The organism is Nostoc sp. CCY 9925 (assembly GCF_963920935.1).
Lineage (GTDB): Bacteria > Cyanobacteriota > Cyanobacteriia > Cyanobacteriales > Nostocaceae > Nostoc.
Genome location: NZ_CAWUDO010000046.1, coordinates 1 through 57,671, shown reverse-complemented (window position 1 = coordinate 57,671; position 57,671 = coordinate 1). Strand labels below are relative to the sequence as shown.

At 41.4% G+C, this 57,671-nt stretch carries 49 protein-coding genes and 3 pseudogenes; 26 read left to right on the top strand and 26 right to left on the bottom strand.

The features are described 5' to 3' along the window. The first annotated feature begins 149 nt into the window (after nt 1–149). Nucleotides 150–2,768 carry an ATP-dependent chaperone ClpB gene (clpB, locus tag ACM0OY_RS22160; RefSeq protein WP_414570996.1) on the top strand — a complete coding sequence of 873 codons (2,619 nt, stop codon included), beginning with the start codon at nt 150–152 and terminating at the stop codon, nt 2,766–2,768. A 137-nt stretch (nt 2,769–2,905) separates the two neighbouring features. Here the strand turns inward: clpB and ACM0OY_RS22155 are convergent, their stop codons facing one another. Beyond that, nucleotides 2,906–3,463, bottom strand: coding sequence for an SRPBCC family protein (locus ACM0OY_RS22155; protein ID WP_414570995.1), 558 nt, complete (start codon nt 3,461–3,463; stop codon nt 2,906–2,908). 469 nt (nt 3,464–3,932) lie between these two features. Between ACM0OY_RS22155 and ACM0OY_RS22150 the strand changes: the two genes are divergently transcribed. The 3 genes from ACM0OY_RS22150 to ACM0OY_RS22140 all read left to right on the top strand — a co-directional run bounded on the left by ACM0OY_RS22150 (nt 3,933) and on the right by ACM0OY_RS22140 (nt 6,600). Continuing rightward, nucleotides 3,933–4,127, top strand: coding sequence for a hypothetical protein (locus tag ACM0OY_RS22150; protein WP_414570994.1), 195 nt, complete (start codon nt 3,933–3,935; stop codon nt 4,125–4,127). A 241-nt stretch (nt 4,128–4,368) separates the two neighbouring features. Continuing rightward, the gene (locus ACM0OY_RS22145) at nt 4,369–5,214 is read left to right on the top strand and encodes a segregation/condensation protein A (protein ID WP_414570993.1); all 846 of its coding nucleotides are present in this window, start codon (nt 4,369–4,371) and stop codon (nt 5,212–5,214) included. Between the two features lie 216 nt (nt 5,215–5,430). Next, the gene (locus tag ACM0OY_RS22140; RefSeq protein ID WP_414570992.1) at nt 5,431–6,600 is read left to right on the top strand and encodes a sugar phosphate nucleotidyltransferase; all 1,170 of its coding nucleotides are present in this window, start codon (nt 5,431–5,433) and stop codon (nt 6,598–6,600) included. A 145-nt stretch (nt 6,601–6,745) separates the two neighbouring features. Here ACM0OY_RS22140 and speA read toward each other — a convergent pair whose 3' ends face one another. Next, the gene (gene speA, locus ACM0OY_RS22135) at nt 6,746–8,764 is read right to left on the bottom strand and encodes a biosynthetic arginine decarboxylase (protein ID WP_414570991.1); all 2,019 of its coding nucleotides are present in this window, start codon (nt 8,762–8,764) and stop codon (nt 6,746–6,748) included. A gap of 231 nt (nt 8,765–8,995) precedes the next feature. Here speA and ndk point away from each other — a divergent pair, with 231 nt between their 5' ends. Further along, on the top strand, nt 8,996–9,445 hold the full coding sequence (ndk, locus tag ACM0OY_RS22130; protein ID WP_414570990.1) for a nucleoside-diphosphate kinase: 450 nt from the start codon (nt 8,996–8,998) through the stop codon (nt 9,443–9,445). A 158-nt stretch (nt 9,446–9,603) separates the two neighbouring features. On the opposite strand, the gene ACM0OY_RS22125 is transcribed toward ndk, so the two are convergent. Further along, on the bottom strand, nt 9,604–10,326 hold the full coding sequence (locus tag ACM0OY_RS22125) for a TerC family protein (RefSeq protein WP_414570989.1): 723 nt from the start codon (nt 10,324–10,326) through the stop codon (nt 9,604–9,606). 378 nt (nt 10,327–10,704) lie between these two features. On the opposite strand from ACM0OY_RS22125, the gene ACM0OY_RS22120 reads away from it, so the two are divergent. Next, a complete protein-coding gene (locus ACM0OY_RS22120) occupies nt 10,705–10,941 on the top strand; it encodes a DUF433 domain-containing protein (RefSeq protein ID WP_414570988.1) in 237 nt (78 codons plus the stop codon). Next, entirely contained in the window at nt 10,938–11,144 is a 207-nt protein-coding gene (locus ACM0OY_RS22115) for a DUF5615 family PIN-like protein (protein WP_414570987.1), read from the top strand. The genes ACM0OY_RS22120 and ACM0OY_RS22115 overlap by 4 nt, the downstream gene beginning before the upstream one ends. Before the next feature lie 287 nt (nt 11,145–11,431). Here the strand turns inward: ACM0OY_RS22115 and ACM0OY_RS22110 are convergent, their stop codons facing one another. From ACM0OY_RS22110 to ACM0OY_RS22100, 3 genes are all read right to left on the bottom strand, one after another. Then, complete coding sequence (locus tag ACM0OY_RS22110) at nt 11,432–11,872, bottom strand: hypothetical protein (RefSeq protein ID WP_414570986.1); 441 nt, start codon at nt 11,870–11,872, stop codon at nt 11,432–11,434. A 69-nt stretch (nt 11,873–11,941) separates the two neighbouring features. Further along, complete coding sequence (locus ACM0OY_RS22105; RefSeq protein WP_414570985.1) at nt 11,942–12,634, bottom strand: hypothetical protein; 693 nt, start codon at nt 12,632–12,634, stop codon at nt 11,942–11,944. Nucleotides 12,635–12,955: 321 nt separating this feature from the next. Then, complete coding sequence (locus ACM0OY_RS22100) at nt 12,956–13,306, bottom strand: hypothetical protein (protein WP_414570984.1); 351 nt, start codon at nt 13,304–13,306, stop codon at nt 12,956–12,958. A 62-nt stretch (nt 13,307–13,368) separates the two neighbouring features. Between ACM0OY_RS22100 and acs the strand changes: the two genes are divergently transcribed. The 3 genes and pseudogenes from acs to ACM0OY_RS22085 form a co-directional block, all read left to right on the top strand. After that, a complete protein-coding gene (acs, locus tag ACM0OY_RS22095; protein WP_414570983.1) occupies nt 13,369–15,342 on the top strand; it encodes an acetate--CoA ligase in 1,974 nt (657 codons plus the stop codon). 87 nt (nt 15,343–15,429) lie between these two features. Continuing rightward, nucleotides 15,430–16,098, top strand: coding sequence for a tetratricopeptide repeat protein (locus ACM0OY_RS22090; protein ID WP_414570982.1), 669 nt, complete (start codon nt 15,430–15,432; stop codon nt 16,096–16,098). Nucleotides 16,099–16,334: 236 nt separating this feature from the next. After that, nucleotides 16,335–16,439 (top strand): annotated as a pseudogene (locus tag ACM0OY_RS22085) (Uma2 family endonuclease); the annotation flags it as partial. 25 nt (nt 16,440–16,464) lie between these two features. On the opposite strand, the gene ACM0OY_RS22080 reads toward ACM0OY_RS22085, so the two are convergent. The 6 genes from ACM0OY_RS22080 to ACM0OY_RS22055 all read right to left on the bottom strand — a co-directional run bounded on the left by ACM0OY_RS22080 (nt 16,465) and on the right by ACM0OY_RS22055 (nt 24,016). Beyond that, nucleotides 16,465–17,046, bottom strand: a complete 582-nt coding sequence (locus ACM0OY_RS22080) for a Uma2 family endonuclease (RefSeq protein ID WP_414570981.1) — start codon at nt 17,044–17,046, stop codon at nt 16,465–16,467. 48 nt (nt 17,047–17,094) lie between these two features. After that, nucleotides 17,095–18,690, bottom strand: a complete 1,596-nt coding sequence (locus ACM0OY_RS22075; protein ID WP_414570980.1) for a DHA2 family efflux MFS transporter permease subunit — start codon at nt 18,688–18,690, stop codon at nt 17,095–17,097. Nucleotides 18,691–18,767: 77 nt separating this feature from the next. Then, nucleotides 18,768–20,027: an MFS transporter gene (locus ACM0OY_RS22070; RefSeq protein WP_414570979.1), complete on the bottom strand. Its 1,260-nt coding sequence runs from the start codon at nt 20,025–20,027 to the stop codon at nt 18,768–18,770. Between the two features lie 116 nt (nt 20,028–20,143). Beyond that, complete coding sequence (locus ACM0OY_RS22065) at nt 20,144–21,595, bottom strand: HlyD family secretion protein (protein ID WP_414570978.1); 1,452 nt, start codon at nt 21,593–21,595, stop codon at nt 20,144–20,146. 161 nt (nt 21,596–21,756) lie between these two features. Next, nucleotides 21,757–22,224 (bottom strand): MarR family winged helix-turn-helix transcriptional regulator, encoded by a 468-nt coding sequence (locus tag ACM0OY_RS22060; RefSeq protein ID WP_414570977.1) that lies wholly within the window; start codon nt 22,222–22,224, stop codon nt 21,757–21,759. A 130-nt stretch (nt 22,225–22,354) separates the two neighbouring features. Further along, nucleotides 22,355–24,016 carry an ArnT family glycosyltransferase gene (locus tag ACM0OY_RS22055; protein ID WP_414570976.1) on the bottom strand — a complete coding sequence of 554 codons (1,662 nt, stop codon included), beginning with the start codon at nt 24,014–24,016 and terminating at the stop codon, nt 22,355–22,357. Between the two features lie 416 nt (nt 24,017–24,432). Here ACM0OY_RS22055 and ACM0OY_RS22050 point away from each other — a divergent pair, with 416 nt between their 5' ends. From ACM0OY_RS22050 to ACM0OY_RS22040, 3 genes are all read left to right on the top strand, one after another. Continuing rightward, the gene (locus tag ACM0OY_RS22050; RefSeq protein ID WP_414570975.1) at nt 24,433–25,077 is read left to right on the top strand and encodes a class I SAM-dependent methyltransferase; all 645 of its coding nucleotides are present in this window, start codon (nt 24,433–24,435) and stop codon (nt 25,075–25,077) included. A gap of 232 nt (nt 25,078–25,309) precedes the next feature. Further along, on the top strand, nt 25,310–25,819 hold the full coding sequence (locus ACM0OY_RS22045) for a hypothetical protein (protein ID WP_414570974.1): 510 nt from the start codon (nt 25,310–25,312) through the stop codon (nt 25,817–25,819). A 42-nt stretch (nt 25,820–25,861) separates the two neighbouring features. Further along, nucleotides 25,862–26,749, top strand: a complete 888-nt coding sequence (locus ACM0OY_RS22040) for a hypothetical protein (protein ID WP_414570973.1) — start codon at nt 25,862–25,864, stop codon at nt 26,747–26,749. Between the two features lie 110 nt (nt 26,750–26,859). Here ACM0OY_RS22040 and ACM0OY_RS22035 read toward each other — a convergent pair whose 3' ends face one another. Next, nucleotides 26,860–27,582 carry a hypothetical protein gene (locus tag ACM0OY_RS22035; RefSeq protein WP_414570972.1) on the bottom strand — a complete coding sequence of 241 codons (723 nt, stop codon included), beginning with the start codon at nt 27,580–27,582 and terminating at the stop codon, nt 26,860–26,862. Between the two features lie 434 nt (nt 27,583–28,016). Further along, nucleotides 28,017–30,065 (bottom strand): PAS domain S-box protein, encoded by a 2,049-nt coding sequence (locus ACM0OY_RS22030; protein ID WP_414570971.1) that lies wholly within the window; start codon nt 30,063–30,065, stop codon nt 28,017–28,019. 1,107 nt (nt 30,066–31,172) lie between these two features. Here ACM0OY_RS22030 and ACM0OY_RS22025 point away from each other — a divergent pair. Beyond that, nucleotides 31,173–31,904, top strand: coding sequence for an iron-containing redox enzyme family protein (locus tag ACM0OY_RS22025; RefSeq protein WP_414570970.1), 732 nt, complete (start codon nt 31,173–31,175; stop codon nt 31,902–31,904). A 334-nt stretch (nt 31,905–32,238) separates the two neighbouring features. Continuing rightward, nucleotides 32,239–33,285, top strand: a complete 1,047-nt coding sequence (gene lpxD / locus ACM0OY_RS22020) for a UDP-3-O-(3-hydroxymyristoyl)glucosamine N-acyltransferase (RefSeq protein ID WP_414570969.1) — start codon at nt 32,239–32,241, stop codon at nt 33,283–33,285. A 65-nt stretch (nt 33,286–33,350) separates the two neighbouring features. Here lpxD and ACM0OY_RS22015 read toward each other — a convergent pair whose 3' ends face one another. Beyond that, nucleotides 33,351–34,259 carry a CoB--CoM heterodisulfide reductase iron-sulfur subunit B family protein gene (locus ACM0OY_RS22015; RefSeq protein ID WP_414570968.1) on the bottom strand — a complete coding sequence of 303 codons (909 nt, stop codon included), beginning with the start codon at nt 34,257–34,259 and terminating at the stop codon, nt 33,351–33,353. Nucleotides 34,260–34,530: 271 nt separating this feature from the next. Between ACM0OY_RS22015 and acpP the strand changes: the two genes are divergently transcribed. The 6 genes and pseudogenes from acpP to ACM0OY_RS21985 all read left to right on the top strand — a co-directional run bounded on the left by acpP (nt 34,531) and on the right by ACM0OY_RS21985 (nt 40,936). Beyond that, nucleotides 34,531–34,785, top strand: coding sequence for an acyl carrier protein (gene acpP, locus ACM0OY_RS22010; RefSeq protein WP_414570967.1), 255 nt, complete (start codon nt 34,531–34,533; stop codon nt 34,783–34,785). A gap of 170 nt (nt 34,786–34,955) precedes the next feature. Further along, a complete protein-coding gene (gene fabF / locus ACM0OY_RS22005) occupies nt 34,956–36,206 on the top strand; it encodes a beta-ketoacyl-ACP synthase II (RefSeq protein WP_414570966.1) in 1,251 nt (416 codons plus the stop codon). A gap of 411 nt (nt 36,207–36,617) precedes the next feature. Then, nucleotides 36,618–38,630, top strand: a complete 2,013-nt coding sequence (gene tkt / locus ACM0OY_RS22000) for a transketolase (protein WP_414570965.1) — start codon at nt 36,618–36,620, stop codon at nt 38,628–38,630. A 174-nt stretch (nt 38,631–38,804) separates the two neighbouring features. Next, entirely contained in the window at nt 38,805–39,662 is an 858-nt protein-coding gene (locus tag ACM0OY_RS21995) for a CHAT domain-containing protein (RefSeq protein ID WP_414570964.1), read from the top strand. A 100-nt stretch (nt 39,663–39,762) separates the two neighbouring features. Then, nucleotides 39,763–40,203 (top strand): annotated as a pseudogene (locus ACM0OY_RS21990) (Uma2 family endonuclease); the annotation flags it as partial. 334 nt (nt 40,204–40,537) lie between these two features. Continuing rightward, nucleotides 40,538–40,936 carry a hypothetical protein gene (locus tag ACM0OY_RS21985; RefSeq protein ID WP_414570963.1) on the top strand — a complete coding sequence of 133 codons (399 nt, stop codon included), beginning with the start codon at nt 40,538–40,540 and terminating at the stop codon, nt 40,934–40,936. Nucleotides 40,937–41,189: 253 nt separating this feature from the next. Here the strand turns inward: ACM0OY_RS21985 and ACM0OY_RS21980 are convergent, their stop codons facing one another. The 3 genes from ACM0OY_RS21980 to ACM0OY_RS21970 form a co-directional block, all read right to left on the bottom strand. After that, nucleotides 41,190–41,378, bottom strand: a complete 189-nt coding sequence (locus ACM0OY_RS21980; protein ID WP_414570962.1) for a hypothetical protein — start codon at nt 41,376–41,378, stop codon at nt 41,190–41,192. 408 nt (nt 41,379–41,786) lie between these two features. Further along, complete coding sequence (locus ACM0OY_RS21975; protein WP_414570961.1) at nt 41,787–43,331, bottom strand: hypothetical protein; 1,545 nt, start codon at nt 43,329–43,331, stop codon at nt 41,787–41,789. 272 nt (nt 43,332–43,603) lie between these two features. Then, on the bottom strand, nt 43,604–44,206 hold the full coding sequence (locus tag ACM0OY_RS21970; protein ID WP_414570960.1) for a DUF3318 domain-containing protein: 603 nt from the start codon (nt 44,204–44,206) through the stop codon (nt 43,604–43,606). 370 nt (nt 44,207–44,576) lie between these two features. Here ACM0OY_RS21970 and ACM0OY_RS21965 point away from each other — a divergent pair, with 370 nt between their 5' ends. Further along, nucleotides 44,577–44,837 (top strand): hypothetical protein, encoded by a 261-nt coding sequence (locus tag ACM0OY_RS21965; protein ID WP_414570959.1) that lies wholly within the window; start codon nt 44,577–44,579, stop codon nt 44,835–44,837. A gap of 66 nt (nt 44,838–44,903) precedes the next feature. On the opposite strand, the gene ACM0OY_RS21960 is transcribed toward ACM0OY_RS21965, so the two are convergent. The 5 genes from ACM0OY_RS21960 to ACM0OY_RS21940 form a co-directional block, all read right to left on the bottom strand. Continuing rightward, a complete protein-coding gene (locus tag ACM0OY_RS21960; protein WP_414570958.1) occupies nt 44,904–46,535 on the bottom strand; it encodes an iron uptake porin in 1,632 nt (543 codons plus the stop codon). 154 nt (nt 46,536–46,689) lie between these two features. Beyond that, nucleotides 46,690–47,292 (bottom strand): Crp/Fnr family transcriptional regulator, encoded by a 603-nt coding sequence (locus ACM0OY_RS21955; protein WP_414571002.1) that lies wholly within the window; start codon nt 47,290–47,292, stop codon nt 46,690–46,692. A gap of 351 nt (nt 47,293–47,643) precedes the next feature. Continuing rightward, nucleotides 47,644–48,309, bottom strand: a complete 666-nt coding sequence (gene phoU / locus ACM0OY_RS21950) for a phosphate signaling complex protein PhoU (RefSeq protein WP_414570957.1) — start codon at nt 48,307–48,309, stop codon at nt 47,644–47,646. A 28-nt stretch (nt 48,310–48,337) separates the two neighbouring features. Further along, nucleotides 48,338–49,663, bottom strand: a complete 1,326-nt coding sequence (locus ACM0OY_RS21945) for a sensor histidine kinase (protein ID WP_414570956.1) — start codon at nt 49,661–49,663, stop codon at nt 48,338–48,340. A 53-nt stretch (nt 49,664–49,716) separates the two neighbouring features. Further along, complete coding sequence (locus ACM0OY_RS21940; RefSeq protein ID WP_099068451.1) at nt 49,717–50,469, bottom strand: winged helix-turn-helix domain-containing protein; 753 nt, start codon at nt 50,467–50,469, stop codon at nt 49,717–49,719. Between the two features lie 468 nt (nt 50,470–50,937). Here ACM0OY_RS21940 and ACM0OY_RS21935 point away from each other — a divergent pair, with 468 nt between their 5' ends. Then, nucleotides 50,938–51,921 (top strand): hypothetical protein, encoded by a 984-nt coding sequence (locus ACM0OY_RS21935; protein ID WP_414570955.1) that lies wholly within the window; start codon nt 50,938–50,940, stop codon nt 51,919–51,921. A 59-nt stretch (nt 51,922–51,980) separates the two neighbouring features. Beyond that, nucleotides 51,981–53,060, top strand: a complete 1,080-nt coding sequence (locus ACM0OY_RS21930) for a hypothetical protein (RefSeq protein ID WP_414570954.1) — start codon at nt 51,981–51,983, stop codon at nt 53,058–53,060. Between the two features lie 457 nt (nt 53,061–53,517). Here the strand turns inward: ACM0OY_RS21930 and ACM0OY_RS21925 are convergent, their stop codons facing one another. After that, nucleotides 53,518–54,156 carry a response regulator gene (locus ACM0OY_RS21925; RefSeq protein ID WP_414570953.1) on the bottom strand — a complete coding sequence of 213 codons (639 nt, stop codon included), beginning with the start codon at nt 54,154–54,156 and terminating at the stop codon, nt 53,518–53,520. 300 nt (nt 54,157–54,456) lie between these two features. Beyond that, the gene (locus ACM0OY_RS21920) at nt 54,457–55,830 is read right to left on the bottom strand and encodes a sensor histidine kinase (RefSeq protein ID WP_414570952.1); all 1,374 of its coding nucleotides are present in this window, start codon (nt 55,828–55,830) and stop codon (nt 54,457–54,459) included. A gap of 796 nt (nt 55,831–56,626) precedes the next feature. Between ACM0OY_RS21920 and ACM0OY_RS21915 the strand changes: the two genes are divergently transcribed. Together ACM0OY_RS21915 and ACM0OY_RS21910 are read left to right on the top strand one after the other, a co-directional pair. Continuing rightward, entirely contained in the window at nt 56,627–57,049 is a 423-nt protein-coding gene (locus ACM0OY_RS21915) for a hypothetical protein (protein WP_414570951.1), read from the top strand. 5 nt (nt 57,050–57,054) lie between these two features. Then, nucleotides 57,055–57,258 (top strand): sulfotransferase, encoded by a 204-nt coding sequence (locus ACM0OY_RS21910; RefSeq protein ID WP_414570950.1) that lies wholly within the window; start codon nt 57,055–57,057, stop codon nt 57,256–57,258. Between the two features lie 220 nt (nt 57,259–57,478). Here ACM0OY_RS21910 and ACM0OY_RS21905 read toward each other — a convergent pair. Then, nucleotides 57,479–57,671: pseudogene (locus ACM0OY_RS21905) on the bottom strand (hypothetical protein); the annotation flags it as partial.

Here is a 57,671-nt window from a genome sequence, read left to right as displayed (position 1 = left end):
GGCCAAAAATCACCAAGGGCGGTAATACTACTACTCTACAAAGACGTGAAGACCGATCCAGCTAGGGGCCTACCTCTTTTTACAATGTCTTTATCAGAGAATATTACTCTGTGTGCCTTGTTCCCCTAAAGTGGTTTATCGAATAGCTTATGCAACCTACTGATCCTAACCAATTTACGGAAAAAGCCTGGGAAGCGATCGCCCATACACCGGATATTGTTAAACAATACCAACAACAGCAGATTGAAAGCGAACATTTGATGAAAGCACTGCTAGAACAAGATGGTCTAGCCAGCAGTGTCTTGACGAAAGCCAGTGTAAACTTGCAAAAACTACGCGATCGCACCGAGCAATTTATCCAACGTCAGCCGAAAGTCTCTGGTAACAGCACTTCCGTCTACTTAGGGCGTAGTTTAGATACACTTCTAGACCGTGCAGACGGATATCGCCAGGAATTTAAAGACGAATATATTTCAATTGAACATTTGTTGCTGGCTTATGCTAAGGATGACCGCTTTGGCAAAGCTTTATTTCAAGAATTCGCTTTAAATGAAAGCAAACTAAAAAATATTATTAAACAAATTCGTGGGAGCCAAAAAGTGACCGACCAAAATCCAGAAGGCAAATATGACGCACTGGAAAAATATGGGCGTGACCTTACAGAAGCAGCCCGGAAAGGTCAACTCGATCCAGTGATTGGGCGGGATGATGAAATTCGTCGGACTGTGCAAATTCTCTCTCGTCGCACAAAGAATAACCCTGTGTTAATTGGTGAACCGGGTGTTGGTAAAACTGCGATCGCTGAAGGATTAGCACAGCGTATTGTTGCTGGTGATGTCCCCCAATCCCTCAAAGACCGCAAGTTAATTGCTTTGGATATGGGTGCTTTAATTGCCGGGGCCAAATTCCGGGGTGAATTTGAAGAACGTTTAAAAGCAGTATTAAAAGAAGTTACCGAATCTGGCGGCAATATTGTTTTATTTATTGATGAAATTCACACTGTTGTCGGTGCTGGTGCCACCCAAGGGGCCATGGACGCTGGTAACTTGTTAAAACCAATGTTGGCGCGGGGTGAATTGCGCTGTATTGGGGCGACAACTTTGGATGAATATCGCAAATATATCGAAAAAGATGCGGCGCTGGAAAGACGTTTCCAACAGGTTTATGTCGATCAGCCGAGTGTCGAAGATAGTATTTCCATTTTGCGCGGCTTGAGAGAACGTTATGAAAACCACCACGGGGTGAAGATTTCCGATAGTGCTTTAGTTGCAGCGGCGATATTATCGAGTCGTTATATTAGCGATCGCTTCTTACCAGATAAAGCCATTGACTTAGTAGATGAAGCCGCCGCTAGGTTAAAAATGGAGATTACCTCCAAACCAGAAGAACTGGACGAAATTGACCGCAAGATTCTGCAATTGGAAATGGAGAAGTTATCACTTCAAAAAGAAAGTGATGCAGCTTCTCGCGAACGTCTCGAAAGACTAGAAAAAGAAATTGCTGACCTCAAAGAAGAACAAAGTACTCTGAATGCTCAATGGCAATCTGAAAAAGATATCATTAACAAAATTCAGTCCGTTAAAAAAGAAATTGAACGGGTGAATTTGGAAATTCAGCAAGCAGAACGCGATTACGACCTCAACCGGGCTGCGGAATTGAAATACGGTAAATTAACAGATTTGCATCGCAAATTAGAAGCAGCAGAAAGCGAATTAGCAAATGCCCAAAGAACTGGTAAATCGCTGTTACGCGAGGAAGTAACCGAAGCTGATATTGCCGAAATTATTTCTAAATGGACAGGAATTCCCATTAGCAAGTTGGTGGAATCAGAGAAAGAAAAACTGCTGCATTTAGAAGATGAATTGCACCATCGCGTGGTTGGACAACAAGAAGCAGTCACAGCCGTAGCCGACGCAATTCAACGATCGCGTGCTGGATTAGCCGATCCGAATCGTCCCATCGCTAGCTTTGTTTTCCTCGGACCGACGGGTGTCGGTAAAACCGAATTAGCAAAAGCTTTGGCGGCTTATATGTTCGACACTGAAGATGCACTAGTGCGAATCGATATGTCGGAATATATGGAGAAACACGCCGTCTCAAGGCTTATCGGTGCGCCTCCAGGATATGTAGGCTACGAAGAAGGCGGACAACTAACTGAAGCGATTCGTCGTCGTCCTTACGCAGTAATTCTGTTCGACGAGATCGAGAAAGCACACCCCGATGTATTCAATATCTTCCTGCAAATTCTCGATGATGGTCGTGTTACTGATGCCCAAGGTCATACTGTGGACTTCAAGAACGCTATTATCATCATGACCAGCAACATCGGTTCTCAGTATATTCTCGATGTTGCCGGCGATAACGCACACTACGACGAAATGCGCCGTCGGGTGATGGAGGCGATGCGAAATAGCTTCCGTCCAGAATTTCTCAATCGGATTGACGAAATCATCATCTTCCACGGTTTAAATAAGCAGGAATTACGCCAAATTGTGCAATTGCAGGTGGAAAGATTGCGGCAAAGGCTGGGCGATCGCAAGATTTATCTCAAACTCTCCGATGCCGCTCTTGACTTTTTAGCAGAAGTGGGATACGACCCAGTATTTGGGGCACGTCCACTGAAACGGGCGATTCAGCGGGAGTTAGAGACGCAAATTGCCAAGGCCATTCTGCGTGGGGAATTTAACGACGGAGACACCATCTTTGTCGATGTCCAAAATGAGCGTCTTTCCTTTAGTCGCTTATCGGTTGAGGTGTTTACAAGCTGATACGATTTTGGATTTTCAAAGAGTGTTCATAGCAAAAACGCAAAGTTCAGCTAGAGCTTCTTTGCGTTTTTTTGCGAAATATTTTTAGTGTTTACAAAGTAATAACGAAAAAATGTGCAATTTGGCTGTACATTTGCTTACTGACCTTTACAAATCACTTGTCGCATTTTCCGCATATTTGCTGGCAATTCAAAGTTCATTGCTTGTTGAATGAAAATTGATGGAATTGGGATATTAGGCGTAGCTTGCACAGTATAAGCGAGCAAAGTGCCATTGCCACAATCTTTGAGTTCTAGATGAGCATTAAAATCCTCAAAAGTTCCTTTTTCCATGCGAAATTGGATTTGTTGCCCAAGTACTTCTACAACATTGAGGTAAATTTCTACTTGAGCAGTGAAAAACAGAAAGGCTTTTTGTGCTGCTTGGTACAGGCGCTTGGCTTCACCTCGATGTATTACTTCGCTTTTGGTAATGTCAGGAAAATACTGGACCCAGCGGGGGTAATCGGTTAATTGCTGCCAGACTTGCGATCGCACCATCGGCAAATACATCCAAGCTGTAACGGCACCACCCCACGCCTTGTGCGATCGGGTTTCTACTAAAATTTCACCCTGTACTAGTAAGCTTTGCTTGTCTTGACTCCAAGCCATATCTGAACCTGCAATAATTGAGTTTAAAATATGAGACGCAGACATAATGATTTCAGTGACTCCTCAACTCATCCACCTAAAAATATTGACACTACAAGCCCTCAAAACTTGATTCAACTCTAACCCACTCAATTTTAGTTCCAGTTTAGTACTTGTTCTTTCCGGAAACACTCATTTTTTGATAATTATTTCAGTCACTTTACTGGGAAAACTGTATTTCTGAACACAATTAACACAATCAACACTTAAGTAAAAATTTATCAAAGCAATACTCATAAATAAAAAATCAAGTTTTTAACAGCTAAAATGGCACAAGCACCAACTAATATCAAGCACCAAGAATAATTCTAGAAGTTTTGCCAGTAGTAACTTTCGTCCACCTTTGCCGACTTTTAGTATTTAACGTCTGCTAATTTTTACGTGTTATTTCTGTTGAAACTGCAACTTCACCGTATCTTAATACCTGAATGTCAATACTAAAATCTAATATCTGTTGAGTTGAGAGGAAAACTAAGTGAGTCAATCATCTTTAAATCGTAGATTAATCCAGATTTTGGGTATCCTTCTTGGTATTAGCCTAGCGGTTTGGATACTCAGAGGCTTTGGGATTCTGACCTTTATTCCGGGTGGAATTATTTGGCTACTGTTACTGGGGGCGATCGCGATCGGGATTATTAGTTATGCTCAAAGAACTTGGTGGCGTTTTTAATCATTTTGCATAGGGCATGGGGCATTGGGCATTGGGCATTGGGGATGAGAAGAGAACAAGGGGACAAGATCAATTGGGGACAAGCAGAGAAGCCTGAGCGGCGGAAGCTGGCGCTCAGAACTTCGGAGGAAAGATTTATTGCAACTTTTCTCCCTATTTCCTTGTCTCCCCATCTTCCTCATCTCCCATACTCCCAATGCCCCATGCCCCATGCCCCATTTAATTAACTTAGTACCTGCTGATGGAAGCTTCCGAGCTATTAGAAACAATTACACTCCTGATTCATCAAGCCCAGCAGGGGGAAATTGACCCTTGGGATGTGCAAGTGATTGAGGTGATTGACCATTATTTAGAACTGATGGGATCGCAGGCAATAGGAAAAGGCTATGAAACAGACTTGTCTCAATCTGGACAAGCCTTTTTATCAGCATCAATGCTGGTATTGTTCAAAGCAAATACCTTAATGCAGTTGTCAACAGTAGAAGATATACAAGATGGTGTACTAGATGATGCTCTATTGCTAGATGAAGATGGTGCATTACATCATAGTCCTCGTTTACCATTAGAGCGGCAATTGCGTCGTCGTCCAGCAGCAATGCCACCGCCAAAACGCCGGGTAACTCTGCAAGAGTTAATCGAGCAATTACAAATTATGGCGAACCAGCTCAAACTCGTAGAGAAAACCAGCAAACCTATACGTCCCAGGCGTCAGCCTAGCATCCAAAGTATGCGGCAGGCTCTGGAGTTGGCTCACCAGGAAAATCTGACAGAAGTGGCTGGAGAACTAGAGCAGGTGTTGAAATTATCGGCAAAAGAGCTATGTTTAGAAGAAAATTGGTTGAATTTAGAACAACTTGTGCAGTTGTGGACTCAGACCAGGCAACCATCTCAAAATGGGTCTGGACACCAGTCTGAACACAGTCATCTAGTTAGCGTTTTTTGGGCGTTATTACTACTCTCGGCTCAATCCAAAGTAGAGCTATCTCAAGAGGAATTTTACGATGAGATTAAAGTTCGCTTACTCACAGATTCAGCTAACAATTCCACAGTCTGTGAGCAACCAATGAACCAAGCAAGCCAAAACTAGCTCTACAGATAATTGACAGATTTTTGCTTCAGCTTCAAAATCCGAGTAAATTGAAAAGATAAGCGATCGCTTGTCATCTAAGTGTACCTATGGTTGCAATAACCACTAAATTACTGTTATCCCTGTTTGGAGGGATAACTTACAGCAGAAATAAAACTGATGATTAAGTATCACTCAATGAAAGTAAACTGGCTTGTGGTTGAGGAATAAACTTTTATGAAAGCGATGATTCTCGCAGCTGGCAAGGGTACTCGCGTGCGTCCAATTACGTACACTATGCCCAAACCAATGATGCCCATTCTGCAAAAGCCAGTGATGGAGTTTTTGCTGGAACTGTTACGCCAACACGGATTCGACCAGATTCTGGTCAACGTTAGTCATTTAGCTGAGGAAATAGAAAACTATTTCCGTGACGGTCAGCGGTTTGGCGTACAAATTGCCTATTCTTTTGAAGGGAAAATAGATGACGACGGTAAACTGGTAGGTGAAGCCATTGGTTCAGCTGGAGGAATGCGGCGCATTCAAGATTTTTCACCATTTTTTGATGATACTTTCGTCGTTTTGTGCGGTGATGCTTTGATTGACCTGGATTTAACTGCCGCAGTTAAATGGCATAGAGCTAAAGGATCGATCGCTACTATTATTACGAAGACTGTCCCCGAAGAAGAAGTTTCTAGCTACGGTGTGGTTGTTACCGACGAAGAGGGTCGCGTCAAAGCTTTCCAAGAAAAACCTTCAACTGAAGAAGCCCTCAGCACCAATATCAACACTGGCATTTATATATTTGAGCCAGAAGTATTTAACTATATTCCCTCTGGCGTCGAATACGACATTGGTAGCCAATTATTCCCCAAGCTAGTGGAAATCAAAGCTCCTTTTTACGCCATCCCTATGGACTTTGAATGGGTAGATATTGGTAAAGTACCAGACTATTGGCGGGCAATTCGCGGCGTACTGTTGGGTGAAATCAAAAATGTGCAAATTCCTGGCCATGAAGTCGCCCCTGGTATCTACACTGGCTTAAATGTTGCCGTCAACTGGGACAAAGTAGATATCACAGGCCCAGTTTACATTGGTGGAATGACAAGAATAGAAGACGGAGCTAAAATTGTCGGTCCAGCAATGATTGGCCCTAATTGTTGGATATGTAGTGGCGCAACAGTAGAAAATAGTGTGATTTTTGAATGGTCGCGCCTCGGCCCGGGAGTCCGCTTAGTGGATAAGCTGGTGTTTGGACGTTATTGCGTCGATAAAACTGGGGCTGCAATAGATGTTCAAGCCGCAGCTTTAGACTGGCTAATTACTGATGCTCGTCAGACAGTACCATCCCATACTCCTGTTGAGCGACAAGCAATAGAGGAATTGCTAGGGACAAGCGCGAATTAGGGATTGGGGCATTGGGCATTGGAAGAGGACACGGGGAAGGAAGAGAATAGAGGGACAAGCGAAAAGACTTGTTGTAAGTTATCTCCTTGTGCTCTTGTCTCACCTGCTCCCCTGCCCCCTGCCTCCTCTGCTTCATGCCCCATTCCTAACTATTTAAATAAGTGTATCTTCTGAGACTCTGTTCGTAGGTTTGTAGGAGTCGCTGAGATTCTGCTAGAGTAATGCGCTTTTCCTCTAAAGCTTTCTCGCAACGCTGGCGGATGTTTTCCACCATATCTTCGGAGTCATATTGAACATAGCTCACCACTTCACTCATGGTGTCGCCTTTGACTACGTGTTCGATTTGGTAGCCTTTGGGCGTTAATTGAATGTGAACGGCGTTGGTATCGCCAAATAAGTTGTGTAAGTTACCCATGATTTCCTGATAAGCTCCATTGAGGAACATACCCAAGTAATATGGTTCTCCTGCTTTGTAGGGATGGAGTTCTAAAACCGATTTGACATCGCGCAAGTCAATAAAGCGATCTATCTTACCATCACTGTCGCAGGTGAGGTCTGCTAAAATTCCCCGCCGCGTTGGTTCTTCATCCAAGCGGTGGATTGGCATGATGGGAAATAACTGGTCGATCGCCCAACAATCTGGTGCTGATTGAAACACAGACATATTGACATAGTAGATGGAAGCCATGATTTTTTCAAGGTCTTCCAGTTCATCGGGTACGTATTCTTGCTGCCTAGTAATGTCCAAAATCTTTTGACAACAAGCCCAGTAGAGCCGTTCTGCTTTAGCTCGTTCTCTGAGGCGTAAAATTCCCAAGTTGAAGCGACTGATGGCTTCTTCTTTGAATTGTGCCGCGTCGTGGTACAGCTCTTGATAATTTTCTTTGTTGATGGATTGGTAGCTTTCCCAAAGATAGTTAATGATTGGGGATTCTCCCTCTTGTGGTGGTTCTGGTGAATCAAGGGGGACATCACTGGTACTGAGAACGTCAAAAATCAGCACCGACTGATGGGAAGCGATCGCTCGTCCACTTTCACTAATCAATGTTGGTACGGGAATTTGCCGTTCGGCGCAGGTATCTTTTAACTCTGCCACAATATCGTTGGCATAGTTCTGCATATTGTAATTTTTCGACGCGTAGAAGTTGGTTTGCGAACCGTCGTAATCTACGCCCAAGCCGCCACCGACATCCAGGTATTTCATGTCTGCTCCCAGCATCGCCAATTCTACATAGATGCGACTGGCTTCTTGGATGGCATCTTTAATCACATTAATGGCAGAGATTTGCGAGCCGATATGGAAGTGCATCAACTGTAAAGAATCCAGCAGATTAGCATCCCGTAATTTGTCAACTGCCTCGATCACCTCAGGCATAGTCAAACCAAATTTAGCGCGATCGCCACTGGAGGTTCCCCAACGTCCCATACCTTGGGTACTGAGCTTCGCCCGGACGCCCAAAATCGGCTTAATACCTAACTGGCGATTGGCAGCAATCACCAAATCCACCTCTTCAATCTGTTCTAAGACGATGATTGGTGTTTGCCCTAGTCTTTGGGCTAACATTGCCGTTTCAATGTATTCCTGGTCTTTGTAGCCATTACAAACTAACAATGCTCCTGGCGTATCCAGGATAGCCAAAGCAATCATTAATTCTGGCTTGGAACCGGCTTCTAAACCAAATTGATGGGGCTTGCCAAATTTGACTAAATCCTCAATCAAATGCCGTTCTTGGTTGCACTTGACAGGAAACACGCCACGGTAGACGCCAGGGTAGTTGTAACGGGCGATCGCTTTGGCAAAACAAGCATTCAACCGCTCAATCCGGTCTTCTAAAATATCGGAAAAGCGAATAAGCAAGGGTAGTCCCAAATTTCGCTGCTTCAAGGCATTGACTAATTCAAACAAATCTAGAGAACCGCCGCGATCGCCTTTAGGGGCAACGGTAACGTGACCAGCAGCATTAATGGAAAAATAAGGTTGTCCCCAACCTTCGATGCGATATAATGTTTCGCTATCCTCAATTTTCCAGGAGCGAGGTAAATCTCCTGTGGTAGTACTCGGTGGTAACAGTTTTTTTTGTTGATTTTTTTTCACTTCAGATTTGTGTCCATTGGACGGTAGTATTACCACCTCGTCAGATGTAGCAGTTGACTCAACACCCATTTCTTCCTAACCTCTGTGTTTCACCCACGAATTAACAATTTAGCGCATTCGTTTCAGAACCGATATGCACCCAAGGTTAATTTCTGAGATAAACTCTGATTGGTCAAGAGTCATGTGTTATTTGTCATTGGTCGTTACTCATCACTCATGAGTGCAAAACCCTTAGACAAACGACAATGCACAATGGACAATTGACTAGATAAAAACTTTATTAAGTTTTGGGAGATAGCTTTGGAACGCACATTCTTAGCAATTAAGCCTGACGGTGTACAGCGCAAATTAGTGGGTGAAATTATCCGTCGCTTTGAAACTAAAGGTTTTACCCTAGTTGGTTTGAAGTTCCTGAAAGTCAGTCGGGAACTAGCTGAACAACACTATGATGTCCACCGGGAACGTCCGTTTTTTGGTGGCTTAGTCGAATTTATCACTTCTGCGCCCGTGGTAGCGATGGTTTGGGAAGGGGATGGCGTTGTTGCAGCTGCGAGAAAAATCATTGGTGCAACGAACCCGTTAACAGCCGAACCAGGAACAATTCGCGGCGATTTTGGCATTAATATTGGTCGTAACCTCATCCACGGTTCCGATGCTCAAGAAACCGCACAACGCGAAATAGCCCTGTGGTTTAAGGATGAAGAATTAGTCAATTGGCAACCGCATTTAACAGCCTGGTTGCACGAGTAGAGACGCAAAGAGGACGCGGGGACGCGGGGAAATTAAGAAGATGCGGAGAGTGAAAGATGGGGTGACACTCTTAAAAAATTCTCCGCGTCCCCGCGTCCCCCGAAGTTCTGATCGGCGGAAGCCGCCGCTCAGACTTCTCCTTGTGTCCCGGCGTCTTCTTACTTGGGTACTTCAGTCTTTTCCGGTTCTACTTGGGGTAATTCGGCGCCAATACGCTTAGAAAATCCCCAGCCTAAAATCAGGAAGATGGCTGTAATCATTACCCATTCTGGTGGGACTAAATTATCGTTCACTACTTTTAAAAACAGTCGCAGCCCTACGAAAGCTACAGTTATATAGCCTGCGTCTTCTAGATTTTCATATTCGTCTAACCAACGGATAAACAATCCCGCCATGAATCGCAGCGTAATAATACCGATTGTGGCACCCGTCAGCACTAGCCACTTTTCTTGAGAAACAGCGATCGCAGTTGTGACACTATCCAATGAAAATGCCAAATCTGTAAATGCAATCACGGGGATGGCTTGCAATAGTGAATTAAAACGCGGCCCGTGATGATGATCGTCCTTGCCTTCTTCTGAGGTAAAGTGTTGGAATACCAGCCATAGCAAGTAGGCAGCGCCCAATAATTCAAATTGCCAGAATTGTTGCACCCAAGTAGCGGTAAGAATTAGGGTGATTCGCAGCACGTAGGCAACGACTAAACCAAAGTTTAAAGCTTTACGCTCAAGTTCTTTATCTTCTAGCCCTTGGGCGATGGCAGCGAGAGCGATCGCATTATCAGCAGATAGCACCGCCTCTAAAAATATCAGGATCAGCAGGACTATCGGGGCCTCAACGCTGAAATGAAAGTGGAGGTAATCAAAAATTCGGTCTAGCATTCCAAGTTTCTCAAGCAGGAAAAAGTTAAAATTTGACAGGAACAGAGATTTTTTTATTCAAGAGCGCAGTAAATTGCCACTTTGATCCAGCTTAACGTGGTTGTGGTGGATTCTGAAGAGGGTTCAATTGGTGCGATGACCCTACTACTGCGGTATTTGGCGTATAAGTCAATACACCAAAAGTTTTAATATTTTTCTCAATGTCATGTCAATGGACCACCGTCATTTGGCATCTAAAATTAGAAGATAACAACCAAAATATGGTAAAGATTTATAAATATTACCTTAACGACTGAGCTTGAACAGTTTATTCAAATTCAGGTTGTAAGCTGTAAATACACCTCAGCACGAGAAAGTAATAATTCATGAATATTTTTTATGGATAACACACTACTAAAACGCATTACTCATAATCCAGATATCTGCCACGGTAAACCATGTATTAGAGGACTTCGTTATCCAGTTGAGTTGATTTTAGAACTGCTTAGTTCTGGTATGACTGCTGAGGAAATATTGGCAGATTATGACGACTTAGAATCTGAAGATATTTTGGCTGTCTTGTTGTTTGCCGCTCGACTCAGCCAAGTCAAAAGCATTCATCGAATTGCCTCATGAAATTTCTTGTCGATGCTCAATTGCCAGTTCGTCTGGCTCGTTTTCTTCAAGCTTCAGGTTACGATACAATCCACACCAGAGATTTACCGAGGGAGAATGCTACACCAGATATTGAGATTAATGCTGTATCAATTAAAGAAAGTAGAATTTTAATTACTAAAGATGTGGATTTTCTCAACTCTTTTTTAACAGTAGGTCTATAATTAATTCCCAAAGCAGCTGTTTGGATTCCACAAAATTGGTGATGAGGGGGATATGAACCCGGTTATTACAAAGACGCGATAAATCGCCGTCTCTACAAGCGGTTTATCGTAAATAAAAGGGTTTAAGACCCCTACCTCTACAGGTAGCCTCAGTTTCAGTCGGGGTTTAAATCCCCCGGAGTTGCTCCTCTTGGGGAGACCCCAAGACCGCACTCCTCTTCGTCTGAAATTGTCTTTAATGCGTGAATTTTGAATTGTTAACGCGTCTGTTGCTGTGATTCCAAATTTCACAAAATATCTGCCAACTTTACCAACAGACTATTTGCTAAATCTACTAAGCTGATGTCATCTGTATCAATAATGTTTTCACCACCAGCTAATAGATTTTTCACAGCAATTAACCTGTTATCTACCTCAGGACTTCTCCAATATTCTTCTAAAGTTACTGCAAAATCAAACAGCGATCGCTCTCCTAAATACTGTCTTACTCTTACAGCTACATTATCATCACTTACCAAAAATTCTTTGATAGCATCTAATCGAGAATTACCTAAGATTTCGTCATTTCCCCAGGTTTCTAACCAGTCTCCATTTACATCTTCAACATAAAAGTTGATAAAATCAACCCCGTAAGTTAACCAGTTCTGCTGCATTTGTCTAGCTGTTGCTAAAGCTTCGGCAAAGTTATTTACATTGTTGCAGGTGTGAGTTTCTCTTTTGTGAGCCATAAAAGCTGTAATGAGCAGGTAAGTATGTAGGCTAGAATACAAATCTTGTACATCAAAATCCGGAGACGTTCAGGAAAATTTTAAATATTTTCCACCAGAAAGATAATCACTGTTATACAGCGCCACATTCACTAACTGGTTCACATAATTAGCATCTTTGGGATTGTAACTTAGGAACAATCCTCTCTCTATTTCCCACGATCGCAGTGTATTTTGCCAAGCTTGGTACTTTTGTTGATTAAGTTCTTCACTGACACTGGTAACTTGAATGCAAAGTGGTTGATTATTACGACTACTAACAATTAAATCCGTTGCCATTGATAGGTCGGCTATATAACGCTGCCAAAAACTACCTTCTCGCTGAACAATATCTTGGGCTATATTTCTAATAATATCATCATCACCCTGATTAAACTCACCTGCCATTAATTTTTGCTTCCAAATATAAAACTTGGAATCATTTGCATTAATCCATTTGGGAAAAAGGTAACCATACCAATATCTTTCAATGGGTGTCATTTGCTCAAATTTTGCTTTTTGTTCTTCTGGTGAAGGTGAGGATTTTATTATCAGCCAAATTGTCGAATCCGTAATTACTTCTAAGAGAAAAGCAAGGACAAAAGGTTTAGCCGTCAGGGAACCCGGTTTGATATTCTTTACCCAACGGTTGATTTCATTCAATCTTCTCGCTAAATTTGGATCTATCGAGGAAGCTTGCTCGATGAGGGACTTTAGTTTATGCTTAATCTCTTTTGCTTGCAAACGATGTCCTACTTGTCAGATACTAACGCTTTTTTCACAGTGACTCAGTTACCAATAGTCAGTTTTGTCCCTTGGGTATAAGAGGACAGTTGTCAAGTGTAGAGTTGTATCGATATTCCCTAGCTGAAAAAGTGAGGAATGAACTTCTCAAAGTCCTCCTTAAGAAGGAAGATAAAAAGTTTTTGACACATCAGTTACCACTTTTTAAACATCCTCTGGGTTCCCCTTGATACGCTTTAGCTGACTGTTCACTGTTTATTGTTTCAACAAATTTATATTTAATTTTAACTGTAAAGTGTCTCTGTTAATTTGCTCATCTCATCAAATGTTATCAGGGTTAATGCCCTGTGTACGCAAAAGTTCACGCAGTCTAGCAATTTCTTGTTCTGCTTGTTGGGCTAGTTCTTCAGATGATGGTATCAATTGATTTTCAGTAGTAAAGAATCTTAATTTACCTTCATAAACTCCCAAGTAAAGTTCTAACTGTTGACTCCATAAACGTCCATCAGTGGTGGTTTGAATTTCTTGATACTTTCCATCTACTAGATGAAATCCCTGAAACATAGTTCTAGGAAAGGGGAGTAGGGAGTGGGGAAGTGGGGAGATGAAGGGGACGCGGGGAATGAGTAATAACTCAGCAATTTCCACCCAGCTTAACGAAAATCTAAACACAGTACAGCATAACTGGGCTAAGAATAGTTTTTAGTAACAATAAGTGATCGCGCTCATCAACTATGTCTCAACCAACCATAGAATCAATCCTACAAGAGAATCGCCTTTTCCATCCTAGTTCGGAATTCTCACAAAACGCTCATATCAAAAGTCTAGAAGACTATCAGCGCCTCTACGACAAAGCTAAAGCCGATCCGCAGCAATTTTGGGCAGATTTGGCGACAACAGAATTATCATGGTTCCAAAAATGGGATACTGTGCTAGATTGGCAACCGCCTTTTGCTAAGTGGTTCGTCGGCGGTAAGATGAATATTTCTTACAACTGTCTTGACAGACACCTCACTACTTGGCGCAAAAATAAAGCTGCATTGATATGGGAAGGAGAACCAGGAGACTCGCGTACTCTCACCTATGCCCAACTACACCGGGAAGTTTGCCAGTTTGCCAACGTCTTAAAGCAACTAGGCGTACAAAAAGGCGATCGCGTTGGTATTTATATGCCAATGATTCCGGAAGCTGCCATCGCCATGTTAGCCTGTGCGAGAATTGGCGCACCCCACAGTGTAGTATTTGGTGGTTTTAGTGCCGAAGCTTTACGCGATCGCTTAATTGATGCCAAAGCCAAGTTGGTAATTACTGCTGATGGTGGCTGGCGCAAAGATGCGATCGTTCCCTTGAAGGAACAGGTAGATAAAGCCTTAGCTGATGGTGCTGTTCCCAGCGTTGAAAATGTCCTGGTTGTCAAGCGCACTGGACAAGAAACTTATATGCAGTTGGGGGGACGCGACCATTGGTGGCACGATCTACAAAAAGATGCATCAGCAGATTGTCCCGCCGAACCGATGGACAGCGAAGATATGCTGTTTGTCCTCTACACTTCCGGCAGTACGGGCAAACCGAAGGGGGTGGTGCATACAACTGCTGGTTATAATTTGTATACCCACATGACCACCAAGTGGATCTTTGACCTGCAAGATACAGATGTATATTGGTGTACCGCAGATGTAGGTTGGATTACTGGACACAGTTATATTGTCTACGGCCCCCTTTCTAATGGCGCAACAACTGTAATGTATGAAGGTGCGCCGCGTGCTTCTAATCCCGGCTGTTTCTGGGATGTGATTGAAAAATACGGCGTTAATATTTTTTATACAGCACCTACGGCAATTCGGGCATTCATAAAGATGGGCGAACAACATCCCAACGCGCGAAACTTGTCTTCGTTGCGATTGCTGGGAACCGTCGGCGAACCCATTAACCCCGAAGCTTGGATGTGGTATCACAAAGTTATTGGTGGAAGCCGCTGTCCAATTGTGGATACCTGGTGGCAAACCGAAACTGGCGGTATCATGATTACACCGCTACCAGGGGCAATTCCTACGAAACCCGGTTCCGCAACTCTTCCCTTCCCTGGAATTATTGCAGATGTCGTGGATTTAGAAGGAAACACCGTACCCAACAACGAAGGCGGTTATCTCGCAGTCCGCCATCCTTGGCCGGGAATGATGCGGACAGTGTATGGCGATCCGGAACGCTTCCGCCGCACTTATTGGGAACACATCCCCCCCAAAGATGGTAACTATACTTATTTTGCTGGTGATGGCGCAAGACAAGATGAAGATGGTTACTTCTGGGTAATGGGTCGCGTGGATGACGTACTGAATGTATCAGGACACCGACTCGGTACAATGGAAGTCGAATCAGCCTTAGTATCTCATCCAGCAGTTGCAGAAGCAGCGGTAGTGGGTAAACCGGATGAACTCAAGGGTGAAGAAGTAGTTGCTTTTGTGACTTTAGAAGGCACTTATCAGGGAAGTGAGGAATTAAGTAAAGAACTCAAGCAACACGTTGTCAAAGAAATCGGTGCCATCGCCCGTCCCGGAGAAATTCGCTTTACCGACGCTTTACCGAAAACGCGGTCGGGTAAGATTATGCGGCGATTATTGCGGAATCTGGCTGCGGGGCAAGAAGTATCTGGTGATACTTCAACCTTAGAAGATAGAAGCGTGTTAGATAAATTGCGCGAAGGCGCGTAGCAATTTTAGATAAATCATGGGGCGTTACACGGTAACGCACCCGCAATTTATCATAAGTATTAGAACACTATTGAGGCATTCAGGGCGATGAAACTGAACAACAAACTGAAATCAGCATTTGTTCAACCTTTTGGCTGCATGACACTGAGTATCATCACTGCCGTTGGTCTCTCACCATCAATGTTAGCGGTTTCTTTAGATTCGCCTCAAAAGTATCCCCACAGACAAACGCATAAACTAGCGCAATTTTCAGACCAAGGGCCATCAGAGCGATCGCAGATTCTCCAACAAGCCAATGCTTTGTACAATCAAGGAGACATGAAAGGTGCAGAAGAAAACTTACGCAAATTCATTAAACAATTTCCTAAAGATGCCTTTGGACACTTCCAACTAGGAAACGTACTTTTTCGACAAAAGAAATCAGAGGAAGCAATTAGCGCTTACCGTGAAGCCATTCGCCTCCAGTCAAAATATGCTTTAGCTTACAATGCGATCGGTATGGTCTACGCTAGCGAAAATCGCTGGCAAGAAGCGATTACTGAATATCAAAAAGCTTTAGAAATCAATCCTAATTATGCTGAAGCAATGACTAATTTTGCTCTAGCAATGTGGCAAACAAGTAAACAAGATGAGGCAATATCTTATCTAGAAAAAGCTTTAAATATCTTCAAAGAACAGAATAGAAATGAAAAAGTTAATCAAGTTCAAAAAATCTTGGAAGAAATCAAAAAAGCAGACGATCCTAGCATTTCTTGAAAATCAAATTTTTCAGTAGAGAAAAGTTAACAAGATTTACTTTCGGGATGCTTTGCTAAAAATGCGATCGCTGAAGATGATTATGCGGTGGTTGCTGCGGCATCTGCCATCTGTCAAATAGATTTCTCGTGTTTAATGATTGTTGGGTGGGGATTTTACCCGCCCTTTCAAAAATACTAAAACAGCAATCTACAATAATCTACAATAAGACTCAAATAAACTCTAGGTTAAAGCCTATGACTTCCTTATCGGCATTAACTTTACCTGACCACACGCAGTTACCAGATTCAGATGGTACATTCGTGAAAAATCTTCAGGAACATCCGCAAAGTATTTTAATTTAGGAATTGACCCAGAAATATTGGATTAGAAAGTATTATCTTCTACTAATGATACATCTTCGTATATTGCTGCGATCGCACAACGAAAATCAACGCTAGCTAAATGTACTTCTTCTCCTTTCTCATAAGGGTAAAGTACCCAATGTCCTTCTTCATTACGACGGAAACATTCCACACTCATTGTATCTGGTGAAATTAGCACATATTCTTTTAGTGATTGTAAGTGTCTGTAACTAGCAAATTTCTTTCCTCTGTCATAGCCTTCCGTTGACTCAGAAAGCACTTCCACCACTAAGCAAGGATAGCATTTAAAATATTCAAATTCTTTATCTCGTGTATCACAAGTAACCATTACATCAGGATAGAAATAGCGATTTATCGTATCAATTTGTGCTTTCATATCTAATATGTAGACACGGCAACCACCACCCCGGAGATGGTTTCGCAGCAAAACAAACAAGTTTCCTACTACAGTGACATGACCATCACTCGCCCCGGCCATTGCATAGACTTGCCCATCAATATACTCGTGTTTAATTTCACTTACTTTCTCGCCTTCTAGATATTCTTCTGGGGAGATATAGTACTGGCTTTGGCTAATTACCATTTTAGTACCTGAGTAGTTTTATCAAATATTTTAACCCATACCACAAATTTAATGAGCGACAGCACTACCACTTGCCTTCACTTTTTTAAAGAATAAAATGGCAATTCCACTCAGTAACAAAGCAATGCCAATAAAGTAAAAACAATCGTTAAAAGCCATTACAAATGCTTCACGGCGGACAATATTTGATATAGATGCGATCGCCTGATTTTGTGCTGTACTTAAATCCGCTCCTCGGCTGATAAAATATTGTGTCATTTGGTCAATTCGCTGTTGAGTTGCTGGGTCATATAAAGATATTCCATCGCCCAATCTATTGGAGTGAAATTGTTCTCTGTTTGTTAATAAAGTTGCCAAAGAAGCAATTCCAATAGAACCGCCCATATTCCGCATCATATTAAATAAACCGCTGGCTGAACCTGCTTCTTTTGGACTCAACCCAGCAGTGGCAATAGAGCTAAGTGGTATCATAATTAGGGGTTGTCCCATTGCACGTACAAATTGTGACCAGCGTAATTGATCTAGCCCTGTTTCATGAGTCATTCCTGAATTCATAAATGCACTAATGGAAAATAAAGTCACACCAACAGCTACCATTAATCGCACATCAATACGTTGCATCAATCTGGGTATTAAAGGAATAATAAATAGTTGGGGAATCCCAGCCCACATTAATACTTCACCAATTTGCAACGCATTATATTTTTGAATTTGGGCAAGATACAAAGGTAAAATATAAATTGAACCATACAGTCCTACTCCCAAAGAGACATTCACAATACTCGCTAAAGCAAAGTTACGTCTAAACAACAGCCGCAAATTAATAAATGGTTGTTTACGAGTTAATTCTATAAAGAAAAATACTGCTAAAAAAATTACTGCAATTATAGTTAAGCGTACAATCAATGCTGAACCAAACCAATCTTTGCGGCTACCTTCTTCTAAAACAACTTGCAGGGAACCTAATCCAATTGCCATCGCAATAATTCCCCACCAGTCACCTTGTTTTAATAAACTAATTTGGGGTGTTTCTTGCTTAATTCCGTACCAAACACCAGCTAGCATTAATGCCCCTGGAATTAAATTGATATAAAAGTTGTATTCCCAACCAAAATTTTCAGTTAACCAACCTCCTAATGTCGGGCCAATTGATGGGGCGAAAACTGCACTAAAACCAAATGCTGCTAATCCTACTGATTGTTTTGATGGCGGTAAGGTCGTTAAGACAATTGTCATAGCGGTGGGAATTAATACTCCTCCACAAAAACCTTGTAAGGCGCGGAACACAATCATCGAATTCAGATTCCACGCCCAAGCACAGCATATAGAAAAGAAGATAAATAGGGCAGTATTTACTAATAAATAACGTCGTAGAGAAAAAACTCTTGACAACCAGCCTGTTAGAGGAATTACTACAATTTCTGCAACCAGATAGGCAGTAGAAATCCAAGAACCTTCTTCTAGAGTTGCTCCTAAACTTGCTTGAATATCTTGCAGGGAAGCATTAGTTATTTGAATATCTAAGACCGCCATGAATGCACCAAGCATACTTGCTAATACACCAATCCAGGTTCTTAGTGGTACACGATCTGGTGGGACAGCAGGATTTCTTCCTGGCTGACGAATTACACCTGTATTAGCCATAATTTTGTTCCAATCTAAAGGTTAAGTCACCAAAAAATTATGATTTATATTTTATACATTTAACTGCGTTTTTTATTTTAAGCTTTATTACTTATTAAAATGCCCTTCTTTTCATAAATTGGACGCATTATTTGTCTTAAAGCCGGCAACTGTTTACTAAAAATGATAGAACAGATAATACAAGCAATCCCATCAAAAATTAAAGTGTTGGTAGCACCAAAACGATTTGCTAATACACCTCCTAATAAATTGCCCACAGGAATCATTCCTAAAAATGACATTGTATATAAGCTCATCAATCTTCCGCGTTTATCTTCTTCAACAATTGTTTGTAAAAATGTATTGCTGGCAGCAATTTGCAGAATTGTTCCCAAGCCAACAAATAACATAGTGAATAAAGAAAGTGGTAAAAATCGGGAGAAAGAAAAGCTAATCAGACCAATTCCTAAAATTGCCGGAGCTAAAGCAATCAATTTACCAATTCCCAAGATTGTTTGCCGTGTAGCGAGATAAATACCACCTGATAAAGCTCCAACTCCAGACGCCGCCATCAAAAACCCCAAGGTTTCGGCGCCACCTTTAAGAACTTCTTCAGCAATAACTGGTACAAGAATAGTGTTTTGTAATCCGAGAAGGCTAACTAAAGCTGATAGCAATAGAACCGCTCGGATGGGTGGAAAGCTAAAGGCATATACAAATCCCTCTTTAACTTTTTCCAAGGGATTACCATCAGTTACCGAATTTTTCCAAGGTTTAATTTTCATCGCCAATAAAGCAGCGATGACAGCAATATAGCTCAACCCATCAATTAAGAAACAATAGGCAGTTCCTATGCTGGCAATTAGTAAACCCCCGATCGCAGGGCCAATTAATCGCGCACCGTTGACCATTGTAGAGTTAATGGCGATCGCATTGGCTAAATCTTCCCTGCGTTCAACCAATTCTGGCACAAATGCTTGCCGTGCTGGTGCATCTAAGGCGTTAATAAATCCTTGAAACAAACTCAAGGCGATGATTTGCCATACCTGGATTACACCAGTCAGCGCCAACGCTGCTAATGCTAACGACTGAATCATCGCCAAGATTTGCGTACCAATTAAGGTACGATATCGAGAAAAGCGATCTACAAATACTCCACCAAAGGGAGCTAAAAAAAAGCTAGGAATTTGACTCGAAAATCCTACAACTCCTAGCATTAATGGGGAGTTCGTCAAGTCATAAACTAGCCAAATCGTGGCAAGTTGTGTCATCCACGTCCCAATCAGGGAAATACCTTGTCCGGCAAAAAACAGCTGGTAGTTTCTTGACCTTAATGCAGGTAGTAGCGGTTTTTTCATGTCAGTTGTTTTTATACCAATCTGCTTTCATAGATATCATCTGGCCTGATCTTGATACGCCTCTCTGAAGTCATAAGCAGAAAGATGTTTTTCATCTATTTGCAAGCACTTTGGTACTACTTAACTTCCACTGCAACTTCCGCAGACATCCCTGGTGTAATCCGCGATTCGTATCCTTGAATACTCTTTTGGTCGAAAACTATTTTTACCGGGATGCGCTGTACAATTTTGGTAAAGTTACCTGTAGCATTATCTGGTGGCAATAAGGCAAACTGAGCGCCGGAAGCTGGGGAAATACTGTCAACACGACCAACAAAACTATGATGAGGAAAGGCATCCAGTTTGATTTCTACTGGTTCTCCTGGCCGCATCTTTTCTAATTGAGTTTCTTTGAAGTTTGCAACTACCCAATTCTGATTATCCACGATCGCCATTAATGGTGTTCCCGCTGCAACTCGGTTACCAACTTCCACGTTTTTCCTACCTATGCGTCCAGCACTAGGAGCGGTAACATTAACGTAGGATAGTTGCAATTGCGCGTCTTTGAGAGATGCTTCTGATTGAGCGATCGCTGCTTTTGCTGCTTCGTATTGACTACGTTTTGCTGTTGTATCTTGGCCGCCTGCTGTCGCTTGTTGTAATCCTCCCTTGGATGCAGCCAATTTCGCTTGGGCGCTGACTACACTTTCTTGGGCTTGTGCTAACTGAGATTGGGCTTTGGCGACGCCAACTTTGGCCGAGGCTAATCTGGCTTGGGCTTGTTCTACTCCCTGAACAGCAGCATTTTTCTGCGCTACAGCTACATCATATGCCGCTTTGGCTGTGTCTAATTGCTGACGAGCGATCGCACCCGATTTATACAATTCGTTGTAACGATTGTAATCTGCTTGGGCTTTTTCTAAGTTGGCATTTGCTTGGGCTACCTGCGCCTGGGCTGCGGGAATCCCTGCTTGGGCTAACTTGACTTCCGCTTGCGCCGCTGGTATGCCGGCTTGCGCTTCTTGGACTGCTGCTTGTGCAGTAGAAATTGCTGCAACAGCATTGCTGACATCCCCTTGCGCCTGAGTTGTCTTACCAGTGGTGGTTTCTGAAGCTAAGGCAATATTCGCTTGCGCGGCTTGCGCCTGACCACGCGCATTTTCTAATGCTGCTTGTGCTTGTTGGACTTTACTTTCATAGTCCCGTGGATCTAACTTCACTAACAACTGTCCCGGTTGCACTAGTTGATTATCATTCACCAGCACTTGGGTCACAGTTCCGGGAATGCGGCTACTAATTTGGTGAATATTTCCCACAATCGTGGCGTTATCTGTTTGTTGGTGGGTAGAGGAATATTGCCAGTAGTTATAGCCAAAAGCACCTGCGGCGATCGCACCTACACCTAATCCTGCCAAAATCAAACCAATGGGTTTTTTACGCTTCGGTGGAACTTCTTTTTCTGTCTTGGGAGTTATAACAGGTGCTTCAACTGTCTCTACAGCTTCTAAAGTCTCTGAATCTGTAATCAATTCTTTTTCTAAAACTGGGGTTTGGTTATCCTTGCGTCCGTTCAAGCTATTGGCAGCCATAATTTTTAAGTCCTTGCAGAATGATTTGATTAACTGTCGTTTATTTAGAATACGTATTATTTAGTTACGAGCCTTTATCTGGCTTTTATTTAGTATGCGTAATATTTTCTCAAAATAAATCTTAACCTTGCTTCCTCCGGTTGGGTGATTGTGGGAGGATCTTAGGAGAGGTTAGCGATGGCCTGATTCAAGATTTGGGAAAACAGTTCCCGGTCAGCAAAGGAGATACCATTCATCGCCTCATCACGGACTGCTGCGGCGATTGGAGGTAAGACAGTTTGTAGTTCTTTACCTGCATCCGTTAGCCAGATTCGCCAGATGCGGCGGTCATGAGTATCGCGTTCCCGACGTACCAAGCCACGTTCTTCCATCCGGTCTAGTACCCCAGTTAGAGTACCGCCCACTTGTTTGAGTTTGTCCCCGATACTAGAGGTAGGTAAACCATCTTCTTGCCAAAGACAGCACAACACCAACCAGTGAAATGGCGTCAACCCAAAGGGTTCTAGTCTATCAGTAAACTTACGTCCAAGTAGTTGCGAGAGTAATTTGATTCTGTAGCCCAAATTATATGGTGCAAGGTTTTGCTGCCACGACTCTAAAGTTGGGGATTCATTAGATGTAGAAACCATTTGCTAAAATATTTAGTATGCGTAATATTCATATACTATCTAAATTAATATGTTTTGGCAATAGCTGTTTTTTAGGGACTGGGGATTGGTAATTAGTTTTAGGCAAAGGACAAATGACAAATGACAAAATTTAAGGAAGTAGTTGAATAAACTGGTACTCTTTGACAGTAGCGAGAACGCGATGAGGTCTGGATAACTTAGGGGATTGATCTTTAGAAGTCCAAGCATAGCTATTAGCTGGTACTTCGGAAAAGGAGGCTACTCGTTTATCGTCAATAGCAATGTAGAAATCGAGCAGCACTTGGACTTTATCATCTATTTCCACAAAGTATATCGGATTAGTTTTTAGAATGGAAGCGATCGCACTTTGTTGCAGAAAAACTCTTAAAGCCGGGTTATAGTCACTTAATAGTCCCGTAGTCCCCATCGCCGCTAAAGCTAACCAACAGGGAATTAACCAACCTGCAATCCAATAACGAGTTGTGAGAAACTTTTTGCCAAAATGATAACGACCAATCCACACTACAGGTAAAATTAACCAACCCAATCCCATAGCCAAGCCAATAATTACATACTTGCGGATATCGGGACTACCCCAAGCAAGAACCACAATACTGGCAATGATAAGTAAAACACCAAACCCGCCAAAGCCATAACTGAAGTTTCGGGGAAGATTCTGCTTGGCAAAAAAGTTTAATATATTTTTTTTACCTTTTTGAATAGAGGATTGTGGGGGAATTTCTAACTCGTAAATTTTGCCTAGCCAGTTTAAACCCACAGATGCAAACAAAGCGACGAAAGGATAAAGGCAAAGACTATAGTGAGAAAAACGAGTCGTAAAAATACTAATTTCAATAAAGAAGATAATTGGAAATCCAACTAGTAACAATTGGTAGCGCAAGGGGCGACGAATAGCCAAAAATAGTCCTAAAATTCCGAAAAAAGCCCAGGGAAATCCTTTGAGGGCGATATTCCATACATAGAAGAGAAAATTCGTATGATAATTATCATTACCATTACTACCTTGATATATTACAAACTTGTACAACTCCTCAAAACTTTGATTTCCATAATGTAACCAACTCAGCCATAGCCAAACGAAGGTAGGAATCAAACCCACGAAAAAGCCTAAATATAAAATAGGGTTAGTCAGATGACGATGACGCCTACGATCCAAAATTAAATAAGGCAATAAAGCTAAGATTGGTATAAAAATCATAAAGCTTCTGACTAAGAAGCCCAAACCTAGACTTAAACCAGCAATAAAACTCCAAAAGTACCGTTTTTTCGGATTTAACTCTGCTTTCAAAAAAGACAAAATCGCTAAAATTACCAAGAAAACTAGAGGCACATCAGGTGTACTTAAACGACAAGATTGCAGCCAGAGAAATTCCACACTTAAAATTGCAGATGCTAGCCAAGCTAATTTTTTACCCAGAATAATTTTGCCGATTTCATATACAAGCCATAAGCACAGAATTCCTGTAATCATGCTAGGAAGACGCGCACTAATATCATTGATGCCAAACAACCTATAGAAACTGGCAATTAACCAATAAGGTCCAGGAGTTTTGTGATGTGCCTTTTCCCAAGGTGCTATCCAATTACCAGAATCAAACATCAGACGTGCCCGTGAAGCATAAAGCGCTTCATCATGTGCTATCAGGCTGTTATAACCAGAATTGAATATTAATAAAGGTAGTATCCAAACTAACAAAGTCAAATGGGGTGATGCTGCTAACAGCAGGATTTTGCGCCAAATATACTGCAAAAACTGTAATTTGTAAAACATTGAAATTTAGAAGAATATAGATGCTGCTATGTGGACTTATTTTATGATGGATGATCAAGTTTGATATAAGACTTCAGAATTCAGAATTAACAAGGTTTAAATACACAAACTTGATAATTTGAGAAAAATAAACTAGGTATACAATCATTGATTTTTCAACTATTCCTAATGGCAGTTGCTCATAAGGTAAACCTCAAGATCCCACTGCCTCCTCCTAACTCCTAACTCCTGAACTATTACCACAAACTAGCCCTTAAAGCCAGACATAAAACTTGTTTTACTTCTTAGTTATGAATTCTGTCTTCTGACTTTTGTCGGATGTATCTTACTATTATTAAAATATGTTACAGAGTGGTTGTTTAAAAATACCTGAAATTGCCGCATTTTTGGAAAAAAGTTATCTACACGAGAGATTTATGCAGCTAAGACCGAATGAACGCTTAAAATTAGACGACACAGACGATCGCCTATTCTACGCTTATCCTCGCTTCGTCACTCATGTAGATGAAGGATTTATTCAACAACTAACGGATTTATATCGCGATCGCCTCAAACCCAACACCCGCATCCTTGATATGATGAGCAGCTGGGTCTCCCATCTGCCAGAAGAGATCCAATTTTCCCATATCGAGGGACACGGACTCAACGGCGAAGAACTAGGACGCAATCCCCGCCTAAATCATTACTTTGTGCAAAACCTCAACGAAAATCCCCAACTTCCTTTGCCAAATGAAGATTTTGATGCGGTTCTCAATTGCGTATCTGTGCAGTATGTCCAATATCCAGAAGCAATATTTTCCGAAATTCACCGCATCCTCAAACCCGGTGGTGTGGCCATCATCAGCTTTTCTAACCGGATGTTCTTTCAAAAAGCGATTCAAGCTTGGCGGGAAGCTTCAGAACCACAACGAGTGGAATTAGTCAAGGGTTACTTCGCCTCAGTACCAGGATTTAGCACCCCAGAAGTTATCGTTCATAAATCAACAGTACCGAATTTTTTACAGTGGCTGGGCGCACCCGGAGGAGATCCGTTTTATGCTGTTATTGCTTACCGCAGTTAACTATACGACTCCTATTTGATTGCCTGAAAAACCACCGTACACCTCGAAAAGGCTAATCCCTATTCTTGTACAGATGCGATTAATCGCGTCTGTACCTGTGTAAATAATTTCAAAAATCAAAGCCGATTACTATAAATACCCAACAATCATTATCAAAAAGTAAATTTTCTGAGTCAAAATCACTAGCACCGCAGATAATTGCCTCAAAGCTCAAGTATCAGGAGAATCCAAAATGGTTTTACACCGTGGGCGTAGAGTTTTAGCTGCGTTGTTACTTTCAGTAATACTACTGACAACATCTTGTACTGCAAAAACACCAGGACGTTTCGACCAGGCGCAGCAAGACAGCACTAAGCAAAAAAGCGGTCAAGCCGTGGCTAAGACAGCAACTCAAGGTAGCGAATTTAACAAATTTTTCCCAGATGCTAGTGGTGGCTACCAACGCGTCTATACCCAAGAGAAAAAGGGTTTTGCTGAAGCGAAGTTGAAAAAAGGCGGTAAAGATATAGCTCTGCTCTCTATTTCCGATACCAGCAGCGTACCAGCAACAGCAGCAAAGTTCTCGAAAAGCACCAAAAAAATTGGCGGTTATCCCGCAGTAGAACTAGGTAACACGCAAACTGCAATTTTAGTAGGGAAGTATCAAGTAAAAGTACTTTCTCGCGATCCGTCGTTTACAGCTAGCGATCGCGCAGATTGGCTAGAAAAATTTAATCTCAAGGGTCTAGCTAAACTCAAATGAGCCGCATTCTCAAGATAATAAACCTGAAATAAGGAGATTTTTGTGAGCAAATCGATTTTTCAGTTGGTTGATGAATTACCAACCGGCGGCTTAACTGTTTCTTTGTTAAATTCCCTCGATTTTGTTGCTCCTGGCCAGTGGCAAAATACCGTCGGCTTTGTCAACACAATTAAGACAGTTACTCTCGAAACCGACGAAGATTTAATTCAGCAAATTGGCGAACGAGCCATTTATCTGTTCAACGATAAATCTCAGGGATATCAAACAGCTTTGTGGCTATATCAAACCGTTGATAATACAGATAAAGCCCTTGGTGCAGCAGCTTTAGCTAACAAAGTCGGTGAGAAAATTCCTTTGTTGGGTTTTTTAAACTCTGTCACTCCCAAACCTGACAAAGCCCAAACCATCGATTTGACATTAAAATTAGTCGCTGAATTGGTAGCCTTCTGTCAAATTAACGGCATTCCCGGAGATAGTATTGGGGATTTTGTTGCTTCTTTGGGAGAGTATAGCGGTGAGTCACTCATCCGCATGGTAGCCTTAGTTTGTGTTGATGGTTTGATACCTCTAGGCCCAGACTTCATCAGCAAAGCCATATCCGGTCTGAATCAGACAAATCCCCAGGAGTTAGAGCAAAACTCAACTTTCCAAAATATCAAAGATGTGATTCCGGGTAACAATGCTGGCAGTAAACTCAATTTTATCGGCGAAAGCTTTGACTCAGTTAAAGGTTGGATGAGTGGGTTAGTTAACGCCAATAATTTAACGCCACAAAAAGTTGTCCACAACTTGCAAAGTTTTGCGGATGTCGCCGATGACAAATTAGACTACCTCGCGGCGTTCCTGGATGTATCAACCAATTATTATGAACACACAGGTACGCAAACTTTGGCACGTCGCTTAATTGAACGGGCGGTGGCTGAGATTTAGATTGATGGGGGACTGGGAACTGGGGACTGGTGAGGTTTTTCTAATACTCAAGACCCAATTCCTAATCCCCAATCCCTAATCCCTAGTCACCAATACCCAATCCCCAATCCCTACTGCGGTAAACGCAAATCTCCGGCGATCGCGTATAAATAAGGTTGAAAAATAGCCAAATTTTCCAGTTTTTCAAACTTACCTGTTTGAGTACCTGAATCAAAGGCAGTCGTAATTACGTAAAGTCTAGCCCCGTCAAAGGCAACATGACCGATATGTTGCTCTTGTACTCCACCTTCTTGGTTAAGTCCAGCAAACCCATAGCGGATTCCCTGAAGTTTACCAATTGGTACTGGTTGCGGTGGGTAGGTTGATAAAATAATCTCCCTTCCATATTGAGCTTGACGGTCTTTGGCAAAAGTAGCATAGTTGTCTGCAACCCAAGCCTTGAGTGCTGCCAAAAGCTGACTTTGATATTTAGAACTTTGGTAGTCAATTTCAGAACCAGTTGGAATCCCCGCAGCTACAAGTTTCTTTTGAAAATCTGGAATCTTTTCTAGTGGGTAAATGTTAATCTCAACTGTACCCAAAACTTTTCCCTTAGAGGAGATACATAACAAAGGCGCATTTCCATTACAAACAGCAACTTGCCAGTTAGTTGGAGCAGTAGTATTTCCGAGAATTTTCTGCCAGACATTTCCCTCAGCAGAGTTGGAAAGTTTTGATACGGCAGGAGGATTTGGCGCTTTCTTTGGAGAAAAGCGCGGGAGAACAAATTTTGCTCCCACCGGGATTAATAGCACTAAAATCAAACCTAGTATTAAATGATAAAGTCTTAACATTTTCCTGAAAATCCATAGTCAAGGATTGCAAAGTAACGAAATAATCTGCAATTCGTCATTAATTTAGATTCATTTAGGTTCTATGATTCACAATCCATTGATGGACAAAAACAATTTATATTCTTGATTTCAAGCCCCTAGTTTTACCTATAGCTTAATAATTACGAGTTATCGCGATCGTATATACAATACTTTACGTAGAGATTGGAAAAAGGCAGGACTTACGCAAAATCATGAAATAACGAACCGCAAAGGACGCATAGACGCAAAGCGGCTTCCCGCAGGGTAGGACACAAAGAAATAAGAGTTTTAGAGAGTTTTTGCGTAAGTCCTAAAAGGGTAAAAGTTTTAAACCTTTACCCTTTTCCCCTTACCTTTTCCCCCGCCTTTTGGCAGCTACTACTGAGGGCGTACCAGCCGCTAAAAGCTCAAAGCTATGGCTTGCTCAAGACATTGTTAATAGCGTGTAATAATTCATGGAAAGTGTAGGGCTTACGCAAGAATACATTGATGCCAGCCTCAGTAACTTCTGCAAGTTGGCTGTTTGAAGTCATGCCACTGATGCCAACAACCTGAACTTGTGCATTCATCTGTTGGAGGATGCGGATAGTAGTTAACCCATCCATTGATGGCATCATCATATCCATCAACACTACACTAATCGTATTTTTATGTTCTGCGTACAATGAGATCGCCTCAATGCCATTACTAGCTGTCAAAGTTTTGTAGTTATGGTCTTCTAATGAAGTTTTAGTGATTTCCAGGATGGCAGTTTCATCATCCACAATCAGAATTAACTCTCCTTTGCCATTGAGCAATTCTGATTTCTCTGCTTCCTGCGTTGTTTTTTCTTTGATAGCTGGTAAATAAACCTGAAATTGAGTACCCTTGCCTACCTCACTCTCAACATTTACAAAACCACCATGTTTTTCGACAATGCCAATCACAGTAGGCAAACCTAGTCCTGTACCCTTGCCTAATTCCTTAGTTGTAAAAAAAGGTTCAAAAATTCGCTCAAAAATCAGCGGTGGAATCCCAAATCCTGTATCTTTTATAGTTATAACTACATACGGCCCTACGTGAGCATCCAAATTCATTTTGGCAAAGTTTTCATCAACGAATAGATTTTCTGCACAAATATATAGGGTGCCACCCTTGGGCATTGCATCACGAGCATTGACGCACAGGTTCATTAATACCTGATGTATTTGAGTAGGATCTGCCAAGATTGTCCAAAGGTTTTCCTTGGGTAAATTCTTACTAATTTTGATGGATTTGGGAAAGGTACTATTAATTATTTGTTCAATTTCTAATAACAGATATTCAATTTGCAAACAAACGCCTCTGCCTTCAAACCCTCCGCGTGCAAACGTCAGAATCTGCTTGACCAAATCAGCTGCACGTTTAGAGTTATCTTCCAGAAGCTTCAGCAGTTGCTGATTACGTACATCAAGATTGGGAAGTTTGAGCGCCAACATTTGAGAGGAGGACATAATCGGCGTCAATATATTGTTGAGGTCGTGGGCAATACCACTAGCCAGGGTGCCGAGACTCTCCAACCGTTGGGCGCGAAGAAATTGAGCTTGGAGTTGTTTTTTCTCAGTAATATCGGTATCAACAGTGAGGATGGATTTAGGTTGCGCCGTTTCATCACGCATCAGTGTCCAGCGGCTTTCTGTGATAATTTCCTTACCAGATTTTGTAACTTTATATAGCTCACCCTGCCATGAGCCAGACTCAATCACATTTTGGAGAGCTACTTTTAGCTGTGGTGAAGTTTTTTTATATAAAAGCTTGTCAGGGTTTTTACCTATAACTTCATAAGCTTGCCAACCGTACAGACGCTCTGCACCTTTATTCCAAAATAAGATTTGGCATTGGAAATCTTGAACTAAGATCGCGTCAGTAGCAATATCTAGTAAAGCTGCTTGTTCAGAGATTTTTTGTTCCGCCTGCTTGCGTTCAGTGACATCTCTTGCTACTCCTTGAGTTTCAGTCACCTGTCCGCGATCATCTGTAATTGCAGTAACATTCCATTGAAACCAGCGAATACCTTTAACTGTCAATGCGCGTTGCTCATAAACCTTCAAGCAATAGGGCGGAAACGCTAAAGTTGCCATGTTTTCCCGCGATTGAGGTAAATCATCTGGATGAAAAAAATTAAATATAGATTCACCAACCAACTCATCCAACTCTGAGCCAAATGTTTTGCACGCGGCTGCATTAGCAAAAGTCAGTTTTCCTTGCAAGTCAGTCCGAACAATCACGTCAGTTTGACTCTCAACCAACTGACGATAAAGCTTCTCACTCTGCTGCAATGCTTCTTCAGCACGTTGGCGTTCGTGTAGCGCAGCTTGCCGTTCACGGATTTCCTGTTGCAAAAGTGCATTCGCACGGGAAAGTTCAGCGGTACGTTCCTCAACTCGTATTTCTAAATCTTCTTGAGCTTGACGTAGCAACCTATCTATCTGCTGACGTTGCATAACATCATGTTGTAATTCTTGGTTGGTTTTGCTTAATTGGGCGGTCTACTTTTCTATCTATTGCTGTAATCACACCAGACAATTGTAAATGCTTAGACAGGACTAGATAAAGATGTCTAAGTCAAGATTTAAGAGCAGTTCCTTTTCCTCCCTAGCTATAAGCAATCCTCGCTGTTTAGATTTTAATGTCTGAAAACGTTATTCTAGCTGGATTCTGGAGATACCACAATCTTAACAGGTATGGCCATTGAACATGTGTTTCACTCATTGCAGCATAAACTATGGTTGGTTACAAGTTGAGGAAATTGTAAATATCTGAAGTTAACATTAGTAAAGACTCGTAAATATTGCTTAAACAAAGTTTTTTACTCTCTTTTGTTCTTAAAATTCAAATTATTAGTATTTAGATGCATAATTTTACTGTCTCTCTGAGATTGCACTCAGGACTTAGGCATGAATATGAATTATTTAGACCAGTTATAGCAAGGCAATAAAAAACCAAAAAAATCCAGTATATCTGAGTAAACATAAATCTTATATTCTAGATCCTAAAACCTTGTGCTGTAAGTCTTTTTCTCTGGTAAAACCTTTTTCAAAATATTGCATTTTCTGGCAAATTCCAGAGTATTTTGAGACTGAGTGAACTGTTGGAACACACAAGTTAATTTATAATTTTATACAAAATTAATAAATAGTTTGAAAAAATAAAGATTTGGTCAACAGATATTTTTATTCTTGCGTATAAAAAGATTAAAGATTAATATTTCATTCAGGAATAAAACCGAGCTTATACTGAAATTGACTTGCTACAGGCGTAGCAAATTGCTCGGCAAGGCTAACAATACGGTTTAGTTAGCCAAAAATTTGGATTTTTGGGGAGTATAAAGTTTGAAATTTACGTTTAACTACGGTTAACAAATGTCGATTTTAATACTTAATAAAACTCTAAAAAATCTAATTCTTTATCATCATTTGCAAATAAAGTCTAAAGCATAGTTAGAAAAGATATGCATTTTTTTGCTATGCAAACTGCGCGATTCATTATTCATGATTGGCGCCAAATTAGACAATTCAGTATCAACAACAACCCACTGTTCAGCAAAAGAAATGGCTACAATTCTTTCTTTAGACACTCACACATCCAAGCAACTCCACCAAATTTTATTAGAGATAACAACTGCACAGGATTTATCTCTGCATCCCTTTGTGCAGCGCTTTGCCAACGGAGAATTATCACAAGACGCAATCCGCCAGTTTGCGATGAAAATGCTACCTGGCTCAAATAGATTCAATATGGCTTTTTTGAAAGTTGCCTCAAAAATGGATAGTTACTATGCTAGAACCATTATGCTAGAAAATGCGTTTACAGAGCATGGACAACTCAAGCCAGACCTCGCTCATGTGGCACTTTTTATGCGCTTTATGGAAGGTATTGATTGTCCTAAAATTGATGTGAATGCAGACGATGGAGCATTTCTGATTCCAGCGTTACGCTTTAAGAAATTTGAGTTTTGCGATGATGAACCCATAGTGCGTTCCTTAGGAAGATTTGCTGCAATTGAGCAAGTTCTACCCGCTATCTTCACCAAATATATCCAAGGACTTCGCAAAATATTTAAGGGGATTGATGACCATACAATTGAATATTTTCATCTGCATTGCTACTTAGATCCAGAACATACAGATGAATTAATTCAAGTAACCCAACTCTACACCAAGTCAGAAAAAGATGTTGAACTCTTTCGTGATGGAGTTCAAGATATGGTTAGATCAATTGCTGATATGTTTTCTTGGATGGATGAAAACCTGGAAAAAGAAGCGTTAGCTTTACGAAGCTAAAAAGGGATGGGGTATGGGAGGTGTGGCAATACGCTTGGGATAACCCTTTTTCTCTCCCCCTGCCTCCCCTGCTTCCCCTGCTCAACAACAGCCTGCCTAAACAGATAAATTTCCTTAACCCAAGCGTATTGGGAGGTGTGGGAGGATGGAAAGAAATCTTGCCCCCTTTTCTCCCCACACTCCCCCATCTCCTCATCTCCCCACTCCCTAATCCTCATTACGGTATGTGGTTTTTTGAGATTTTCTCAGTGTAATAGCTGATTGATAAACGCAATGGTATCTTAGCGTGTTACTGATGTAATAACCTTAGAACTTTGATTTGCGTTTTTTACTAATGAAATTCAGCGAAATCTTACACCAATTCGGCGACGCAGCTACGGTTCATAGCCTGAGTGTTGATCCAGACCATGACCCAGAAATTACAGGAGTCGCGGCTATTGATGAGGCTAATAAAGGCAATCTCAGCTACGTGGAGGGGGCAAAATTTGGATCTTTTATCGCTAAGACCAATGCTAGTGCTTTAATTTTGCCCCAGGATGAAAAGTTACAGGCGATCGCACAACAACATGGTATTGTCTGGTTAAGTACTCCAGAACCGCGATTGTTGTTTGCTAAAGCGATCGCAATTTTTTACCAACCATATCGCCCCGCCCCAGAAATTCATCCCAGTGCTGTGATTCACTCCACAGCAAAAATTGGTAGTCATGTTTATATTGGCCCTCACGTTGTGATTGAACAAGGGGTGGAAGTTGGCAATGATGCAATTATCCATCCGAATGTGGTGGTCTATCCAGATGTCAAAATAGGCGATCGCACTATTTTACACGCCAATTGCACCATCCACGAACGCACCCACATTGGTGCAGATTGCGTTATTCACAGTGGCGCTGTCATCGGCGCAGAAGGCTTTGGTTTTGTTCCTACCCGTACTGGTTGGTTCAAAATGGAACAATCCGGCTATACAGTTTTAGAAGATGGCGTGGTAATTGGCTGCAATAGTGCCGTTGACCGGCCAGCCGTAGGGGAAACACGGGTAGGCCGAAATACAGTAATTGACAACTTAGTGCAAATAGGCCACGGTTGCCAAATAGGTTCTGGTTGTGCTATTGCAGGTCAGGCCGGCTTATCGGGCGCTGTCAAACTGGGAAATCGCGTTATCTTAGCTGGACAAGCGGGAATCGCCAATAAAGTGAAGTTGGGAGATGGGGCGATAGTATCTGCCCAAACTGGAATTCTCAGTGATGTTGCACCAGGAGAAATTGTCTCAGGAACTCCTGCAATGCCCCACAAAGTATATCTCAAGGCATCTGCTATTTACCATCGCCTGCCAGATATCTATCAATCCTTAAAAGAATTGCAACGTAAACTCAACAATAGCTAGTATGAGTCATTAGTCATTAGTCCTTTGTCCTTTGCTAATGACTAATGACTAATGACAAAGGACGATCAAAAAAAGCCCAATTTCTCTAACACTGGCTTTGTAGAAACAATGTGCCGGTCTAAACCCAGTTCTTTTGGACTCACCCCAACAGCTAAAGCAATCAACTGGGGTAAATGTAACACTGGTAAACCTAGCCTTTGTTCGATTACCTTTTCCACCTCTGGCTGGCGGGAATCTAAATTTAAGTGGCACAAAGGACAAGGTGTAACCATACAATCAGCACCCAAAGCTAAGGCTTCCTGAATATGCATCCCCGCCATCTTGAAAGATTGGGTAGTGGCATAACTAGAAAGCGGCCAACCACAACATTGTGTCCGACCTCGGTAATAAATTGGTGTTGCACCCACCGCCCGAAAAACATTTTCCATTGCTTCTGGTTGGAAAGGGTCGTCATAAGGCATAGACTTTTGAGCGCGGAGGAGATAACAGCCATAAAAAGCCGCACATTTTAATCCAGTTAATTTCCGAGTCACACGTTTGGTAATTTCCTCTAAACCGTAATCTGTTACTAAGGCGTAGAGGAGATGTTTAACATCAGTACTGCCACGATAAGGCGAACAGCCTTCTTTATGCAGCAAGCCATTGACTTGTTCGATGTAGCCAGGGTTAGTGGTTTGGCATTCCTTGAGATGTTCGTTAACGTGACCGATAACACCTTGACAAGTGCTGCAATGGGTAAGCAACGGCAGATTTAACTCTTCTGCTAGGGCAATATTTCTGGCGTTGACTGTATCTTCCAGCAGTTGGGAATCTTCTTTAAAGGTTCCCGAACCACAGCAAGCAGCTTTTTTAAGTTCAACTAGTTGAATGCCCAGTGCTTGAGTGAGGGCTTGAGTTGACTGATAAAGTTCCCGACATGCTCCTTGGGCAACACAACCAGGAAAGTAAGCGTATTTTAGTGTCTGAGATAGCATATAACTATAGTTTGGGTTAGAGCGATCGCTCTAGACAATAATCAATCGGAAAACACAAGCATTTACACGGTGTCGGCGATGGCGCAGTACGCCCTACTGTTCAACTGTACAAAGAAAACTGAGCGATTCTTTTGAGTCAAGGCTAGAGTTTTCTAACAGAAAAAGCTTTAGCAGTATACTGGCGATCGCGCTTGACGATAAGATGTATATGCTCAAAAAAATGTCTCCTATAATGAGCAGATTCTAGCAATTAGTTGAGGACTTTATATCTATGAGCCAAACGGAACTTTTTGACAAAGTTAAAGAAATCGTTGCCGAACAGCTTAGTGTTGACAAGGGTACCGAAATCAAACCAGAATCGACATTTATGGAAGATTTAGGTGCTGATTCCTTAGATACCGTTGAATTAGTAATGGCTTTGGAAGAAGAATTTGATATTGAAATTCCCGACGAAGCTGCCGAAGGAATTTTAACGGTTCAAGACGCTGTAAATTACATTAGCGACAAAGTTACCACATCAGCTTAATTGAGAATTGCGGATTGGGGATTGGGGACTCTTGAAGATTTTTCTCTCGCAGCTAGTCGCCAGTACCTAGTCACTAATCTCGAATTCTTTGCCTGCTTCGTTTTGAAAAGTTCAGATCGCCGGAAGCCGGCGCTTTGACTTTTCGCTTTTTCGCCACCTTTAACTGAATCATGACAGATCTTACACGTAAACGCGTTGTTGTAACTGGTGTTGGCGCGATTACACCTATTGGTAACACAGCAACAGAATATTGGGATGGATTATTGAGTGGACGCAATGGCATTGACTACATCACATTTTTTGATGCGTCTCGCCATGATTGCCGCATCGCTGGTGAAGTGAAAAACTTCGATCCACATGATTACTTGGAGCGCAAAGAGGCCAAGCGGATGGATCGATTTGCCCAATTTGGGGTTGCAGGAGCAAAACAAGCTATATCTGACGCGCAGTTAGTTATCAATGACTTAAACGCGGAACAGGTGGGTGTCATGATCGGTTCTGGCGTCGGTGGCATCAAAGTATTAGAAGATCAGCAAACTGTCTACCTCAACCGCGGGCCCGATCGCTGTAGTCCATTCATGATACCGATGATGATTGCCAATATGGCAGCAGGACTAACAGCAATTCACACAGGTGCTAAAGGACCGAATTCCTGTGCTGTAACTGCCTGTGCGGCTGGCTCCAACGCCATTGGAGATGCTTTTCGCTTAATTCAAGGGGGATATGCCAAAGCAATGATTTGCGGTGGCACAGAGGCCGCCGTCACACCATTGTCGGTGGCTGGATTTGCTGCCTGCAAGGCGCTATCTTTTCGTAATGATGACCCAGCTCATGCTTGCCGTCCCTTTGACCGCGATCGCGACGGTTTTGTTTTGGGTGAAGGTGCAGGAATTTTAATTCTAGAAGAACTGGAACACGCCATCAGTCGCGGCGCTCACATTTATGCCGAAATGATCGGCTATGGTATGACCTGTGACGCTTACCACATAACTTCCCCCGTACCCGGTGGACTAGGCGCAGCCAGAGCCATAGAACTGGCTCTCAAGGATGCAGGAATAACTCCCCAACAAATCAGCTACATTAATGCTCACGGCACTAGCACGCCAGCTAACGATTCAACTGAAACCTCAGCCATCAAAAAAGCCTTGGGAGAACATGCCTATAAAGTGGCAATCAGTTCCACCAAATCGATGACAGGTCATTTATTGGGCGGTTCTGGAGGCATCGAAGCAGTCGCAACAGTACTGGCGATCGCTAATGACCAAATTCCCCCAACAATCAACCTCGAAAATCCCGATCCAGAATGTGACTTAGATTACGTACCAAACTCTAGCCGCGCTCAAAAAGTTGAAGTGGCACTATCCAATTCTTTCGGGTTTGGCGGTCATAATGTCACACTGGCCTTTAAGAAACACCTTTAAAACAAGTCAGGAGTCAGAATTCAGAAGTCAGCAGGGAAGAACTTTCTATCTCTCCCTCTGTCCCTCTGCCCCTCTGCCCCATGCCCCATCCTCAGTGCCAAAAGTACTATAGATATCATTCTGATATAGACCAAGGGTTCAATATGACCCAATTATCAGCTTGATTTATCACCAGAAACTCCGGACATCCCGCTTGTCCATCGACAATCGGGAATGGGATGATGAGGATACTGTGGGAAATTTTAATCAGTGTTCAGTTATCAATGAACAGTTACCACGCTTATATGGGAAACTCAAACCCAATGAATAAAACTGTTAACTGTTAATTGTTAACCGTGAACTGTGAAAAAGAAACCCAGCAAGAGTGAGAAGCTCAAAGAGTGCTAACCCGTCGTTAAAAACAATCATATTATGGCTGTTGCAACCCAATCCCTCGAAGAACTTTGTATTAACTCGATCCGCTTCTTGGCTATTGACGCCGTAGAAAAGGCAAAATCGGGACACCCAGGGCTGCCGATGGGCGCGGCTCCCATGGCCTTTGTACTATGGGATCGCTTTTTGCGGTTTAATCCCAAAAATCCCAAATGGTTTAATCGCGATCGCTTTGTCTTGTCCGCCGGCCATGGCTCGATGTTGCAGTATGCCCTGCTCTACTTAGCAGGCTTCGACAGCGTAACGATTGAAGATATCAAGCAATTTCGTCAGTGGGAATCTAAAACCCCTGGACACCCAGAAAACTTCATGACCGCAGGCGTGGAAGTGACCACTGGACCACTAGGTCAAGGAATTGCCAATGGAGTTGGTTTGGCGATCGCGGAAGCACATCTCGCCGCAAAATACAATAAAGCCGATGCCAAGATTGTTGACCATTACACCTACGTAATTCTGGGTGACGGTTGCAACATGGAAGGCATTTCTGGTGAAGCTTGTTCTTTCGCAGGACACTTGGGATTAGGCAAACTCATCGCTCTGTACGACGACAACCACATCTCTATCGACGGTTCCACAGATGTGGCATTCACTGAAGATGTTTCTAAGCGGTTTGAAGCTTACGGTTGGCATGTCCAACACGTTCAAGAAGGCAACACTGACCTCGAAGGAATTGCCAAAGCAATTGAAGCAGCCAAAGCTGTCACCGATAAACCTTCTTTTATTAAGGTAACAACCACCATCGGTTACGGTTCCCCCAATAAAGCAAACACCGCTGGCGTTCACGGCGCTGCTTTGGGTGGAGACGAAATAGCACTGACACGTAAAAATTTGGGTTGGGAATACGAGCCTTTTGTAGTTCCCCAAGACGCCCTCAATCATGCACGCAAAGCAGTAGAACGCGGCGCAGGCTATGAAGCTGAGTGGAACGAAGCATTTGCTGACTACAAAGCTAAGTATGCCCAAGAAGCAGCCGAATTTGAACGCTATGTCAGCAGCAAACTACCTGATGGTTGGGATCAAGTACTACCCACTTACACTCCTGAAGACAAAGGACTGCCAACCCGCAAACACTCAGAAACCTGCCTCAACAAAATAGCAGCAGTTTTACCTGAGTTAATCGGTGGTTCTGCTGACTTGACCCACTCAAACCTTACCGAAATCAAGGGTAAAGGCGACTTCCAGAAAGGGCAATACCAAAACCCCAACATCCACTTTGGTGTCCGGGAACACGCTATGGGCGCAATCTGTAATGGTATTGCGTTGCACAGTTCGGGATTAATTCCCTACGGCGCGACGTTCTTGATCTTCACAGACTATATGCGTGCTGCCATCCGCTTATCCGCCCTCTCTCAAGCTGGGGTGATTTGGGTGATGACTCACGACTCCATTGGACAAGGTGAAGATGGCCCAACCCACCAACCTATCGAAACCCTAGCTTCCCTGCGGGCTATTCCTAACCTGACGGTGATTCGCCCCGCAGATGGAACAGAAACCTCTGGTGCTTATAAGGTGGCGATCGAAAGAGCAAAGGGAAATGCCCCAACTTTGTTGGCATTCACCCGTCAAAATGTCCCCAACTTGGCAGGTACTTCCATTGAGGGCGTGACCAAGGGTGGTTACACAGTGGTGGATTCCGACGGGACGCCAGAGTTGATCATAATTGGTACTGGTTCAGAATTGAGCCTCGCCGTCACCGCAGCCGAGAAACTCACAGCCGAAGGTAAGAAAGTCCGTGTTGTTTCCCTACCTGCGTGGGATTTATTTGAAGCTCAGGACGCAGCTTATAAAGAGTCTGTATTGCCGAAAGCTGTCACCAAGCGCTTAGCTGTAGAAGCTGGCTCCAGTTTCGGTTGGCATAAGTACGTAGGTACCGAAGGCGATGTTGTTAGTATCGATCGCTTTGGTGCTTCCGCTCCTGGTGGTGTTTGTCTAGAGAAGTTTGGTTTTAGCGTTGATAATGTGTTAGCTAAGGCTAAGCAATTGTTGGGTTAATAGCAACAGAATATTCTTGTAATCTTGTATGGGGTGGGTCGAAAGTCCCACCCTTTTTTGTTTTTGAATTCAGCTTGTAAGTACCTAGTAAAATTAATATTAGCCAACTTAATGCCAAGTAAGCGTTTGAATCAATCTTGATGGATAATTTAACTTTTTGCAAAAGTTACTCATATGAATGAAGTTACAGAAATTTTAATTTTATCAGCAAATCCTAAAAATACGAATCGTCTACGCTTAGATGAAGAAGTTCGGGAAATTGAGGAAGGTTTACAACGTTCCAGAAATCGAGAGCAATTTAAAATCCGTTCAAAATTCGCGGTACGTCTCAGAGACTTACGTCGGGCACTGTTGGATTATGAACCACAGATAGTTCATTTTTCTGGACATGGAGAAGTAAATGGTCTAGCAGTAGAAGATGAGGTTGGAAATGCTGTTTTACTTAATCCAGATGCTCTTGAAGGTTTGTTCGAGTTATTCACTGACAAAGTAAAGTGTGTACTCCTCAATGCGTGTTATTCAGAATTACAAGTGAAGGGAATTAGTAAACATATCCAGTATGTCATTGGAATAAGACAAGGCATTACCGACAAAGCTGCACTTGAGTTTTCTGTAGGATTCTATGATGCTGTTGGCGCTGGAAAATCTATTGAAGAAGCGTTTAGATTTGGTCGTAATGCGATTCAAATATACAATATTCCTGAGCATTTAAATCCAATTATCTTAAAAAGCGTAAATATTCATTTCCACTCATTTTTAGGAGGAATATTAGACACCAAAGATTATGTATTTAAATTTAGAGCAGAATGCGCTCATGATGTGAATGAATTAGAGAAAATTATTGGGAAACATGTAACAAAAATCATTCAAGTTAGGGAATCTCTTTTACCAGATGTAGAAGTAGAAATTTATGTAAATCTGTCACTTAATGAACTTCGTAACGCTATGAGAAAAATTGAAGATGGACATGTTATGGTACAAACCGTAGCACCTAAAGATAAATATACAGGAGAGCGAGACTACTCGCTTTGATGGGTTAGTATAATTATTATGATAAAATTAAGATGTGTACCACAAAACTATTTTGTATATAAAGTAGTAATGTAGGTTAGGTAGAAATGAATAGAACTCGCCGACTTTAAATGGTCAAGTACGCCGTTCTTATGTATTGTGGCAAGAATACGTAGCGCCGTTGATTGTTTTGGAATTTGTCTCTGGGAATGGTGACGAAGAACGAGACAAAACACCAATTACAGGTAAGTTTTGGGTTTATGAACAAGCAATTAGAGTTCCCTTTTATGGCATTTATGAAGTGAAAAAAGCCAGCGTCGAGGTGTATCAATTGCTCAGAGGTGCATATCAGCTAATACTTGCTAATGATCGCGGACATTATCCGATTGAACCAATGGGTGTAGAATTGGGAATTTGGCAAGGTCGCTATCAGAATCTAGAATTACCTTGGTTGCGGTGGTGGGATCATCAAGGTAATTTGCTACAAACAGGGTGGGAGCGTTCAGAACGCTTGGCTGCTAAGCTCAGAGAATTAAATATTAACCCCGACGAGTTAGTTTAACTATTTTGACTACTACCTTTAGATAGATACGGTAAACACTACGCGGTTTAGCATTGGAAATCAAACTTTCATGTCCGAAAAATCCTACTATACATTTAATTTATTTTGTCAATGCGTAGTCCCTAGAATTACCTACTAAATAGGCAAGGCCTTCTCTAGACTGAATATAACTTCATGCTTTTAGTAGAAGTAATTATGACTTGGTAAATGTCACTATATATATGTTCTCAAACAATAAATAGTTGCTGTTGTCCAAACGAAAAAATCAGATTTTGTCTGACTCCAGTAACTTTGAACTTTATTCAATTGTTTGATGTTTTGAGAAGGTAACATAATGAATACAATCCTAAAACGCACACTTTTACCCAGCCTCATGGCTGCAAGTTTAGCTGGCGTTACTTTAGTACCCGCTAAACCAGCCGCTGCTGACGATCAAGTACTACGCGATATCGGTATTGGGGCTGCTGCCAATGTGGTAACCGGGGCTATTAGGGGAAATGGTGATTTCTTAGGTAATGCTGTTAAGGGTGGTGCCACTGGTGCAGCCGTGAATGGTGCAAACGGACTAAGAGGCGATCGCCGTCACCGGAACGCTGCTCAAGATGTCGGTGTCGGTGCAGGCGCTAGCGCATTAACCGGTGTAATTACAGGCGATCGTAAAGATACCGTTGGCAATGCTATTGATGGTGCAGCTGTGGGTGGAGCAATCCATCTCCTCACTAATGGCAAATAAACATTAGGAACTTATCCTTTCGCTAATTTCTCTCCTTTTAGGATGAGTAGATCAAACCCCCCTTTCCTACTACGAAAGGGGGGTTGTCAGACCAGATTTATATTAAGATATACGCCAGATTTTAAAGAAAATGGAGTAGATAAACTTACTTCCAAAGCCAGGTATAAACCCTGTTTTAATTCAGAATTCAGAATCCTGAATTCTGAATTCTGCTCTATGTCACCGTCAAGTTCAGATAACTTAATAGTAAAATCTAGCCCTTTAATGCCTTTCTAAAGTTTCGGCGATAGGATTGATTAGTAATAAACAAAGCTGGCCATAGCAAAGATAAACCAATGCGATTGGTCAAAGTTGGATTAAAATTAGTCCGTCCAAATCCAGTCCAGAATTTCCAAACGCCACCCGCATAAGCCACTGCTAAGACAAAAATAATAAAGTTCATTCTCATCAACTCCGTTAGTAACTGACAGAATTTAAATTAAGTTTTACCACAGAAGGTAAGTAGTTCATAACCAATACGGAGAAGGTATCAATAAACTCCTCAGTCTTTGAAATCTAAGTCAATTAACGACACATTCTCTTATTCCAGTGTAAAGTAGCCTCACCCATCACAGCTACTTATCAGCAGCGGTAAGCTAGTCAAAGGATCTAAAAGCTTGACTTTTGGGTGTTTTGGCGACATATTCTGCTTGCAGAACAATCAAGCCTTTAGTTTCTAAAACAGAACAGTGCTGTAAAATCCCTAAAAAAACAGGATTAGTTCCTTGGTGTAGCTTTAATGAAATATGTCTTGCTTGCTATGCACTGCTGTAATCTGCTTGAGAACTTCAAAATTTTGTCGCGTATTATCTTATACTTCACCTACCCAATAAAGATAATATCGTTCACTATCCACCCAATTTCTCTCAAAATCTTTAATCGGAACAATCTTCAAATCATTGCGGTTGACATTCAGTTTTTGATTTAAAATCAGCAAAATTTTCTTTTGCTCACTTTGATTTTTGAATAGAGAATTAATTTGGCTTAATATCTCAGCTTGTTCAACATCTTGACGACCTTTGTTAAATAGGGTAAAACTTCCCATTTTCTGAAGCTCAGGATAGTAAAATTTTCGATTGAGATAACCCGATAAAGGAGCCATATTCGCATCTCTACTGGCAACAATAAATTCATTATCTAACCCAGCTTTTTGAATATATTGAGCAGTCTCACGACTGGCAGAAAATGGTAAAACTAAATCTCTTGAAAAGCTATAAATACCTCCCAAAAGCTGGACATAAAGAATTAACATTAAAGCGATATGATGCCATTTGTGAACAAATGTAATTGAATTTGGATGAATAGAAAACTTATTGAGTAAAACTAGAGACTCTTGATAATAACTTCCCAGCCATAAAGCTGCTATCAAAATTAAGTAGAAATGTCCAAAATGCCGAGGCATACCTGTAAATCTCAAGTATGTAAAGGCAAATATTATGCAATTTCCTATAATATATAAAAATAAAGGAACTGGCTTTTTAGATAATTTAATCAAGGTTAAAATTGCAATAAATAAAGTAATTATTCCACAAATAATTAAGTCCAGCCATTTTCTATGTTGAGGAATAATTAATAAATAGCTACCAAATATTCTACCTATGCTTCTTAAAAAGTGACGTAAATCTAATTGCATTATCCAACCATTATTTAACCCGCCATACAGATAACTATCTGTTGGAGGAGTAATAATATAAATGGATAGAATAAAAGAGAAAACGATAATTAAACTACTTAAAAATAAGTCATATTTTTTACTTTGATTAAAATACTGCTTGCGATGTTCGCTATCAAAACAAAATTCAGCTAGCAATGTCAAAGATAAAGAAAATGATACTAATAAACCATAAGCGCTACTATTTGCTAGTAAACCCAATAAAATTGCTAAATAAGCATAAGTTATTTTTCTGGATGAAAAAATTGTACAGAATGCAAAAGTAAACAATACACTGAAAGCATAGTTTCGAGAAATTAAAAGATATTCGTAAAAAGTAAAATAACCAAATGAAAACAGGAATTTTTGTTGATAATTAAAAGGGCTATATAGGCAAAAAATCGTAACTGAAACAACACTAATTGCCCAATGAAAAATTTGCATAATAATAGGATTGTCAACTATTTTTCTCAGAAGTGTCAGAGAAAAATACCATAAAACAGGATGACCTTCATAACGAATATTTGCAATTAAATCCCCCAAAGATTCACTATCTCTGACAATAAGCCAGGGATTTAGTTCATCTCGCCACATCGAATGGTTGAGAATACCTATTAAACCAAGAACAGAAAAAATAATTATAATAAACCAAGGAGAATGAAAAGGTAATCTCGAAGTATATTTGATGATTTTTTTGTTTAACATTGTTCATGCAAAATTAAATTTATTTGGCTCAAATTTATATACAGTAGAATTCATAACTAAAACACCTCTGTGTTTAGCTTTGAGAGTGAAATTGTGTAGCCCAGCAACTTGAAATTCGCTGTATATAGAGTTAGTTTACCTTGGTTCGCAAAAACGTTGATTTCTAATTTTTAAGTAAATAGAGGTAATTAAATGTCAAATGTCAATCAATAAATTATATAACTTAGCAGATTTTACCTTCTGCCTGCTAACTCCTGAATAATGACTCATTTCTACTGATAATTTTCTGGCATACCCACTGGTGACAAACCAGCGATCGCTCGTAAATTTTGGCAACGAATCAATTCGCTAAAATTTAAACTAGAACGCCCTTCAATTTTGGCTACCGCTTCAATCGCAGATAATAGATGCTGGGCTGCTTCAACTTCTGAATAACCGCGCCGTTGTGCTACCCGAATTGCTGCTGCATCAGCGTTTAACTCCGACTCTTGAGATTTATTAGTCCGCCAGATGCGAACAAGGGCGATCGCACTTAATCCCCCACCTACAGCTACACCCACCAGATCTGATTGTGCTGCTTCCAATAATCCACCCAACAGCCCGGCCAGCACTACACCTTGATAAATGTCCGGTTTAAACCACTTCACCCCCGTCAACCAGCTAACTACCTGTAACAGCAGCAAGTCTCGTTGTGGCTTTGTTAGGCGACGCCACAAATCGAAATTAATGTATATTGGTCGCCCCTGATTCCAGGGTTGAGGAAAGGAGGCGTCAATCACTTTTGCTTGCTCTGGCTTGCTAACAATTTTTGTCGTCATCCGGCCAGAAGCAGGCATCACATCTAATAAACGGCGAATTTCAGCATTTGGCTCCATAATTTTAATTATTAGCCATAATGTGCATACTGACTAGTTGCTAAAATATCAAGTTTCTGAGAATTGATAATAGTTATCACTAGCAAGATGCCCATCCCACAAAAATTATATAGATTTGTGGGGTGGGCGTCTCGCCAATCCTTAAAACTGGTGGGAAATCGGAAAAAGATAAACTTTTTGTGTTAATCTTTGATTTGTAATCTATTGTTAATATTCTTAAAAAATAAGTCTTTTATTGGTGAAAGGTTCTGCAAATTAAGATTTTTCAATAAAATAGCCAAGTTTTTAAGAATATTGATTCACTCATTTTACAGTGTTTTTCAATTAATTGAACTACACTACTCCCTACTCACTACTCCCTGTCCTAATCATGGACGCTTTTGCTCCCCTCCCACCTGAATGGACAAATAAGGCCATACATGCTTACGAGTTTTGTTGCCCTACCTGCTCGTCAAGTAGCCTCGAAGCTGAAAAAGTTTGGTTAAATCGGCGATCGCCTGTGCTTACAGAAGACCATCGTCGTAAATGGCAAGAATTCTATTCTTGCCACTGTGGTTGTGTGTGGTGGGCTTGGAGTAGCGATCGCAGCCCAAAAGATATATCAAATCAGCCAGATTATAATCCTACATAACGAATTTTCTTTCTAAACAAAACCCCACCCTTCAAGGGTGGGGTTTTGTTTATCTAATTTCCGATTTTAGAAGGAGAATGTAGTACGCAGCGTACCTACATAAATGGTGTTATTAGCATCGTTGTGTTCTGGGTTGAAGATTACCAGCAAGCCAGGTGTGATTTGCAGATTATCAGAAACCTTAAACTTATAAAGACCTTCTAAGTGATAAGAGGTATCGTCGTCTAGGTCAACATTAGTGGCAACATCTTTGATGCTACCACCAGTAATTCTGGGTGGTTGACCAAAGATAACACCTAAGACGTTACCTTCTCCACCAAAGTCTTTTAAAGCAACGGAGCCAGCCCACCACCAAGAATCTGCATCTGTACCCGCATTCACACCAGTTTTCGCATCAGCTGTTGCATAACCACCCCAACCACTCAGAGCCAACTTAGGACTAAATTGGAAAGTAGCTTGTACGCCGTAGTTGTTGGATTCAACACGACTACCAGCTCCAAAGGGGTTGTTAGCAAAAGTGCTACCTGTACCTTGGAAAAGGTTATTAGCTTGAGTATCTGTTTGATAAGTACGAGCGTAGCTTAGACCAATATTAAAGGCTTTGCTAGGTTGGAAAGATAACTGACCAAAGATAACGCTATCACCATTGAATAGACCATTATTAACATTGGGGTCGTTAGCAGTTCTAGCTAGATAAGCGCCAGTCAAACTGATCGCACCTTTAGGATTAAAAGTAATAGTCGCACCAGCACCACCTTGACCTTGGCGATAAATGGGGCTGAAACGTCCATAGCGGGAGAGGGCACCTCTACCAGAGCTAGCAAAGTCAGGGTTAAAGGTGTTGACGTTTTCGTATAATTCACCACCAACTGCATCAATTTTCACCCGTACTGCATCACTGAAGTTGAATGCATAGTTGACTTTATCGATGTTAACGCTGTTGGTAGTATTACCGTCAAAGCCCAAGCGGGTCATGTTAGTACCAGTAACACCAGCGTTGGAAATGATGTTGCCAGCATTCAGACGGATTTGCAACTGGTCTGTACCGTAGAAACTGCTGTACAGGTTCAAACGAACGCGGTCATCAAAGGTAGTATTGGCATCTAAATCTTGAACCGGATCGCCAGTTGGAACTGCTCTTCCATCTCCAAAAGCTTGAGATATGTTGAAAATTGCTTCCCCAACTAACTTGGTTGTAGTCGAGAATTGATTAGCTTCTAATTCAGCAGTGCGGGCTTCTAAAGCATCTACACGACCGCGCAGGGTTGCTAATTCAGCAGAAAATTCTTCTTGTAAGCGCTGTAGGGTAGCTAAGTCTTGTTTGCTTACCAAATCAGCTGTAGCTGTAGCAATCAGTTCGTTAACTCGGTCTAAACAAGCATTCAAACCTGCGGCAAATTCGTAACGGGTCAAAGCACGATTACCGCGATAGGTGCTGTTAGGATAACCTGCAATACAGCCATAGCGCTCAACTAGAGATTGTAAAGCTTGGAATGCCCAATCTGTTGGCTGGACATCGGAAAATTGAGAAACTGATGTTACCTGATCTATATTGTTAGATTCTTGAGCTTCAGATAACTGGGCAACATTTGTTATTTGGTCGTTAACTTCACCAGCAAATGCACTATTCGCAGCGCAAAATGTAGCGGCGACAACAACCGGACTAACCTTAATAAGATTCCAGAATTGTTTTGTCATTTTTTTACTTTCACTCACACCTAAGTAATCCAATGATGGTAAAATGCTTAAAACATTTTACTTTTGGGTTATTTCACACAAAATCACAGCACCGATTATACCTTATGTCCTGTGATTAATACAAGCAAATTAATATACTGCTGAATTAAAATTACTAATTAATGTATTTTGGCAATCGCAAAATAATGCGGCGCTTGTGACGTAAAATTGCTCCATCTTCCTCGAATTGCTGTAGTAGCCGTGTAATTGTGACTCGCGTAGTATTTAAAACTTCTGCAATATCTTGATGGGTAATATTCAGGTCTATCAGCTTGCCTTTGTCTATGTCACGTCCAAATTTTTCACTTAACCACAGCAGAAACTGCCATAAACGTAAGGACATTGGTTTACGATGCACTATGCTCAATAAATCCTCCGCCTGTTGAATGTGAGACAAGAAAGCATCAACATCTTGATGCCACAAATGAGCGGGGACAATGCTGACTTCTACAGCTGTCAGACATTCGATTTGATATGGCTTAATTCTAGACAAAGGATAGCCAATTAAATCTCCTAGTCCCCAATAACCAAGAGTAATAAATGTTCCGTCTTCACCCCACGTTAGGGTACGAACTGCACCATGTTGAATACGCCAAAGTACATCGTTTCGAGGCGGAATTACTTCCCGACGGCTAAATAAGTATTGTGATACCTGTCCTTCTACAGTAGAGTTGTTTGACAGCTTAGAAGAGTTAAGAGTGGGAATTGTGGAATACATCATGAACCGTAGCCATACAGGCTATTAGGGAATATTGCATCTGAACTTATTAAAAAATCTAATATTTTTTATATTCAATATTTATCTATGCTTACATTTCAACGACTAGCAGCCAAGTCAAAACCTTCTCAAAACAATAGCTTTTGGTTAGAGCTATTTTTTATATTGAGAAAAAAGGAATTTATTTAGCTGTTTACCCCTTACTTTAATTGTGTAAGTTTAAGAAAAGGTAAGCTTTTTGTAAAATATTTAGTTAACTTAATTCTCTGGTATTTTATTAAAACTTATATATACTATTGATAAAAACCTTTGGTAGAGCGCTTAGTTAAAGTTAGGGTTTAAATCCTTAACTCAGCGTTGACCAGTGACGATATATGCTACCCTTTGACCGATATTAGTGGCGTGATCTGCCATACGTTCCAGACAACGAATCGCCAATGCCAACAGGACAATTGGCTCAACGACGCCTGGGACATCACGTTGTTGGGCTAAAGTCTGATAAACGCGATCGTAGGCGTCGTCTACGGTATCATCTAAGTGTTTTAAACCCCGCCCACCGGCTTCATCAAATTCTGCTAAAGCTACTAAGCTAGTTGCTAGCATTGCCTGAGCGTGACGGGACATGACTTCAATATCTGGTAAAGACGTATGAGGCGCATACGGAAAGATTTTAATAGCAATCTCCGCTAAATCCTTAGCATAATCGCCAATGCGCTCTAAATCCCGGACGAGCTGCATAAAAGCACTCAAGCAACGCAAATCTTGTGCCGTAGGTGATTGCAGCGTCATAATCGCTGTACAATCTGATTCGATTTGTCTATAAAAGCGATCGATTTTTTTATCTAATCGGGGAAGTTCCTCAGCTGCTGCTAAGTTACGAGCAAATAACGCTTGGTGGCTGAGGCGAAATGATTGTTCCACCAAAGCTCCCATGCGTAATACATCCCGTTCTAAACGCCTAATACCGCGTGCCAGTTGGGGTCTTTGAGGATTGGGACTGTAACGGACAGCTTTCACACTTGTAATCTCAAACGTGAAGATATTTTTAACTATAGTCTTGGCTCAGGCAGTTTGCCATAACTTGCGGAAATAGAATTTGCATCCACGCCCCACCAGTTTCTGGATGGTTCATTGCTTTGATTGAACCACCGTGAGCTAGAAGAATTTGTTGAACGATCGCTAAACCTAAGCCATTGCCAACAATCGCCCCTATAGAATTATTATCCTGCGGGGAATGGGATCTGGCTTTATCTCCCCGATAAAATCGCTCAAAAATATGGGGTAAATCTGCTTGGGCAAAGCCTACTCCAGAATCAATAAGATTTATTTCGAGGGATGAGGAACCAGCATTACCGCCATTATTATTCGTTGATAGGATTTTTGCCTGGACGTAAATGGAAGTAGAAGGAAGACTATATTTAATGCTGTTGTCCAGCAAGTTGAGAAAAACCTGGTATATGCGGGCTGGGTCTGCCTCAATCCAAAGATTTTCTGGTCCCGAATAAGTCAGAGACAGATGTTGTCGCTGTGCTAAAGGTTCTAAATTTTCCCAAACAGATGCAATTAGCGATCGCAATTCCACAGCTTCGGTTTGCAATTGCATGTTGGGGTTTGTTTCCATTTGGGTGAGTTCTAACCAGCTTTGCACCAAATTAATTAGCCGATCGACTTCTTGCATGAGGCGGTTAACCCAGCGATTTAAAGGTGGTTCCAAGCGATTTTGTAAAGTTTCTACAACCAAACGAATCGAAGTCAAAGGCGTTCTGAGTTCGTGTGCTAAATCAGAAAAAGAGCGATCGCGTGCTTGATTTATATCTAATAGGGGTTGACGATTTTCTAAAAATACCCCTACTTGGCCGTTGGGTAAAGGCAAGCTGGACGCACGCAAAGTCAGAGATTTTATTGTCGGCATTTCTGCGGCATTATCACAAGATGGGTGAAATACCCACTCTTTGGTCTGTGGTTTTTGCCAATCACGAGTTTGCTCAATTAAATGATCGAGTTCATAAGACCTTACCAACTCTAGCAACAACCGTACCTGTCCTGGTTGCCACCTTTGCAGATATAAAATTTCCTGCGCCTGCTGATTGCACCACAACAGTTGATTTTCTTCATCCACCTGTAAATATCCCACTGGTGCAAATTCCAGCAGGTCTTGGTAAGTTTGCAGCGACTGTTGCAAATCTTGTCGCTGCTGCCTCACTAACATAATTTCCTGCCGTAACCCAGGAATCAGCGGCAGTCCCACTTTGTAAGAATGCGGGGTTAACGGTTGGAGTACGCGTCTCAGGTAGCGGTTAAGTTGAACCTGTTGCCAAACCCAAAACCCAATGCCTACCGCTAAACCCAGAAAAAATCCCAATAAGAGCATTTGAGTCGTTAGTTTTTTGGTGATTACTCAAAACTAACAACTATCTAAACTAATTATCCAAACCTATAGCCAAAACCTCGTACAGTCACAATATATTCCGGATGGCTGGGGTCTTGCTCTAATTTTTCCCGCAACCAACGGATGTGAACGTCTACGGTTTTACTATCCCCCACGAAGTCTGGACCCCAAACCTGGTCTAGCAATTGTTCCCGCGACCACACCCGACGGGCGTAACTCATAAATAGTTCCAGCAGGCGAAACTCTTTAGGAGAAAGACTCACCTCTTGACCACGAACCAGTACGCGGCATTCTTGAGGATTTAAGGTCACATCCTTGAATTTTAATACTGGTAGTTGTGGCAAAGTACTTAAGCGCTGACGCCGCAGTAAAGCCCGACAACGAGCCACTAATTCCCTCATACTAAAGGGTTTAGTGAGATAGTCATCTGCTCCCACTTCCAAACCCAAAACGCGATCGGTTTCGCTACCCTTGGCGCTGAGCATTAAAATCGGTACTGGGTTTCCTTGATGACGTAGCAAACGGCAAATATCTAAACCATTGATCTGAGGCAGCATCAAATCAAGGATGATCAAGTCAAAGGGAAGTTCCCCTGAGTTGGTTTCAAAACTTTTGAGATACTCTACAGCAGACCGCCCATCGGGGGCAGTTATCACCCCGTAACCCTCCTCTTCCAGGGCTACAGCTAGCATTTCCTGGATTAGTTCTTCATCTTCTACTACTAGAATCCGGCTGGTTTGTCCAATGTCCGTTCTTGCAGAATACTTGGTCGATTCACTGGTATACATTGATATCACAAAAGTCTAGGACTGTGCTTGTATCAATTAGGATGATCACATCTATTATCTAGCCTGAGTGTAACCGCGCTTCTACTAGGGTTAATTCTTTTAGATTTCCTTTACAGAAAGTTACATATGCCACAGCGCCTTATTAATAATTATAAAACGCTGTGGCTGGAAGCTGCCAATAGTCTTTTTAGTAAAATAGCTTCAATTTTTTTCTTGACAAGGGCAAATTGGGTTGGGTATATTGTTAGTACAAAAATACTATAAAACCAAACGGAAAAATATACTTAGAAAAACATAAAGGCACAACTGTGGATAACTCGTAGTATACCTCAGTGTCCGATGTTAATTATTTCAGTGTTTACACTGCGCTAAAAATACGATGCAAAGGCTACTCTGATGTCTGCATAGGGTAGTCATTGGTATGGCTTGCTACCCGATAAATTATTGCCTATAGAACGGAGTTGGAATATGACTACAGTTGGAGTCAAGGACAGCAAACAACAACTAATGCAAGCATTTCAACAAATTCTGATCCAAAGGAAAAAGCTGGAATTTAAAATAGCAACCAAACAAGAGGAAGCAGAAAAGGCAAAAAGTCAAGAAATTCTGCAAGCAGCTTCGAGATATACAGTTGATAGTATTGTTAAAGGTTTAGCTGATTTACAACTAGAGTTTGGCAGTATTCTCAATGCATTATCAGAAAAACTAGCTCAGGAAAACTCTAAATTAGATGAACTCAACCAAGCAATAGAAATTGAAACTCAACGCCTACAAGAGCTTCAGCAAATCAGAGTTGTTGCCGATACTCTAGATATTTTAAGTCAAGAACATCAAGAAAAGCTTAAAACCTTAGAACAAGATAGTATTAGTAAAAAGGAAACTCTAGAGAAAGAAATTGCTCTCAGGCGGAAAGAATGGCAAAAAGAGCAAGCAGAGTATGAAGAAAAACTGCAAGTATATAATGATTTTTTAGCGAAAGAACGCCAAGAAGAAGAAGAAGAATATCAATATAAGTCAGAGACAACTCGTAAATTCAATACAGACAGCTACGAAGCAATCAAGCGTCAACAAGAAAGGGAAATACAAGAAAATTCTCAACATAAAGAGAAAGACTGGACGGAACGACAAAAAATACTCACCCAACATCAGCCTCTATTTGCAGATTATCAACAAAAAGTAGGCACATTTCCTAACGAACTTGAGGAAGCCGTTAAGAAAGCTAGAGAAGAAGCAATTAAAGAAACAAATCAGAAAGCTAAAATCGAGGCTGATTTATTTGAGAAAGAATGGGAATCTAACAAACAGAGTTACGAATTAAAAATTCAATCTCTGGAAGAAACAATCAAGAAACAAACTGAGCAGATAGAAGGTATTTCTGCCCAATTGCAAACTGCATTAAAACAAGCACAAGACTTAGCTATGAGGGCTTTTGGTAGTTCTAGCACTAAATAGTTACCAGTCTGTAGCGTTTTCATTATTTTGAATTTTAAATTCCTGAAGAGGAGGCTTGTGTGGTGGTGAAAAAACCGACTGAGAAGAATACTAAAGTAGAAATTCTTCAGGCGTATGAGGAGTTAGCTAAAGAACAAGCAGCGTTGAAATCGCAACTCGATCAAGTTACCAAAGAAAGTAAGTCTGTAACTAAAGAACAGCCTAAAACAGAGCAAAAAACACCTATGAATCAGCTTTCTAGTATCCAACAAAAGATGAACAATACAATTGAAAGCTTAGGAAAAATTCAATTAGGTTTTGGTAGCGCTGCCAATGAATTATCGGAACAATTGACAACTAAAGCTTCTAATTTAGAACAAATTAGGCGAACTTTAGAGGATGAAATTCAACAATTAAAACAGTTGCATAATTTAGAAATTTCTGATGATATCTTGGATACTCTTATCCAAGCTTATGAAGATAATTCTAAAGCTTATCAAGATGAGTATAGCCAGCGTTCTGAAGTGTTATTGCAAGAAATACTAGATCAAAAAAATATTTGGGGAAAAGAACAAGAAGAACATCAACGGGCGATAAAAGAACGGAATGAAAACCTGAATAAAACTCGCCAACGGGATGCAGCAGAGTATAAGTATAATTTAGAACTACAACGTCAATTGAACAGTGATGAAGACGAACAGGGGCAGAAAGCACTATACAAACAATTAGAGGAGTTACTCCAAGAAACAGAGAAACAGTGGGCTGAACGGGAGAAAGCAATTTCTGAACGAGAAAAACAATTTGAAGAATTGAAAGCTAAAGTAGAGGCTTTTCCAAAAGAAAAAGAGGCAGCCATCAAAAAAGCTACAGAAGAAGGCAAAGGCATCGCTCACTACCAAGCTAAGGTTAAATCAGATTTATACTCTAAGGAAGTAGAAGGGCAAAAGCGCTTTTATGAACAAAGATTGCAATCTCTAGAACAGACTATTACCAATCAAGAGACACGCATTCAAAATCTTTCTAAACAACTCGAATCTGCCCTGAAACAAGTTCAGGATTTGGCAGTTAAAGCTATTGAAGGTACTTCTAATGTGAATTCTTATCAGGCAATGAAAGAAATAGCTTTAGAACAGGCAAAGACTCAAGTAAAAAATAAATAAGGGACAATTCATAGTGCAGAATTCAGAAGAATTTGAGTAAATTTAATAAGCTATGGCACTCTGGATTTTCTAGTCATTCTGGATTCTGGCAACTAACACTTTTATCCTTACATAATTTATGTGTAGAGGCTTAATTAAATTTAAGTCTCTACAATAAAGTCTAACAGCTTTTATTCTGTTTTCTTTGGTTTTTTGATATCTGGAGGAGGTTGTAGTTTCTTCTTCTTTGTTCCATTAGCCTGCGTTTGATTAAATGCTTGATGGGAATTTTTATCTTGACTAGTCATAATATTAAATTTTAAAGTCTACTACAATCTTATCTACATTACGGGTATTGTCGATTACAGAAATATCTCACAGGAAATTTAAGCATAAATACAAATCTTAATATATAAATCAGCGATCGCCCCGTGGTCGATTACGAAGTAACTTGGTTGAATCACCGCTATTAAACACATCAAGCTCGCACTGCTGTAGTTGCAGCCTCAGTGCGGTTCGTTACTCCTAACTTATGAAGTACCTGGCTGACATGATGCCTGATGGTAGAAGGGCTTAGTTTCATTCGTTGAGCGATCGCTTCATTAGTCAATCCTGAGGCCAGCAGTGCTAAAACTTCTCCCTGGCGTTTACTCAGTTCATAGGTAGGTTGGCATGAAGGTTTGCTTGGTTGCAGCAATGCCTGAATCACCTCTTGTGTCAACATAGAACGACCGATCGCTGCGGCTCGTATGGCATCCGCTAACTCATCAATCGAGATCCCCTTGAGCAAGTAGCCAATAGCTCCGGCTTGCATTGCTTGTTGTACCAAGTCATTCGCTAAAAAACTCGTCAAAATTAAAACCTGAATTTCTGGGGATTTTTTGCGGATAGCTCTTGTTGTTTCTGCCCCATTCATCCCCACCATCATCAAATCCATCAGCACTACATCTGGTTGCAACTTTTCGCACAAATGTACTGCTTCATCTCCATTACGCGCTTCACCCACTAATTCCATGTCATCAAACGCCTGCAAGAGAAATTTAATACCTCCCCGCAAGATTTCATGATCGTCAACAGTTATGACCCGAATTGGTTTGACTGATTTATCTTTTTCCATATATAAATCCGGGGTATTAATGCTGTTTTTAATACATTTACATTACATTATTCTTCTATTTTCAGTATTTATACGTGAAATTCTTAATCTTTAATTTTTAATTTACCACCAGCTAATTACGAAAAAATCCCATACTTTTAGGATAAAAATCTGTATTTTTTAAGTAAATTGGTATAAATAAACATGACTATATTACAAAAATTAAACACGCCTAAAATCCTTACTAATGAACAATTAAAAAGGACAAATTACCCTCTTATTAGTTAACTTTATTTGTGCTCAATACCCAATGCCCATTCCTTACTCCCTACTCCCTATTTTCAAAACAGCGGTTGACCAACTCAGGAGAATCTCAGTCCCCTTCCCTGGATAGCTTTCAAGAAGGAAAGTAGCACCAATGGACTCAGCCCGTTCTTTCATCATTGCTATCCCCAGATGACCAGATGGTATCTCGTTGCAGTCAAAACCACAGCCATCATCGCTAATACGCAAGACTATCTTCTGTGAATCGCTGTGGAGGCTAATTGATACTTGCGTTGCTTGGGCATGTTTAATAATATTATTCAGTGCCTCTTGAGTAATCCGGTAGAAGACAAGCTTTACCTCATTAGACAAAGGCCGATCGCCTGACACCGTGGTTATCACCTGTAAAGTTGCTCGTCCTGAAATTGCCTTAGTTAACTGCTGTAGCAATTCACCTAATGGTTTCTCTACCAAACCACTAGGACGTAACTCCATCAGTAGATTCCGCATTTCTCCTAACGCCCCTTGTGTGAGTTGGGCAAGTTCTTCTAATCCCTCTTGGACCACCTCTGGGTGGCGTTGCCAAACTCTAGGCAAAGCTTCGGCAATTGTCGCCACAGTAAACAATGTCTGCGATACTGAATCGTGTAAGTCGCGGGCGAGGCGATTTCGCTCCATTTCTACAGCAATCTTTCGTAGTCGTTCACTTTCTATCAATTGTTCGCGTAGTTTCACTGCTTGGATCAAGTCTTTGACTAGGCGTAGACTCATAATTATCGCTAAGGATAAAAATCCACATTCTGCCAGGTACATGAATTTGATCGCCCCTAAATCGACTAGGCGATCGTGTTGAACAACTCCTACCAAAATCATCAGGCTTACACTTAGAGTCAGTGCCGCTTGCTTCTCACCGCGCAGATATTGACGGTAACAGGCGTAAAAACTGAAAACAGTATTACTGGTTAAAGCTAATAATTGAAACCCAAACAGGGGATTGAGTGTACTTTCTGCCACGGTAATCACTTCGCCCCAAGGTAAAGAAAGACTTGATAACCTGCTGATCTGGGAGTAGAGAATGCCAGTAGAAGAAATTTGGTTGATTAACAAGCAAATAAGGTAGAGGCTATTCAGTACCAAAACTAAGCACACAGGCTTAAATTTCGTATATACAGCCAGGAACCAGACAACAGAAATACCGTAAATATATCCCAAAGAGGATACCAATTTACTTGCATTTATATAGTCTTCTACATTGGTAGCTTTATATTTAAGTATCACAGCCAGAATGTAGCTAAAACTTACTAAGCAAAATAACCCAAAGCAGAAGTGAAGCAAGGCTTGTAGTCGTCCATAAACAATTAGCAGGTGTAACAAACCGATATATAGGCAAATGCCAGCAAATATACCCAGAATGGTTGGAATAAGAGTCACGTCGCTTCGCTCCGAATTCAAAATTCAAAATGACGCTCGCGGACACGGCTTAGCTACGCTAACAAAATTCAAAATTAATAATCCTCATAAATAAATTTAGTTGCTCTGTATCCTTTTGTTTGTCGGTCATTACCTGATTTGATGAGAAGTCTGTTTCTAAAAAGTTTTAGTTAAAAAGGGTTAGAAACCGCCCGCCAGTCGCGTCTCACTTGGCGCTAGGCTCTCCCTTTGGGAGAAGGGAGAGCCTAGCACAGACTAACTTTTGCCACTTTTCCACTCTCCTTTTTGGCAACAATTAAATCCTTAATAGCTTAATTAAAGCTTGATTTGTGACTGACTGGATAGATACATAGGATCAATGACCTAGTGAAATATAAGTCATTGATCCTAGTCAAAAATAGGATACTTATACGATGCGGGAATCAAGGCGATCGCTATAAAATCTATGACGCCAATGATTTAACGAAAACTTTGGCGTAGGCGTAGCCCGCCGCAGGCATCGCCTTGCCTCTAAAATCAAAGCGCATAGTCTCAAAAGGTTATGTACCAATACAGATCAGTAGAACAACTAAACCTTTGTAGAGATTTTGGATTGCAATACTTCTACAAATATTTAGATGAAAATATTTATAAACTCACTACACCTGTGTAATTAATTCAAAAACAAAATGAATAAAATCTGGTTTTACAACACTCTATTGTTTAGTTCAGTTTTGGCAAGTACGTTACTTGCTACTCCTAATATTGTTAGGGGTGAAAACTTCTCCGCACCAGAAACTATTGCTAATACAGCACCTTGTCGCCTCAATGTCACTGGTTCTTATCTGACAAAATTTTCAACCAAGATAGCAGCATCGGCTCTCGTGGAGTTATTACACTGACCGCAGATGGTAACTTTTTTGTCATTGACTCCAATCAAGGTGGTGTTCCCAAAGTCTTCAATCCCTTTAGTAGTGGACAAGGTGCTTGGAAGTGTAATGGCAAAACTGGGGTAATTGCCAGATCTATTACCTTTGCTTATCCAGGAAGTACAGGAACTGCGGGATCTACTGGTAGCTTTGGCCGAGCAGACTATCAAGCCAGCTTTAATCCCCAAACACAGACAGTACAAGGGACTATCACACTGCGTTTGTTCAACCTCAATGCTAATCCGTTGTCAAATAATGTCCCACCTCTAGGAACATTCAACTTCTCAGGGCAACGAATCAAAGCCAATTAACTGTAATGACTCCAAAAATCCACTTTATCTCCGGTTTACCTCGTTCCGGTTCCACTCTACTCGGAGTATTACTGCGGCAAAACCCCCAGTTTCACGCCAGTATGACTAGCCCCGTTGGTAGTCTGGTGAACCGAATGCTAGAACACCGATTGAGTAATCCTGGAATAACCTCTCCCCCAACCCCTCCCCTCGTAGGGGAGGGGAGCTAAACTCCCCCTTCCCTTGTAGGGAAGGGGGCTGGGGGGTTAGGTTTTTGATTACTGAACGGAATGCTAGAAGCGATGAGCCAAGACAATGAATTTTCTGTCTTTATCACCCCTGAGCAAAAACGGGCGTTAACCTTAACTATATTTTCCACATATCTACCAGCCACAAGCCCACAAAGAAGTCATCTTCAATACTAATCGCCTGTGGTGTAGCAAATTGTCCTTAATTGTCGCCCAGCCGGTAGAGGCAGTGAGTTAATGAGGCTTTGAATTTTGCCCCTTTCCTACCAGGCTCGAATGTTGTTGCATCAACCTGCAACTTAGATGCATCGACCTGCACCTTAGATGCATCGACCTGCACCTTTGTTGCATCGGCTTGCACCTTTGTTGCATCGGCTTGCACCTTTGTTGCATCG

What these genes read in the sequence shown, in the direction of transcription:
- clpB (WP_414570996.1), top strand. Translation starts at nt 150, where the DNA reads ATGCAACCTACTGATCCTAACCAATTTACGGAAAAAGCCTGGGAAGCG.
- ACM0OY_RS22155 (WP_414570995.1), bottom strand. Translation starts at nt 3,463, where the DNA reads ATGTCTGCGTCTCATATTTTAAACTCAATTATTGCAGGTTCAGATATG.
- ACM0OY_RS22145 (WP_414570993.1), top strand. Translation starts at nt 4,369, where the DNA reads ATGGAAGCTTCCGAGCTATTAGAAACAATTACACTCCTGATTCATCAA.
- ACM0OY_RS22140 (WP_414570992.1), top strand. Translation starts at nt 5,431, where the DNA reads ATGAAAGCGATGATTCTCGCAGCTGGCAAGGGTACTCGCGTGCGTCCA.
- speA (WP_414570991.1), bottom strand. Translation starts at nt 8,764, where the DNA reads ATGGGTGTTGAGTCAACTGCTACATCTGACGAGGTGGTAATACTACCG.
- ACM0OY_RS22125 (WP_414570989.1), bottom strand. Translation starts at nt 10,326, where the DNA reads ATGCTAGACCGAATTTTTGATTACCTCCACTTTCATTTCAGCGTTGAG.
- ACM0OY_RS22120 (WP_414570988.1), top strand. Translation starts at nt 10,705, where the DNA reads ATGGATAACACACTACTAAAACGCATTACTCATAATCCAGATATCTGC.
- ACM0OY_RS22115 (WP_414570987.1), top strand. Translation starts at nt 10,938, where the DNA reads ATGAAATTTCTTGTCGATGCTCAATTGCCAGTTCGTCTGGCTCGTTTT.
- ACM0OY_RS22110 (WP_414570986.1), bottom strand. Translation starts at nt 11,872, where the DNA reads ATGGCTCACAAAAGAGAAACTCACACCTGCAACAATGTAAATAACTTT.
- acs (WP_414570983.1), top strand. Translation starts at nt 13,369, where the DNA reads ATGTCTCAACCAACCATAGAATCAATCCTACAAGAGAATCGCCTTTTC.
- ACM0OY_RS22090 (WP_414570982.1), top strand. Translation starts at nt 15,430, where the DNA reads ATGAAACTGAACAACAAACTGAAATCAGCATTTGTTCAACCTTTTGGC.
- ACM0OY_RS22080 (WP_414570981.1), bottom strand. Translation starts at nt 17,046, where the DNA reads ATGGTAATTAGCCAAAGCCAGTACTATATCTCCCCAGAAGAATATCTA.
- ACM0OY_RS22075 (WP_414570980.1), bottom strand. Translation starts at nt 18,690, where the DNA reads ATGGCTAATACAGGTGTAATTCGTCAGCCAGGAAGAAATCCTGCTGTC.
- ACM0OY_RS22070 (WP_414570979.1), bottom strand. Translation starts at nt 20,027, where the DNA reads ATGAAAAAACCGCTACTACCTGCATTAAGGTCAAGAAACTACCAGCTG.
- ACM0OY_RS22065 (WP_414570978.1), bottom strand. Translation starts at nt 21,595, where the DNA reads ATGGCTGCCAATAGCTTGAACGGACGCAAGGATAACCAAACCCCAGTT.
- ACM0OY_RS22060 (WP_414570977.1), bottom strand. Translation starts at nt 22,224, where the DNA reads ATGGTTTCTACATCTAATGAATCCCCAACTTTAGAGTCGTGGCAGCAA.
- ACM0OY_RS22055 (WP_414570976.1), bottom strand. Translation starts at nt 24,016, where the DNA reads ATGTTTTACAAATTACAGTTTTTGCAGTATATTTGGCGCAAAATCCTG.
- ACM0OY_RS22050 (WP_414570975.1), top strand. Translation starts at nt 24,433, where the DNA reads ATGCAGCTAAGACCGAATGAACGCTTAAAATTAGACGACACAGACGAT.
- ACM0OY_RS22045 (WP_414570974.1), top strand. Translation starts at nt 25,310, where the DNA reads ATGGTTTTACACCGTGGGCGTAGAGTTTTAGCTGCGTTGTTACTTTCA.
- ACM0OY_RS22035 (WP_414570972.1), bottom strand. Translation starts at nt 27,582, where the DNA reads ATGTTAAGACTTTATCATTTAATACTAGGTTTGATTTTAGTGCTATTA.
- ACM0OY_RS22030 (WP_414570971.1), bottom strand. Translation starts at nt 30,065, where the DNA reads ATGCAACGTCAGCAGATAGATAGGTTGCTACGTCAAGCTCAAGAAGAT.
- ACM0OY_RS22025 (WP_414570970.1), top strand. Translation starts at nt 31,173, where the DNA reads ATGGCTACAATTCTTTCTTTAGACACTCACACATCCAAGCAACTCCAC.
- lpxD (WP_414570969.1), top strand. Translation starts at nt 32,239, where the DNA reads ATGAAATTCAGCGAAATCTTACACCAATTCGGCGACGCAGCTACGGTT.
- ACM0OY_RS22015 (WP_414570968.1), bottom strand. Translation starts at nt 34,259, where the DNA reads ATGCTATCTCAGACACTAAAATACGCTTACTTTCCTGGTTGTGTTGCC.
- acpP (WP_414570967.1), top strand. Translation starts at nt 34,531, where the DNA reads ATGAGCCAAACGGAACTTTTTGACAAAGTTAAAGAAATCGTTGCCGAA.
- fabF (WP_414570966.1), top strand. Translation starts at nt 34,956, where the DNA reads ATGACAGATCTTACACGTAAACGCGTTGTTGTAACTGGTGTTGGCGCG.
- tkt (WP_414570965.1), top strand. Translation starts at nt 36,618, where the DNA reads ATGGCTGTTGCAACCCAATCCCTCGAAGAACTTTGTATTAACTCGATC.
- ACM0OY_RS21995 (WP_414570964.1), top strand. Translation starts at nt 38,805, where the DNA reads ATGAATGAAGTTACAGAAATTTTAATTTTATCAGCAAATCCTAAAAAT.
- ACM0OY_RS21985 (WP_414570963.1), top strand. Translation starts at nt 40,538, where the DNA reads ATGAATACAATCCTAAAACGCACACTTTTACCCAGCCTCATGGCTGCA.
- ACM0OY_RS21980 (WP_414570962.1), bottom strand. Translation starts at nt 41,378, where the DNA reads ATGAACTTTATTATTTTTGTCTTAGCAGTGGCTTATGCGGGTGGCGTT.
- ACM0OY_RS21975 (WP_414570961.1), bottom strand. Translation starts at nt 43,331, where the DNA reads ATGTTAAACAAAAAAATCATCAAATATACTTCGAGATTACCTTTTCAT.
- ACM0OY_RS21970 (WP_414570960.1), bottom strand. Translation starts at nt 44,206, where the DNA reads ATGGAGCCAAATGCTGAAATTCGCCGTTTATTAGATGTGATGCCTGCT.
- ACM0OY_RS21965 (WP_414570959.1), top strand. Translation starts at nt 44,577, where the DNA reads ATGGACGCTTTTGCTCCCCTCCCACCTGAATGGACAAATAAGGCCATA.
- ACM0OY_RS21960 (WP_414570958.1), bottom strand. Translation starts at nt 46,535, where the DNA reads ATGACAAAACAATTCTGGAATCTTATTAAGGTTAGTCCGGTTGTTGTC.
- ACM0OY_RS21955 (WP_414571002.1), bottom strand. Translation starts at nt 47,292, where the DNA reads ATGTATTCCACAATTCCCACTCTTAACTCTTCTAAGCTGTCAAACAAC.
- ACM0OY_RS21945 (WP_414570956.1), bottom strand. Translation starts at nt 49,663, where the DNA reads ATGCTCTTATTGGGATTTTTTCTGGGTTTAGCGGTAGGCATTGGGTTT.
- ACM0OY_RS21940 (WP_099068451.1), bottom strand. Translation starts at nt 50,469, where the DNA reads ATGTATACCAGTGAATCGACCAAGTATTCTGCAAGAACGGACATTGGA.
- ACM0OY_RS21935 (WP_414570955.1), top strand. Translation starts at nt 50,938, where the DNA reads ATGACTACAGTTGGAGTCAAGGACAGCAAACAACAACTAATGCAAGCA.
- ACM0OY_RS21925 (WP_414570953.1), bottom strand. Translation starts at nt 54,156, where the DNA reads ATGGAAAAAGATAAATCAGTCAAACCAATTCGGGTCATAACTGTTGAC.
- ACM0OY_RS21910 (WP_414570950.1), top strand. Translation starts at nt 57,055, where the DNA reads ATGACTCCAAAAATCCACTTTATCTCCGGTTTACCTCGTTCCGGTTCC.